This window comes from Undibacterium sp. RuTC16W (assembly GCF_049339445.1).
Classification (GTDB): domain Bacteria; phylum Pseudomonadota; class Gammaproteobacteria; order Burkholderiales; family Burkholderiaceae_D; genus Undibacterium.
In genome coordinates, this window is sequence record NZ_JBMPPE010000004.1 from 345,744 (window position 1) to 403,414 (window position 57,671).

53 protein-coding genes and 1 tRNA gene (2 of these 54 cut by a window edge) are annotated in these 57,671 nt (G+C 47.4%); 47 read left to right on the top strand and 7 right to left on the bottom strand.

The window, feature by feature from the left end:
- The 17 genes from ACO0K4_RS10525 to ACO0K4_RS10605 all read left to right on the top strand — a co-directional run.
- Positions 1–1,627, top strand: the 3' portion of a protein-coding gene (locus ACO0K4_RS10525) for a molybdopterin cofactor-binding domain-containing protein (protein ID WP_422956570.1). 656 nt of this gene lie to the left of the window's left edge; the window shows 1,627 of its 2,283 coding nt (coding positions 657–2,283); its start codon lies off the left edge, out of view; its stop codon occupies positions 1,625–1,627.
- 506 nt (positions 1,628–2,133) lie between these two features.
- Positions 2,134–3,990: a M4 family metallopeptidase gene (locus ACO0K4_RS10530; protein WP_422956571.1), complete on the top strand. Its 1,857-nt coding sequence runs from the start codon at positions 2,134–2,136 to the stop codon at positions 3,988–3,990.
- Between the two features lie 116 nt (positions 3,991–4,106).
- Positions 4,107–5,690, top strand: a complete 1,584-nt coding sequence (locus tag ACO0K4_RS10535) for a M20/M25/M40 family metallo-hydrolase (protein WP_422956572.1) — start codon at positions 4,107–4,109, stop codon at positions 5,688–5,690.
- 364 nt (positions 5,691–6,054) lie between these two features.
- Complete coding sequence (gspG, locus tag ACO0K4_RS10540) at positions 6,055–6,534, top strand: type II secretion system major pseudopilin GspG (RefSeq protein WP_422956573.1); 480 nt, start codon at positions 6,055–6,057, stop codon at positions 6,532–6,534.
- An 8-nt stretch (positions 6,535–6,542) separates the two neighbouring features.
- A complete protein-coding gene (locus tag ACO0K4_RS10545) occupies positions 6,543–7,028 on the top strand; it encodes a GspH/FimT family pseudopilin (protein ID WP_422956574.1) in 486 nt (161 codons plus the stop codon).
- A 1-nt stretch (position 7,029) separates the two neighbouring features.
- The gene (gene gspI, locus ACO0K4_RS10550) at positions 7,030–7,431 is read left to right on the top strand and encodes a type II secretion system minor pseudopilin GspI (RefSeq protein WP_422956575.1); all 402 of its coding nucleotides are present in this window, start codon (positions 7,030–7,032) and stop codon (positions 7,429–7,431) included.
- Positions 7,421–8,074 carry a PulJ/GspJ family protein gene (locus ACO0K4_RS10555; protein ID WP_422956576.1) on the top strand — a complete coding sequence of 218 codons (654 nt, stop codon included), beginning with the start codon at positions 7,421–7,423 and terminating at the stop codon, positions 8,072–8,074. Before gspI ends, ACO0K4_RS10555 begins: the two co-directional genes overlap by 11 nt.
- The gene (gspK, locus tag ACO0K4_RS10560) at positions 8,071–9,093 is read left to right on the top strand and encodes a type II secretion system minor pseudopilin GspK (RefSeq protein ID WP_422956577.1); all 1,023 of its coding nucleotides are present in this window, start codon (positions 8,071–8,073) and stop codon (positions 9,091–9,093) included. The genes ACO0K4_RS10555 and gspK overlap by 4 nt, the downstream gene beginning before the upstream one ends.
- Positions 9,094–9,172: 79 nt before the next feature.
- On the top strand, positions 9,173–10,459 hold the full coding sequence (gene gspL, locus ACO0K4_RS10565) for a type II secretion system protein GspL (RefSeq protein WP_422956578.1): 1,287 nt from the start codon (positions 9,173–9,175) through the stop codon (positions 10,457–10,459).
- Positions 10,456–10,959, top strand: coding sequence for a type II secretion system protein GspM (gene gspM, locus ACO0K4_RS10570; protein ID WP_422956579.1), 504 nt, complete (start codon positions 10,456–10,458; stop codon positions 10,957–10,959). The genes gspL and gspM overlap by 4 nt, the downstream gene beginning before the upstream one ends.
- Before the next feature lies 1 nt (position 10,960).
- Entirely contained in the window at positions 10,961–11,740 is a 780-nt protein-coding gene (locus ACO0K4_RS10575) for a type II secretion system protein N (RefSeq protein ID WP_422956580.1), read from the top strand.
- 29 nt (positions 11,741–11,769) lie between these two features.
- Positions 11,770–13,896 carry a type II secretion system secretin GspD gene (gspD, locus tag ACO0K4_RS10580; protein WP_422956581.1) on the top strand — a complete coding sequence of 709 codons (2,127 nt, stop codon included), beginning with the start codon at positions 11,770–11,772 and terminating at the stop codon, positions 13,894–13,896.
- Positions 13,897–13,900: 4 nt separating this feature from the next.
- On the top strand, positions 13,901–15,331 hold the full coding sequence (gene gspE, locus ACO0K4_RS10585; protein WP_422956582.1) for a type II secretion system ATPase GspE: 1,431 nt from the start codon (positions 13,901–13,903) through the stop codon (positions 15,329–15,331).
- 6 nt (positions 15,332–15,337) lie between these two features.
- Positions 15,338–16,558 carry a type II secretion system inner membrane protein GspF gene (gene gspF, locus ACO0K4_RS10590; protein WP_422956583.1) on the top strand — a complete coding sequence of 407 codons (1,221 nt, stop codon included), beginning with the start codon at positions 15,338–15,340 and terminating at the stop codon, positions 16,556–16,558.
- Between the two features lie 76 nt (positions 16,559–16,634).
- A complete protein-coding gene (locus ACO0K4_RS10595; RefSeq protein ID WP_422956584.1) occupies positions 16,635–17,207 on the top strand; it encodes a type II secretion system protein N in 573 nt (190 codons plus the stop codon).
- Between the two features lie 8 nt (positions 17,208–17,215).
- Positions 17,216–18,019 carry a uracil-DNA glycosylase gene (locus tag ACO0K4_RS10600; protein WP_422956585.1) on the top strand — a complete coding sequence of 268 codons (804 nt, stop codon included), beginning with the start codon at positions 17,216–17,218 and terminating at the stop codon, positions 18,017–18,019.
- Between the two features lie 243 nt (positions 18,020–18,262).
- A complete protein-coding gene (locus tag ACO0K4_RS10605; RefSeq protein ID WP_422956586.1) occupies positions 18,263–19,519 on the top strand; it encodes an HD-GYP domain-containing protein in 1,257 nt (418 codons plus the stop codon).
- A 247-nt stretch (positions 19,520–19,766) separates the two neighbouring features.
- Here ACO0K4_RS10605 and ACO0K4_RS10610 read toward each other — a convergent pair whose 3' ends face one another.
- Entirely contained in the window at positions 19,767–20,747 is a 981-nt protein-coding gene (locus tag ACO0K4_RS10610; RefSeq protein WP_422956587.1) for an NADPH:quinone oxidoreductase family protein, read from the bottom strand.
- A 108-nt stretch (positions 20,748–20,855) separates the two neighbouring features.
- Here ACO0K4_RS10610 and surE point away from each other — a divergent pair, with 108 nt between their 5' ends.
- From surE to trhA, 22 genes are all read left to right on the top strand, one after another.
- Entirely contained in the window at positions 20,856–21,605 is a 750-nt protein-coding gene (gene surE / locus ACO0K4_RS10615) for a 5'/3'-nucleotidase SurE (RefSeq protein WP_422956640.1), read from the top strand.
- Positions 21,602–22,465: a protein-L-isoaspartate(D-aspartate) O-methyltransferase gene (locus ACO0K4_RS10620; protein ID WP_422956588.1), complete on the top strand. Its 864-nt coding sequence runs from the start codon at positions 21,602–21,604 to the stop codon at positions 22,463–22,465. The genes surE and ACO0K4_RS10620 overlap by 4 nt, the downstream gene beginning before the upstream one ends.
- A gap of 42 nt (positions 22,466–22,507) precedes the next feature.
- Positions 22,508–23,470 (top strand): peptidoglycan DD-metalloendopeptidase family protein, encoded by a 963-nt coding sequence (locus ACO0K4_RS10625; protein WP_422956641.1) that lies wholly within the window; start codon positions 22,508–22,510, stop codon positions 23,468–23,470.
- Between the two features lie 95 nt (positions 23,471–23,565).
- Positions 23,566–24,621, top strand: coding sequence for an RNA polymerase sigma factor RpoS (rpoS, locus tag ACO0K4_RS10630; protein ID WP_422956589.1), 1,056 nt, complete (start codon positions 23,566–23,568; stop codon positions 24,619–24,621).
- 156 nt (positions 24,622–24,777) lie between these two features.
- The gene (rlmD, locus tag ACO0K4_RS10635; protein ID WP_422956590.1) at positions 24,778–26,112 is read left to right on the top strand and encodes a 23S rRNA (uracil(1939)-C(5))-methyltransferase RlmD; all 1,335 of its coding nucleotides are present in this window, start codon (positions 24,778–24,780) and stop codon (positions 26,110–26,112) included.
- A gap of 343 nt (positions 26,113–26,455) precedes the next feature.
- Positions 26,456–26,881, top strand: coding sequence for a nucleoside-diphosphate kinase (ndk, locus tag ACO0K4_RS10640; RefSeq protein ID WP_422956591.1), 426 nt, complete (start codon positions 26,456–26,458; stop codon positions 26,879–26,881).
- Between the two features lie 66 nt (positions 26,882–26,947).
- Positions 26,948–28,105, top strand: a complete 1,158-nt coding sequence (gene rlmN, locus ACO0K4_RS10645) for a 23S rRNA (adenine(2503)-C(2))-methyltransferase RlmN (RefSeq protein WP_422956592.1) — start codon at positions 26,948–26,950, stop codon at positions 28,103–28,105.
- On the top strand, positions 28,102–28,902 hold the full coding sequence (gene pilW / locus ACO0K4_RS10650) for a type IV pilus biogenesis/stability protein PilW (protein ID WP_422956593.1): 801 nt from the start codon (positions 28,102–28,104) through the stop codon (positions 28,900–28,902). Before rlmN ends, pilW begins: the two co-directional genes overlap by 4 nt.
- Positions 28,895–29,947, top strand: coding sequence for a helix-turn-helix domain-containing protein (locus ACO0K4_RS10655; RefSeq protein WP_422956594.1), 1,053 nt, complete (start codon positions 28,895–28,897; stop codon positions 29,945–29,947). Before pilW ends, ACO0K4_RS10655 begins: the two co-directional genes overlap by 8 nt.
- Before the next feature lie 5 nt (positions 29,948–29,952).
- Positions 29,953–31,221, top strand: coding sequence for a flavodoxin-dependent (E)-4-hydroxy-3-methylbut-2-enyl-diphosphate synthase (ispG, locus tag ACO0K4_RS10660; protein ID WP_422956595.1), 1,269 nt, complete (start codon positions 29,953–29,955; stop codon positions 31,219–31,221).
- A gap of 24 nt (positions 31,222–31,245) precedes the next feature.
- Positions 31,246–32,607: a histidine--tRNA ligase gene (gene hisS / locus ACO0K4_RS10665; RefSeq protein ID WP_422956596.1), complete on the top strand. Its 1,362-nt coding sequence runs from the start codon at positions 31,246–31,248 to the stop codon at positions 32,605–32,607.
- An 11-nt stretch (positions 32,608–32,618) separates the two neighbouring features.
- A complete protein-coding gene (locus tag ACO0K4_RS10670) occupies positions 32,619–33,302 on the top strand; it encodes a YfgM family protein (RefSeq protein WP_422956597.1) in 684 nt (227 codons plus the stop codon).
- A gap of 12 nt (positions 33,303–33,314) precedes the next feature.
- Complete coding sequence (gene bamB, locus ACO0K4_RS10675) at positions 33,315–34,463, top strand: outer membrane protein assembly factor BamB (protein WP_422956598.1); 1,149 nt, start codon at positions 33,315–33,317, stop codon at positions 34,461–34,463.
- An 8-nt stretch (positions 34,464–34,471) separates the two neighbouring features.
- The gene (der, locus tag ACO0K4_RS10680; protein ID WP_422956599.1) at positions 34,472–35,815 is read left to right on the top strand and encodes a ribosome biogenesis GTPase Der; all 1,344 of its coding nucleotides are present in this window, start codon (positions 34,472–34,474) and stop codon (positions 35,813–35,815) included.
- A gap of 139 nt (positions 35,816–35,954) precedes the next feature.
- A complete protein-coding gene (gene hfq, locus ACO0K4_RS10685; RefSeq protein WP_186946602.1) occupies positions 35,955–36,191 on the top strand; it encodes an RNA chaperone Hfq in 237 nt (78 codons plus the stop codon).
- A gap of 38 nt (positions 36,192–36,229) precedes the next feature.
- Positions 36,230–37,354, top strand: coding sequence for a GTPase HflX (hflX, locus tag ACO0K4_RS10690; protein WP_422956600.1), 1,125 nt, complete (start codon positions 36,230–36,232; stop codon positions 37,352–37,354).
- A 52-nt stretch (positions 37,355–37,406) separates the two neighbouring features.
- A complete protein-coding gene (gene hflK, locus ACO0K4_RS10695; protein WP_422956601.1) occupies positions 37,407–38,696 on the top strand; it encodes an FtsH protease activity modulator HflK in 1,290 nt (429 codons plus the stop codon).
- A complete protein-coding gene (gene hflC / locus ACO0K4_RS10700) occupies positions 38,696–39,595 on the top strand; it encodes a protease modulator HflC (RefSeq protein WP_422956602.1) in 900 nt (299 codons plus the stop codon). The genes hflK and hflC overlap by 1 nt, the downstream gene beginning before the upstream one ends.
- A 112-nt stretch (positions 39,596–39,707) precedes the next feature.
- Complete coding sequence (locus ACO0K4_RS10705; RefSeq protein ID WP_422956603.1) at positions 39,708–40,859, top strand: ATP phosphoribosyltransferase regulatory subunit; 1,152 nt, start codon at positions 39,708–39,710, stop codon at positions 40,857–40,859.
- Between the two features lie 3 nt (positions 40,860–40,862).
- Complete coding sequence (locus ACO0K4_RS10710; protein WP_422956604.1) at positions 40,863–42,176, top strand: adenylosuccinate synthase; 1,314 nt, start codon at positions 40,863–40,865, stop codon at positions 42,174–42,176.
- A gap of 36 nt (positions 42,177–42,212) precedes the next feature.
- Positions 42,213–42,758: a phosphoribosyltransferase gene (locus ACO0K4_RS10715; RefSeq protein WP_422956605.1), complete on the top strand. Its 546-nt coding sequence runs from the start codon at positions 42,213–42,215 to the stop codon at positions 42,756–42,758.
- Positions 42,759–42,938: 180 nt separating this feature from the next.
- A complete protein-coding gene (gene trhA / locus ACO0K4_RS10720; RefSeq protein ID WP_422956606.1) occupies positions 42,939–43,556 on the top strand; it encodes a PAQR family membrane homeostasis protein TrhA in 618 nt (205 codons plus the stop codon).
- A 256-nt stretch (positions 43,557–43,812) separates the two neighbouring features.
- On the opposite strand, the gene ACO0K4_RS10725 is transcribed toward trhA, so the two are convergent.
- Positions 43,813–43,897: transfer RNA gene (locus tag ACO0K4_RS10725), tRNA-Leu, on the bottom strand.
- A 177-nt stretch (positions 43,898–44,074) separates the two neighbouring features.
- Between ACO0K4_RS10725 and rnr the strand changes: the two genes are divergently transcribed.
- From rnr to cysE, 3 genes are all read left to right on the top strand, one after another.
- Positions 44,075–46,570, top strand: a complete 2,496-nt coding sequence (rnr, locus tag ACO0K4_RS10730) for a ribonuclease R (RefSeq protein WP_422956607.1) — start codon at positions 44,075–44,077, stop codon at positions 46,568–46,570.
- Between the two features lie 78 nt (positions 46,571–46,648).
- Positions 46,649–47,389 (top strand): 23S rRNA (guanosine(2251)-2'-O)-methyltransferase RlmB, encoded by a 741-nt coding sequence (gene rlmB / locus ACO0K4_RS10735; protein WP_422956608.1) that lies wholly within the window; start codon positions 46,649–46,651, stop codon positions 47,387–47,389.
- A 121-nt stretch (positions 47,390–47,510) separates the two neighbouring features.
- On the top strand, positions 47,511–48,257 hold the full coding sequence (cysE, locus tag ACO0K4_RS10740; RefSeq protein ID WP_422956609.1) for a serine O-acetyltransferase: 747 nt from the start codon (positions 47,511–47,513) through the stop codon (positions 48,255–48,257).
- Between the two features lie 231 nt (positions 48,258–48,488).
- Here the strand turns inward: cysE and ACO0K4_RS10745 are convergent, their stop codons facing one another.
- The 5 genes from ACO0K4_RS10745 to ACO0K4_RS10765 all read right to left on the bottom strand — a co-directional run bounded on the left by ACO0K4_RS10745 (position 48,489) and on the right by ACO0K4_RS10765 (position 52,737).
- On the bottom strand, positions 48,489–49,274 hold the full coding sequence (locus ACO0K4_RS10745; protein WP_422956610.1) for a UDP-2,3-diacylglucosamine diphosphatase: 786 nt from the start codon (positions 49,272–49,274) through the stop codon (positions 48,489–48,491).
- Between the two features lie 28 nt (positions 49,275–49,302).
- Positions 49,303–49,791, bottom strand: coding sequence for a peptidylprolyl isomerase (locus ACO0K4_RS10750; RefSeq protein ID WP_422956611.1), 489 nt, complete (start codon positions 49,789–49,791; stop codon positions 49,303–49,305).
- 42 nt (positions 49,792–49,833) lie between these two features.
- Positions 49,834–50,496: a peptidylprolyl isomerase gene (locus ACO0K4_RS10755; protein WP_422956612.1), complete on the bottom strand. Its 663-nt coding sequence runs from the start codon at positions 50,494–50,496 to the stop codon at positions 49,834–49,836.
- A 16-nt stretch (positions 50,497–50,512) separates the two neighbouring features.
- Positions 50,513–51,688: a L,D-transpeptidase family protein gene (locus tag ACO0K4_RS10760; RefSeq protein ID WP_422956613.1), complete on the bottom strand. Its 1,176-nt coding sequence runs from the start codon at positions 51,686–51,688 to the stop codon at positions 50,513–50,515.
- A 92-nt stretch (positions 51,689–51,780) separates the two neighbouring features.
- Positions 51,781–52,737: a L,D-transpeptidase Cds6 family protein gene (locus tag ACO0K4_RS10765; RefSeq protein WP_422956614.1), complete on the bottom strand. Its 957-nt coding sequence runs from the start codon at positions 52,735–52,737 to the stop codon at positions 51,781–51,783.
- A gap of 262 nt (positions 52,738–52,999) precedes the next feature.
- On the opposite strand from ACO0K4_RS10765, the gene cysS reads away from it, so the two are divergent.
- The 5 genes in view from cysS to dnaQ are tightly spaced (at most 49 nt apart) and all read left to right on the top strand, a layout consistent with a single transcriptional unit that may run on beyond the window.
- The gene (gene cysS / locus ACO0K4_RS10770; RefSeq protein ID WP_422956615.1) at positions 53,000–54,391 is read left to right on the top strand and encodes a cysteine--tRNA ligase; all 1,392 of its coding nucleotides are present in this window, start codon (positions 53,000–53,002) and stop codon (positions 54,389–54,391) included.
- Positions 54,388–55,044, top strand: coding sequence for a DNA-3-methyladenine glycosylase family protein (locus ACO0K4_RS10775; protein WP_422956616.1), 657 nt, complete (start codon positions 54,388–54,390; stop codon positions 55,042–55,044). The genes cysS and ACO0K4_RS10775 overlap by 4 nt, the downstream gene beginning before the upstream one ends.
- Positions 55,045–55,093: 49 nt before the next feature.
- Positions 55,094–56,068, top strand: coding sequence for an acetyl-CoA carboxylase carboxyltransferase subunit alpha (locus ACO0K4_RS10780; protein WP_422956617.1), 975 nt, complete (start codon positions 55,094–55,096; stop codon positions 56,066–56,068).
- Positions 56,065–57,468: a tRNA lysidine(34) synthetase TilS gene (gene tilS / locus ACO0K4_RS10785; protein ID WP_422956618.1), complete on the top strand. Its 1,404-nt coding sequence runs from the start codon at positions 56,065–56,067 to the stop codon at positions 57,466–57,468. The genes ACO0K4_RS10780 and tilS overlap by 4 nt, the downstream gene beginning before the upstream one ends.
- A gap of 41 nt (positions 57,469–57,509) precedes the next feature.
- On the top strand, positions 57,510–57,671 hold the beginning of the coding sequence (dnaQ, locus tag ACO0K4_RS10790; protein ID WP_422956619.1) for a DNA polymerase III subunit epsilon. It continues 549 nt past the right edge of the window; only the first 162 of its 711 coding nucleotides appear in the window; its start codon is at positions 57,510–57,512; its stop codon lies beyond the right edge, outside the window.

Consider the following 57,671-nt stretch of genomic DNA (forward strand, 5'->3'; position numbering starts at 1 on the left):
ACCTGATGACGTCCGTTTAAAAGACCCCAAAGCATTTACCCTCATCGGCACTCCGCAATCACGTACCGATTCTGCGGCTAAGACAAATGGCAGCGCAGTTTTTGGTATCGATGTGCGTCCACCGGGATTGCTTTATGCTGCAATCAAAATGAGTCCGGTTATTGGCGGTAGCATCAAAAAAATCAATGAGAGTGAGATCAAGGCTGCCGGTGATCTGGTTCAGGTGATTGATTTGCAAGCGACTAATTCTGCAAATTTGGTGGCCGGTGTTGTCGTGGTAGCCAAAAATTATTGGACTGCAAAAAAAGCATTGCTGGCACTGCCTGTAGAGTGGAATCCTGGTCCTGCTGCGACTGTGTCCTCGGCAGATATTTTTAAAGAGCTAGGACGTCAACTTGACACTGAATCTGGTTTTACTTACTACGAGCAAGGGGATGTAAGTTCTTTATCCTCTGCGGCCAAGACCATCAAGGCCGAATACAAGGCGCCATTTTTAGCGCATGCCACGATGGAGCCGATTAATTGCACCGCGCAATTTAAAGACGGCAAACTTGATCTGTGGGCGTCAACACAAGTTCCCAGCATTGCCGTTGATGTCGCCGCCAAAATCGCCAATATTTCGTCGGATAAAGTTGAGTTACATATGACGTATCTCGGCGGTGGTTTTGGCCGCCGCCTGGAGGTCGATATGGTGGTTCAGGCGGTGACAGTAGCGTTGCAAACTAAGGGCTTGCCAGTGCAGTTGATCTGGAGCAGAGAGGAGGACATGACGCATGACATGTACCGGCCGGCTGCTTTAGCAAGGTTTAATGCGTTAGTTGATGCGAATGGTGTTGTGACTGCCTATGATAATAAGTCAGCCTCTGGATCCGTGACGCATCAGGTGCTGAAGCGCACATTTGGTGTGCCCGGTGCCGGACCAGATAAGACGACAGCGGAGGGTGAGTTTGATATGCCCTACGAATTTGCCAATCAAAAAATTGCCCACGTCATCGTGCCGACTGTTGTCCCTCTAGGATATTGGCGCTCTGTCGGGCATTCGCATAATGCATTTTTCAAAGAAAGCTTTATTGACGAACTCGCGCATGCGGCGGGTAAGAATCCGGTCAATTTTCGACGTGAATTATTGAAACAGCATCCGCGCTTTTTGACCGTAATGGATGCTGCAGTGAATAAGGCTGGACCGGCACCAGAGGGACGCGCGCATGGCATTGCTCTACATCAATCGTTTGGCTCTATCGTGACGCAAGTGGCAGAGGTTTCGGTTAACAATAAGCAGATCCGGGTCCATAAAGTGACGTGTGCCGTGGACTGTGGAATTGCAGTTAATCCCAATATCATTGCGCAGCAAATTGAGTCTGCGATCATTTTTGGGCTTAGTGCGGCTTTATACGGTGAGGTCACTATTAAAAACGGCCAGGTTGAGCAGGCGAATTTCCATGACTATCCGGTTCTTAGAATGAATGAAGCACCTGAAATTCAAACGGTCATCATCGCCAGTGCTGAGCCACCGGAGGGCATCGGTGAGCCAGGTACGCCACCAATTGCCCCTGCAGTTGCTAATGCCGTGTTTTTACTGACCGGGCAGCGATTGAGAAGCCTGCCTTTGCGTCTGGAAACTACCTGAATTACGCAGCTATTTGACTTATTTTAATCTTGAATTTGATCGACTGGTATGGTCGTCATTATTGCTCCTGATCAAATTCAATAAAAATAGTTCATTCAAAAATGTAAAAACAATGTTTACTTAAATGGGTGTAATTGCATTTTTTTGTATTTTTAAATCAGCAATTTTTTAACAATATTTGACATGTTCGGGTCTTTTTCAAAATTTTCTCTTGCAAGGAAATATTTGCACCATTTTTCACATTGCGGAAAAACAACGCGCTTATTTCCAAGTCTTTTGATGTCTGATTAACTCTCCATTAACTATTTGGGCAATAGCCTGTTGATTGGCTGCAATATTTTTGTAGTCTTTCGGCAAGAAGTTTCAGCGTTTTTGCTGGGATACAGATCAAAAGCCTTCACTCTGGTCTACTTGTTTTTTTAGATTGACATAAATTCAACGCTTACCGCGTTGGCTAATACTCATAGGGGACACAATCCCTACGGCAATTTGAAAATGGAGAGAAAATGGAACAAGCTTTGAAATTAACACAAGTATTACGTCCAACCCTACTGGCAGTGATGGTAGCGGGTGCTTGCAATGCGATGGCAGCAGATCGTATTGACTTGGAAAATTTTGTTGCGCCAGCAGCGACTACAGCAGCGGCGAAAACATTAGCTGGTGGTACAACAGCAAAATTGAATGATTTGCTGGGCTTGACTGCTAGCGAACTGCAAGCTGTGCGCAGCCAGACTTATGCTAACGGTAAAGTAGTAACACGTTACCAGCAGTTTCATCAGGGCGTACCTGTCTGGGGTGAGGGTGTTGTTGAACACGTAGCGCCAGGTGCCGCTCAGCCAGCGCTGGCAGGTGCAATGTTGCGCAATCTGGGTAATGATTTGCCAGTTGCAAAACCATTGTATTCAGCCTCTCAAGCATTGACACTGGCAAAGACTCAAGCACGTGTTAATTCCACTGAAAATGAACAATCCAAATTGCATATCCAGCTTGGCGCAAATAATGTTGCCCAACTGATTTACGTGATTTCTTTCCTGGATACATCCAATCCAAGCAAGCCAAGCCGTCCACATTTCATCATTGATGCAAATACCGGCGCGGTTCTGCAAAAATGGGAAGGTATTGCCCACGCTACAACTGGCACAGGTCCTGGCGGTAACGCTAAAACAGGCCAATACGAATACGGCACTACCGCTGGTTACGGTTATTTAGACGTGTTGGTCAGCGGCTCTACCTGTAAGCTGAGCAGCACGAATGTTGATACCTACAACATGAATAACGCAACGTCCGGTTCCGGCACGCTGCACAGTTTTACCTGCCCGCGCAATACGGTCAAAACAGTGAACGGTGCTTACTCCCCGATGAATGACGCGCATTACTTCGGTAATCAGGTCTTCAACATGTACCAGGCTTATCTGGGCGTACGCCCGATCAGCCAAAAGTTGATGATGCGCGTGCATTACGGCTCTGCTTACGAAAATGCATTCTGGGATGGTACAGCAATGAATTTCGGTGACGGTGCCTCCACCTTCTACCCATTGACAGCCTTGGATGTGACTGGTCATGAAATTAGCCACGGCTTCACAGAACAGAACTCGAATCTGACTTACTCCGGCATGTCCGGCGGTATGAATGAAGCGTTCTCGGATATGGCTGGTGAAGCAGTCAAGTACTATGTCAAAGGCACTAATGACTTCAAAGTCGGTGTCGACATTTTCAAAGCCAGCGGTGCCTTGCGTTACATGTACAACCCACCATTGGACGGCGGTTCCATCGATAATGCAGCGAACTACACCAGTAGCCTCGATGTGCATTATTCCAGTGGTGTGTACAACAAAGCGTTCTATTTGCTGGCAACTAAAACTGGCTGGAACACACGCAAAGCATTTGAAGTCATGGCTGATGCAAACCGTTTGTACTGGGCGGCAGGCAGCACGTTTAATCAAGGTGCTTGCGGCGTAGAAAAAGCAGCAGGTAACCGTGGTTACACAGTTGCTGACGTCACTTCTGCATTCAGTGCAGTTGGCGTAAGCTGCGCTACGACAACACCAACAGCAACACCGTTGACTAAAGGCGTGACAGTTACTGGCATCACTTTGGCTAAAGGCGCTACTAAGTTGTACTCCATCGTTGTTCCAGCAGGTGCTACAAATCTGAGCGTCAAACTGGCTGGTGGTACTGGTGACGGTGACCTGTATGTCAAAGCAAGTGCAGCACCGACGACAAGCTCTTACGATGGTAAGTCTGAAGGCTCCACAAATGCAGAGACGGTAACGATTGCTGCACCAAAAACAGCAACTTACTATGTTCTGGTCAGCGCTTATGCAGCAGTAAGCAGCACGACTCTGGTCGCAACTTATCAGTAATACTCTCTAGTTGTTATTGAGTAGATACTCTCAGTCCCGCTCCGTCCGGAGCGGGATTTTTTTTCAATCAGTATTTTTGAAGAGTGCCGGTATTGTGCATTTGGAGGGGTATTGTCATGCAAAAGAAAATCGTATCTGGACTGTTTTCTGGAATGTTAAGCAGTCTGTTGTTGATGGGTATAAGCACTGAGGCCATTGCGGGAACTAAAGTATGGATCACCCTGGGTGATACAGCGTTTCATCAGTTACAAAAACTCGCACCGCAGACAATTGCGAAAGATAGTCAGATCGTTGTCGCTAATCCAGGTTTTCAGGGACTCACTGGTTCGATGATCCAGGAGAAAGTGCACTTAGTTGAGGTGGATGAGCAACAGCTCGCCGGATTGTCGGCAGCAATACATCAGGAACTAAAGCGTTGCGGTGGATTTATGTTTCATCCGAATGAGAGTGCAGGGCGAGTTGCGTTAAGTAAGCCTGTGAGCCTGAATGCGCTCACGGCAAGCCTGGCACCATCGTATGTGATCGACAATCAGACGGTTGTGGCACCGATGCTGTCTCAGATGCAGGCAAGTAACATCGGCCAGACCATTATTGATATGTCGGGCTATGCGAATCGCTATTACACGACGACTAATGGCGTCAATGCCTCAAACTGGTTGAAACAAAAATGGGCGCAGATGACGTCGACCCGTAGCGATATCACTGTAGAACAATTTACGCATGCAAGCTGGAGTCAGAAGTCCGTGATCCTCACCATTAAAGGCACTGATAACGCTGCTGAAGTGATTGTCCTTGGCGCGCATCTGGATTCAATTAATACCAAAGGCACAACGGAAACCACCAAAGCGCCAGGTGCCGATGACGATGCCTCGGGTATTGCCAGCCTGACGGAAGTCATCCGGGTGTTGGTTGCCAACGACTACAAGCCGCGCCGCACCATTAAAATCATGGGCTATTCCGCAGAAGAAGTCGGTTTGCGTGGTTCCCAGGAAATTGCCAAGAGCTTTAAGGCCGCAAATACCAACGTGATTGGCATGATGCAGCTTGATATGACCAACTACAAAGGATCGGATAAAGATATTTATCTTTACACCGATTACACAAATAGCGCCCAGAACCAGTTTGTCGCCAATCTGATCTCAACATATCAGCCAAGTTTAAGTGTTGGTTACGATAAGTGCGGTTATGGTTGTTCGGATCACGCGTCGTGGTATGCCCAGGGTTATGCAACCTCCATGCCTTTTGAAACCGCATTTACCCAGGATAACCCTTATATTCATACAGAAAATGATACCTATGCCAATAGCGGCGGGCAGGCGAATCACTCGCTGAAGTTCGCACGTCTGGCTTTATCATTTGCGGTTGAATTGGGTAGTGATGGTGCAGCGACGCCCGGACCAGTGGATAAGGTAGAAACTTTTACTGGCAGTCTGACGAAGGGGCAAAAAGCCAGTTATGGTCCATTTAAAGTTGGTGCAGGAGGTAGCTTTGCTGCTGCGTTGAGCGGAACCGGAGATGCAGATCTGTATGTGCGCAAAACATCGGCGCCAACGACGACGACCTATGATTGCAAGTCAGACGGATCAACATCGACCGAAAGTTGCAGTATCAATTTAACGGCAAACGGTGATGCCTACGTTCTGTTAAACGGGTATTCTGCCGCGACTTACACCTTAAAAGTCACTTACAGGCCGCAATAAGATCGCAATAACACATCGTAATAGGTCGGATTGCCATTTGTAGGACATAGTTGCGCGAAGTATTACTCATAAACTATTCAGAAACTATTTAGAGACTAATAACTAGACTGTTATTTTTTTGAAATATACTTCGCGTACTATGCGATACTTTTTATGCGCACTAATGATGTGCCGTATTATCTGTTGTTAATTAGCGTAAATAAGTGCAACAGGGACAGGCTTTGCCGGTTTCGTGACGCATAATGAGTTTTGGAGATGTTTGCTTTGATAATGTTCCGATCAGAGCAAGTTTCTAAATTTGATGAATCTATGTTTTGCCGGGCAAATTTGTCTTTGCAGATGACATGTTTTACTTTTTATCCCTATGAGCGATCAAACTTTTCAACAAAATAATTCAACTCACCGTATTAAATCATCTCGATCTATTGTTTCGCGTGGCTTTACCTTGATTGAAATCATGGTTGTTGTGGTGATCATGGGGATTCTGGCTGCACTGGTTGTACCAAAATTAATGGGACGTACTGACGACGCCCGTATCGTCGCGGCAAAACAAGATATTTCTACCCTGATGCAGGCACTGAAGCTGTATCGTCTCGATAACCAGCGTTATCCGACCACAGAGCAGGGTCTGCAAGCGCTGATCATCAAACCGACTGCCGGGCCAGCCGCGAATGGCTGGAAAACCGGTGGCTACATCGATAAATTGCCGAAAGATCCCTGGGGCAATCCTTATCAATATCTGTCGCCAGGCATTAAAGGCGAGGTCGATATCTTTTCATTAGGCGCTGATGGTCAGCTCGGTGGCACGGGTAACGATGCCGACATCGGCTCCTGGGATCAATAAGGATCGTAGTGCAAGTTTTCCGAGGTTTCAGATCGCGTAATCAGGCAGGTTTTACCCTTCTTGAGTTACTGGTGGTATTGGTCATCGCTGGCATCATGCTAGGTGCCGTGTCCTTTAACGCCATGCAAAGCAGTCGTCAGCGCCTGCAGACAGATGCGCAAAGAATTGCTGTATTGCTCCAGCTGGCGCGTGAAGAAGCGATTGTCCGCAACCGGCCCATCGCTTTTGAGGCGGATCAAAACCAATACCATTTCCTGGTTCGCAACGAATTAACCTGGGAAATACTTCGTGATGTAGATATGTTGCGTGAACGTGAGTTCGTGATGAGTCCGGTGCTGCTCACGATCAGTCCTGCAACGAATATAGACAATGCCAATCTACGTATTATCTTTGGACGAGAGCCCGTCGATAAACCCTTCGTCTTGAGTATGGGGGCCGGTGAAGATCAGGTACTGATCAGGGCAGATGGCATTGGCCATTTTGTAGTGGAATAAGATGAAGCGCCATTCTCTACTTAAAAGAGCACCTTCTCGTTACTTGTCCGGATTTACCTTGCTGGAGGTGCTGGTGGCACTGGTCATCGTCGGCACCGCGCTTGGCGCAAGCCTTCGGGCGATTGGAAGTCTGACACAGAACAGTAACGATTTGCGTGCATCAATGATGGCGAGCTGGTCCGCTGAAAATCGACTGGCGCAGATTCGTCTCAGCAGCGAATGGCCTGCTTTGGGCGAGCGCTCATTCCCTTGTCCTCAGGGAGAATTGAATCTGGTCTGCGAAGAACATGTGCTGGGCACGCCTAATCCTCTGTTTCGAAGGGTGGAAGTGTATGTATTCGATGCTGCACACGCAGAGCGCCGTATCGTCAAGCTGACTCAAGTGGTGCCCAATGCGCTCTGAAAAAAAACAGTCCGGCTTTACTTTAATCGAACTATTAGTCGCAATCACGATTTTGGCGATCGTCGCTGTGCTCGGTTGGCGCGGCCTGGATAGCATTGTCAGAGCACGAATCGGACTCACTAATGAATTAGAACAATCACGTGGTACGCAAATCAGTTTTGCACAACTCGAAAATGATTGTGCACATCTCGCTGGTGTTGATTTGTTAGCGACACGTGAGAGTCTGCGGGCATCCCAACAAAGTTTGTTTTTGATTCGTACGGTTTTTGATGATAATCAGCCTTTACGTTTGCAGGTGATCGCTTATCGCTTGCTTGATGGTGTGCTGACACGGCGCGAATCGACCGCGACCCGTGACCTAAGGCAGCTTGATGCGGACTGGCAGAGCGCTTTAAATGAGACAGACGCTATGCCTATCGTGGTGCTGCAAAACGATGTGGCATCAATTGCCATGCGCACTTGGAATAAGGATGAGAACGCCTGGCGTGTTGCCGGTACGGATATTGATAGTGCCCAAAATCCGGCAAGCAGCGGTGGCAGTGCTGCTAAACCTATACCCCTGAAAAGCGGGCTGGAAATGTCTTTGCAATTACGTGGTAGAGAACACGCCATGTTAAAAGTATTTTTGCTGGGAGCTGCATGAAAGCTCTTCCTCACAAGCAGGCAGGCGTCGCGGTCGTCACTGCGCTATTACTTACTACCCTTGCCATTACGATAGTCGCCAGTTTGTTCTGGCAGCAGCAGGTGCAGGTTCGCTCAATTGAGAATCAGCGCCTTCAGCTACAAAAAAAATGGGTGCTGCGTGGTGCACTGGATTGGGCACGTCTTATCTTGCGCGAAGATGGACGCGGTCGCAAAGTCGATCACCTGAAAGAAGCTTGGGCAACGAATCTGGCAGAAACACGTCTCGATGAATATGTGGAAAACGGCCGGGCTGACTCCGAGAGCAGCGAGGCGACCTTATCGGGACAAATCAGCGATGCACAATCGCGATTTAACCTGAATAATCTGGCGACAGACGGTGTTGTAAATCCTAAGGCGATCATCGCTTTTCAACGCCTGCTGGGAAATCTTCGTCTGGATACTTCTTTGGCGGCTTCCGCCGCTGAAGCAATCGCTTCGTCCCAGACAAAAAAAACAACAGTGAGTGGCAGTAACCCTGCTACGACTCCAGGAGCCGCTTCTAATCCCACGGTGATAACAGGTGTGGCAAGTAATCCGTCTCAGACATCATCAGACAGTGTTCCTGCAGTACAATTCTTGCGCTTCACGCAAATCGATGATTTGTTATCTGTCTCCGGATTTAATGCCGATATGCTGACGAAATTACGAGACTTTGTCGTGGTTTTGCCACGCACCACGACGTTGAATGTTAATACGGCTTCTGCTGAAGTATTGTCCGCATGCATTCCGACATTGTCGATGTCAGATGCGGCGGCAATTGTCGCGAGCCGGGACAGGGCTGAATTTTTGGATTTGCCGGATTTTAAACAAAGATTTCCGGATAAACTGGCGAATCTCGCGGAGGGCGAGGTTTCTGTATTTACGGAATTTTTTATCGTCTCTGGAAAAATCCGCTTAGGCAGATCTTTTTTGAATTTTAATTCTCTGATTGAGCGTAACGACGCCATCACGAAAATTATCTGGATACGAGAACTGTAACTGTAAAGAAAACGGTAGTAGTTTTGGTAGTTTGACCATCATGATGCGCGGATGCTATTGCGTAAACAGAAAATAGATTATGGCAAGTACACTGTACATATTATTACCTTCAAAAGTCACTGCTCAGGCGAGTGCGGACTGGGCTAATTTGGCTCGGCCATTTGCTGCAGTGTCCGCCAACGGGACACTAGAGCAACAAGGTAGTCAGACACTCACTCAGTTAAAACCTGCCTTGATGCAAGCGCGTCAGGTCGTACTGTTGCTGGCGGCAAGTGATGTGAGTTTGTTGCAAGCGAAAGTGCCGCCGATGGCTGCATCGAAATTACGTATGTCGCTGCCGAACCTGCTGGAGGATCAGCTTTCTACCGAAGCGTCCGAGGTCATCTTGCAACCGGTCAGCGTCGTTGATGGATTGTGTACGGTCGCCGTCGTGGATAAAACCTGGATGGAAACGGTCTATCGCACTGTATTGATGTCGGGCGCCAAAAAAGTAGTGGCATATCCATCCCAGATGGCTATGGAGCGTCGCGCTGATGCGACCAGCGTTTTGTTGGATCAGGAAAATTTTATCATCGAGTTTGCAGCACGTCGTTTTGACGGTTCATTTATCGGACTCGGTTTAGGCTTAGATCAAACGGTGTCGACCGATATTCAACAACAGGCGGCTGGTGTATCGGAGTCTTTGCAGGCATTGAGTTTGTTTGTGCCGGAGCCGGACGTGACGGTATATCTTGATGCAAAAGCGATCGCGCCGTTTCAATATGCGTTGACCGAAAATGTAGAGATGGCTCAGCGTATTACCCTACAAGCATTGAGTTGGAAAAATCGGATTGCCGGACTCGACACACACACACCGGATTTGCTGGCAGGCCTCAGTTCAATCAATCAATCCTTTGTTGATTGGCGCATCTGGCGCTGGCCATTGGGTTTGGGTATCGCTGCTTTACTCATTAATATCATCGGTTTGAATATTGAGTGGTGGTCTTTAAAGCGTGAAGCGCAGGCACTGACTGCATCGATGACACAAGCCTATCGTTCAGCTTATCCTAAGGAATCGGTTGTCATTGATCCTCTGGCGCAGATGCAACAAAAAATCACTGCTGCAAAAAAAATGTCCGGACAATCCTCACCTGATGATTTCGTGGTATTAACGGCTCAGTTCGCGCAAGTCTGGGATCGTCTGGCACCTGGCGCGCCCGGAGCCAGTGTGCTGGGTGTGGAATACAGGGAGCGTAATTTATTTGTGAAAACAAAATCCTTTAATGCACCAGATCAGTTAAAAACCTCGTTGCAGGAACAGGCATTGACGCTGGTCTCATTCAAGGATGGTATTTTGCAGATTAAACCGGTTGGGAGTGCTAAATGAAAGCGCTAAGCTTAATGGATGCCATCACGTCTTACTTGCAGCAGCTAGAAACGCGTGAGCGTCGCATGCTTTTACTCGGCGTCACCAGTGTTGTAGTGGCTTTGTTATATTTTGTCGGTATTGATCCCGCCTGGTCAGGGAAAAAACAATTACAAAAAGCGATTCCGCAGCTAAAACAGCAGGTAGCTGAGATGGACGTATTGAGCAGGCAAAGTGCTCAGCTGGGGGCCGCAATGGCAGAAAACGTCGATGCGATTTCACGTGAAGCGGTTGAATTGTCTCTATCGCGTCGTGGCGTGAAAGTACAGAATCTCTCCGTATCTGATGATATGGTCAGATTGCAGATATCGACTGTAGCGTATCCGACGTTGATGGAATGGTTACTGGAGATGCAGAAGTCGAGTCGCTTGACAGTGGAAGAATCGAAATTGACCACTTTGGCTGAAAGTGGTCAGGTCAGTGCGACATTGACGATGAAGCAGCAAAAAAATAACCTCTGAAATGATGAAAATAAAAAAATTCATCTGGGTTATTGCTGCTGTTCTCAGTACTGTATTGACGGTATTGGTTTTTTTGCCTGCAAGCTGGATGGCTTTGTTGGTCGAGAAGCAAACGATGGGACGGCTTAGTCTGGGTGACGCACAAGGTAGTTTTTGGCGAGGATCAGCATTCATCGGTGGTGCACCGAGTGGCAATGCGCCGCTGACACCATTACTGCCCGGCAGGTTTAGCTGGCGGATTTCTCCGCTGTTGTTGTTAGGGCAGCTTGATGTTGCATTAGAAAATCCGGCATCGCTTTCTCAGCCTGTTACTCTGTCGGGGAATTTCTCACAATGGGCTGTCAGCGGTGCAGACTTAATAATACCTCCTGAACGTCTGGAGGGTTTAGGCGCACCGTTGAATACGATTGGCCCGTCGGGTCAGTTAAGGTTGTCCTGGAATAGTTTGCAATTTAATCGTCAGGGCGCGAAACTCGACGTGATCGGCGCGATGCGGCTAGAAATGAACGAGATGGCATCACGCCTTTCAGCAATTAAACCTTTGGGCAGTTATTTGCTGACGTTTGACTGGAAAGGGCAGACCGCTGATTTAACGCTGAATACCAACAAAGGACCTTTGTTGCTTAGTGGTGCCGGTGGTTTGCGTGATGGACGATTTCAATTTTCTGGTAAAGCAATGGCAGAAAAAGGGCAGGAAGACAGGTTGGCAAATTTGTTGAATTTGCTTGGGCAGCGCCGTAGGGATGGCGATAAGGATGTTATAGCGTTAGAGTTCAAATGAGAAAAAATCCATTGAAAGCAAGATCTGCGATGAACGTATCAGTACAACATGGCGTGAATGTGCGCCGACTCCCCTTGGTCGCTTTGTTGAGCGCGGCTTTTCTATGCTCCGGTTCGTTTCCCGCTTATGCACAGGATCCGGGGCAAAATACAGCGGCTCTCAATTTTGTCGGTGCCGACATTGAATCGGTGGTCAAAGCTATCGGACACTATACCGGCGTGACGTTTATCATCGATCCGCGGGTAAAAGGGCAGATTAATCTGGTATCAGAAAAACCTTTAACCAAGGATCAGGCATTTAAATTACTGACATCCAGCTTGCGTTTGCAAGGATATTCAGTGGTGACTGGTGATGGTTATTCTAAAGTGGTCCCAGAGTCAGATGCCAAATTACAGGCAGGTCCAATTCAGGCTGAGGCACTGAAAGGCGATCAGGTCGCAACGCAGATCTATCGTCTGAATTATGAATCGGCAAATAATATCGTGACGGTATTGCGGCCTCTGATTTCGCCGAATAATACGATCAACGCGAATCCTGGTAATAACTCCGTCGTGATTACCGATTATGCTGACAATATCAAACGCCTGACCAAAATCATCAACGCACTTGATATGCCGGCCTCTAATGATGTTGATGTCATCCCGGTCAAACACGCGATTGCCAGCGATCTGGCGGCGATGGTGGCAAAACTGACTGAGACCTCCGGTGCATCGGCAGATGCTGGCAAAGCCATTTTGCTCGCTGATCCGCGTACCAATTCGATCATGGTCAAAGCACCTTCCAGCGCGCGCGGAAATTTGCTGAAATCTTTGATTGCCAAACTCGATCAGCCTACGACCTTGCCAGGTAACGTCCATGTCGTTTACCTGAAAAATGCGGAAGCGGTAAAGCTCGCACAGACATTGCGCTCCATCGTGACACAGGACAGTTCTTTGCCAAGTAGCTCTACATCCAATCTGTCAGCTAATACGCCGTCAACATCAGGAACAGGTGCTGGCTCCACCAGTGGATTGGCGTCTTCTGCGACGACTGGTTCTGCTGCAACAGGCTTTGGTTCGAACAGCACCAGTTCAAGCGGGAGTTTATCTGCTGGTGGTGCTGGCGGGTTTATTCAAGCTGATGCCGCTACCAATACCTTGATTATTACAGCAAGTGAAACGGTTTATCGTAATCTGCGCGGTGTGATCGATCAACTAGATGCGCGCCGCGCGCAGGTCTATGTCGAGGCGCTGATTGTCGAAATTAAGGCGAATAAAGAAAATGAATTTGGTATTCAATGGTTAGGTTTGTCAGGTAATAGTAATAGCGATTACCGGGTCGGCGGTGGCACGTCATTCCAGGCATCGACCACGAATAATATTGGCGCCCTGATTGCTGGTAGCGGATCAACACTCCCGGGTGCGGGATTGACCCTAGGTCTGTTTAAACAGGTAAATGGTCAACTCGGATTAGGTGCCTTGGCGCATGCCTTGCAATCGAATGGTAACGGCAATGTTTTGTCGATTCCTACACTGATTACGCTGGATAATGAAGAGGCAAAAATTAGCGTTGGTCAAAACGTGCCCTTCATTACCGGACAATATGCATCGACCGGATCGACAGGCAGTAGCGGCGTCAACCCCTTTACTACCGTTGAGCGTAAAGACGTTGGCTTGGCGCTGAAAGTTAAGCCGCAGATATCCGATGGCGGCACGATCAAAATGTCGATCTATCAAGAGGTGTCCAGCGTTGATAAGACCACTGTGAATGCTTCAGGTCTGATTACGAACAAGAGTGTGATTGAGTCGAATGTTCTGGTTGACGACGGACAGATCATTGCGCTTGGTGGATTGATGAAAGACTCGACAGATGATTCGAACGAGGGTGTGCCCTTGCTCAGTGAAATCCCTGTGTTGGGTAATTTGTTTAAATACCAGACCAAGACGCGTGGCAAAACCAGTCTGATGATTTTTATCCGGCCTATCGTGATTCGTAATGCGGAACAAAGTAATAATGTGTCCCTGGACCGCTACGACTATATGCGCGCACAAATCACACCAACTAAAGAAACCGATGCAGCGACTTTGTTACCTGAAATCGAAAAGGGTAAATTATTTAAAGCGCCAGCAGCAACAGCGGTCGATAAGTCCAAGTCTGACAGCAAAGAGAGTAAATAAGAGCATGCTAGAGAACCGCTTATTGCCCTATGCGTTTGCTCGTGATTTTTCTGTGCTGGCAAGTCGTGATCTGAGCAAAGAAACCTCTTCAGTAGCACTCGCTGTATCGACGCAGACTAAGCCTGCTGCGATTGCCGAGGTCGGGCGCCGCTTTGGCCGGATTGCATTGCAGGTCATGCCGCACGAAGATTTACTTGAGCTGATTGCCAAGGCCTACGCTGGCTCTGGTGGTGATGCTGCCGATGTCGTCGGCGAAGTCGAGTCTGACCTCGATTTGGCCAAGCTAATGTCTGATATGCCTGCGATCGAGGATTTGCTGGAATCCGCGGATGACGCGCCGGTTATTCGCATGATCAATGCTTTGTTGACACAGGCTTTGCGAGAAGGCGCTTCGGATATTCATATCGAACCGTTTGAACAAATTTCTGTTGTGCGTTTTCGTATTGATGGATCTTTGCGCGATATCGTTCGCCCGAAGAAAGGAATCCACGCGTCATTGATTTCTCGTATCAAAATCATGGCACAGCTTGATATCGCGGAAAAAAGGTTGCCGCAAGATGGCCGGATTACTTTGCGTATCGGTGGTAAGCCTGTTGATGTTCGTGTTTCGACTTTGCCAACGGGGCACGGCGAACGCGCAGTATTGCGCTTGCTTGATAAAGAGGCTGGCCGGCTTGATTTAAGCAAGCTTGGCATGAGCGACGATGTGTTACCGCAATTTGATAAATTAATCGCTCAGCCGCATGGCATTGTGCTAGTAACCGGGCCAACCGGTTCAGGTAAAACTACAACATTGTATGCGGCTCTGTCGCGCATTAATGCGGGTACTACCAATATTCTGACGGTCGAAGATCCTATCGAATATGAGCTTGCCGGCGTAGGGCAGACGCAAGTGAATACGCGAATTGACATGACGTTTGCGAAGGCTTTGCGTGCGATCTTACGTCAGGATCCTGACGTGATTATGATCGGTGAGATCCGTGATTTAGAAACCGCACAAATCGCTGTTCAGGCATCGCTGACCGGCCATCTCGTGCTGGCTACCTTGCACACCAATGATTCTGCTGCTGCGGTCACGCGTTTACTGGATATGGGGATTGAACCATTCCTGTTGTCCTCGTCTTTGCTCGGTGTCATTGCGCAGCGCCTGGTAAGAAAATTATGCGTTCACTGCAAACGGTTTGACGGCAAGGTATGGCATGCCGAGGGATGTGAGCACTGTGGGCATACCGGTTATCAGGGGCGGGTAGGGGTTTATGAATTGCTGCTGACGACCGAAGAAATTCGCGCTCAAATCCATCATCAGGCGGCTGAGGCCGAAATTCGTGCGGCTGCACAGAAAGATGGCATGAGAACTATGCGAGAAGACGGTGAGCGCTGGTTAAGTACTGGCATTACCACGCCTGAAGAATTATTGCGTGTGACGAAAGAATAATCAACCGTGCCAGCATTCCGATACGAAGCCGTTGATCAGGACGGTACCAGCAAAAAAGGCGTAGTGAATGCCGACAGCGCACGCGCTGCCCGGGCTGATTTACGTAGCCAGGGATTTTTGCCAGTTTCTGTTGACGCTCTTGCCAATCAACTAGATGCAGAAGGTAAAAAACGGCGCAGCTTGTTTGGTGAGCATTTGTCCAATGTCGAGCTAGCCTTGTTTACACGACAGCTCGCCAGTTTGCTGGAGGCTGGACTTCCGCTGGAACAATCGTTTTCAGCTTTATTGGAACAAGCTGAGCGTACTTATATCCGTGATTTAATCGGCTCCATCCGCTCAGAGGTCATGGCCGGCGCTGCTTTGTCTGATGCCTTGAAACAGCACCCCAATGATTTTGCCGATATTTATTGTGCTCTGGTTGCATCGGGGGAGCAGATTGGTCATTTATCGCGTGTTTTATCGCGTCTGGCAGACTATATCGAACGCCGTAATTCCCTGGTCCAGAAAGTAAAATTAGCGTTTACTTATCCGGCAATTGTAACGGTCGTCGCTTTTTTGATCGTCATATTTTTGCTGACGTATGTCGTGCCACAGATTGTTTCAGTATTTGCGAATACCAAGCAAAAGCTTCCTTTGCTGACGGTGATGATGCTGGCGATTTCTGATTTTGTGCGTAATTACGGTATCTATGTCGCGATAATTATCGCACTGGCGTTTTGGGTCTGGCGTACTGCGCTTAAAAATCCTGACGTTAAAATGCGCTGGCATACCTGGCTTTTGACCGCGCCGCTATATGGCAAATTTGAACGTAGCTTGAATACGGCTCGCTTCGCTAATACCCTCGCGATCACTACCGGATCTGGTGTGCCGATACTCCGTGCTTTACAAACCAGTCGTGAGACTTTGTCCAACGTTGCGATGCAAGCTCAGGTTGAAGAAGCGACTGCCAGTGTGCGTGAAGGCGTGGGCCTCGCCCGTGCACTATCTGCACACAAACATTTCCCGCCTATGCTGATACATATGATACGTGCTGGTGAAGTCACCGGAGAATTGCCTGCCATGTTGGAGCGTGCATCGAATGCGCAGGAGCAAGACCTGGAGCGTCGTGCCCTAACGATTGCCGGTTTGCTGGAACCTGCGTTGATCCTCGCAATGGGTGTCGTTGTCTTGTTGATCGTGCTCGCGGTGTTGATGCCGATTATTGAAATTAACCAGTTGGTTCGATGACTGTGCAATGGCAACATCTCTTGTATGCCAGCCTTCCATCGGTGTCAGCAAATAAAGAATCAAATCAAGGAATGAAATGAAGCGCGTACCTCTTATCATCAGTTTTTTGATGTTCATTGTCGTTTGCATGTCGCTCAGTTTCTGGGGCATTCAACTATTTAAGCCAAAGGCACGTGCCGTTGCAGTGCCTTCGCAAACGGTAGCGTTTGAGCCGGGTGCGGGTCAATGGGGGAATATTTTTGGTGCGAGCCAGATTGCGCAAGCCGCCAGTAATTACCAGCTAAAAGGTGTCATCCTTGCCAGACGCCTCAACGATAGCGTTGCTATTGTGAGCGCCAATGGCAAACCTGCGCAGGCTATTGGCATCAATCAGGAGCTGTCCCCAGGTATCACGCTGCAAGAAGTGCATGATCAATATATTCTGATATCCGAAAACGGAATAATGAAGCGCGTTGAATTGCCACCTTCTGCGACCATCGTTTCTTCACCGTCTGCAGCGATGAATAGTCCGGCAGTACCACCGCCGAATCCCATCGCATTTCCGCAAAATAACCGTCAGGTTTTTAGCGGACCGAACCCTGGTATCGGGATAAGTAGTGGTGTTCCCGTGATTAATCCACCTGCCTCGGCTCCAGATAATCAACGCTAGGGTATTCTTTGTTATTTCCCAATTATATTGAGCAAGCATTAACGCTTGCAGACCCTTCATGGATACCGGCCTTACGAAGTGCCTTATCCGATTTGCAGCGCGCAGATTCTGCGTACCTGTCACAGTTAGAAAACACTGATTTTTTGCCGGAGGCTACGCGCTTATTTGCGGCTTTTGCATTGCCGATAGACCGCGTCCGTTATGTGTTAATCGGTGAAGGACCGTACCCAAGAGCGGAGAGTGCGACGGGTTTTTGCTTTATGGATGGCGCCGTAGGGGATCTATGGTCTCCGGATCTGGATGGCGGCTTATCGAAAAAAGTAAATCGTGCTACTTCTCTCCGTAATTTCATAAAAATGCTGCTGGTCGCAGATGGCTATTTAGCTGAGGCGGATACCTCCATTGCGGCAATGTCTGTCGTCGCAAGGCAAGCAAAATTACCCGGCGCTGAGTTGATTCAGACTTTGCCTGCGTTGCAACAGAATTTATTAAATCAAGGATTTTTGTTGCTGAACGCGACACTGGTTTTTCGTCCTGATGTCGCGCCTGCCAAAGATGCCAAGGCGTGGCAACCATTCTTGCACAATATTTTGATTGCCCTCCATGAACGTCAAACAAAATCGGAAGAGCAAGCGGTGACAGCGGCGACTCTCGTCTTGTGGGGAAAGATTGCAGAGCAGTTAAAGCAAATTTCTGTGACTGAATTATTTTCACAGCAAATTGCAGAGCACCCGTATAACCTATCGTTTATTTGCAACAAAACGATGCAATCCTTTTTTAAACCACTGCGCTTGCTACAGAGAGTGACTTAAAAACAGATGGGTCCTTTATCTAGGACTTAGGTATGTGAGCTTGTAGATTCATTTGTTATTTGATTTTCTTTCATATTATTTCTCTGAAAATTGTTCATTTGTCTATCCTGTTGGATAAGCTAAGGCCATAACTTCGTGGCTTAAGGAATAGGCTAAACGATCAGTTTAAAATTCGTCATCCATATGGTTTATCGGTGATAGGATAATGAGTAATCGATACCGTTCAGGCACTGACACTCAAACATGCTGAAGAAAATTGAAATAAAACAGCTGCGAGTTGGTATGTATGTACAGGAATTATGTAGTTCCTGGATGGATACACCATTCTGGCAAAAATCTTTCATGATTGATGATCAAAACATCTTAACCAAGGTTTTGAGCACCAAAATTAAAGAAGCCTGGATCGATACCAGCAAAGGGCTGGACGTCTATGTGGCGACTGAGTCGGAGCCCTCAGCTCCTGTCATTCACGTGGCAGAACCGGAAGTTGTCACGATAGTTAAATCTGCTCCGCCTCCTCTTAGCGACATTCCCAATGTATCGATGGAGGACGAAGTCGGGCGTGCTGCGAAGATTGTGACCCGATCCAAACAAGCTGTGTTTTCGATGTTTAATGAAGCCCGTATGGGTAAGGCCGTCGAAGTCGAAAATGTCCTGCCTTTGGTCGATGAAATAGCAAGCTCCGTTATGCGTAATTCTGGCGCGTTGATTGGCTTGGCGAGGTTAAAGACCAAAGACGACTACACGTATATGCACTCTATCGCTGTTTGCGCGTTGATGATTGCTTTATCCAAGCAATTGGGTCTCAGTGATGAGCAAACACGCGAAGCTGGTCTGGCTGGCCTATTGCATGACATCGGTAAGATGATGGTGGCCGATGATATCCTGAACAAGCCGGGTAAATTGACGGACGCTGAATTTGTCTCAGTTAAGCAGCATCCTGTCGCGGGTTATAAAATGTTGCTAGAAGTTGCAGGTCTTAGCGAGGTGGCGCTTGATGTCTGCCTGCATCACCATGAAAAGGTGGATGGCTCAGGTTATCCAGAGCGGCTAAAAGGTGAGCAGATTAGCCTCTTTTCGAAAATGGGAGCAGTTTGTGACGTCTATGATGCAATCACTTCGAATCGTCCATATAAGCAAGGATGGTGTCCCGCAGAGTCCGTTAAAAAAATGGCGGAATGGAGCAAGGGGCATTTTGATGAGGCGGTATTTCAGGCTTTTGTCCGAAGTATCGGTATCTTCCCGGTCGGCACTCTGGTGCGCTTAGAGTCAGGCAGGCTCGGTGTTGTTGTCGAGCAGCAGACTGGCAAGTCCTTATTATCGCCAAAGGTGAGAGTGTTTTTTTCTATCAAATCGATGGCGTATGTCATGCCTGAGTTGCTTGATCTTGCTGGCCCTGGATTGCAGGATAAAATCGTTGCACGCGAGGATGCGGTTAAATGGGGTCTGAAAGATATTAATCGCTATTGGTTAGGAGATGCCTCAACGCCTGGTAATTGAAGGCGTGATTTGATAAGCGATATGCTAGGCAGAATAAAAAAAGCACCTCGGTATGAGGTGCTTTTTGTTGGATATCGAGGCATTGTCAAGTCTGCTCACCGCTCAATAATCAAATAACGAAATGACTAGATGGTGAAAGGTTAGCCTAACAGGCTGGCTTGTAATGCAGATCTTACTCTTGTATTGTCCTGCTTCACTCTTGCTCCCATTTCGCTAACTTAATTACAAACTTTAAGTTCGCATGAACTTACTTTTCGGGTTGGATAACGACTTTACCCGTTACTTTGCGCGCCGCTATATCGTTCAGCGCGATTGCAGTATCTTTTAACGCATAACGACCAGAGATATGCGGTTTAATTTTACCTTCGGCTAACCAGCCCATCAGTTCACGCATTGCTGCCATATTCGCTTTGGGTTCACGTTTGGCAAATTCACCCCAGAATACGCCGACTAATGACGCACCTTTGAGTAATGTCAGGTTCAAAGGCAGTTTGGGAATTTCACCGTTTGCAAATCCGATCACCAGATAGCGGCCGCGCCATCCGATGGAACGGAATGCTGGCTCTGCATAAATACCGCCGACCGGATCGTAAATCACATCCGGACCTTTGCCATCGGTGGCGGCTTTGATTGCTTCGCGCAAATCTTCGGTGCTGTAATTGATGGTCAGATCTGCGCCATGTTCTTTACAGATAGCCAGCTTTTCATCGGAGGACGCTGCTGCAATAACGCGCGCACCCAATGCTTTGCCAATTTCTATCGTTGCCAGACCTACACCACCTGCAGCGCCAAGTACCAGCATGGTTTCGCCTGCTTTGAGTTGAGCGCGATCAACAACCGCATGATGTGATGTGCCATAAGTCAGCGTGATGGCCGCAGCGGTATCAAAATCCATGCCGGGAGGCATAGGCATCACGGCCTGAGCAGGAGCGATTACTTGCTGGGCAAATGCACCGTGTCCGATGAAGGCAATGACTTTGTCGCCTACATTGATCTTGCCAACGCCCTCACCGACGGCGCGTACAACGCCAGAAAGCTCACTGCCGGGAGTGAATGGCAGCTCTGGTTTAAATTGATATTTATTCTGAATGATCAAGACGTCGGGAAAATTTACGCCGGCTGCTTTCACATCAATGACAACTTGTCCGGCACCGGGTACCAGATCCGGCAAGTCTTCTACTACCAGTGTGTCGGGTGAACCCCAGGCTTTACACAATACCGCTTTCATGTTTTTGTCTCCTGATTGAAATAGTACGGTCGTTTGATTTTATGATTATGCCGTAAAAAACTACTTGTTGTCTGATTTTACAAAGTTGCATCGGTTAAAATGTTGATCATGAAAATCCTGATCAGTAATGACGATGGTTACCTCGCGCCCGGCATCATTGCCCTGGCAGACGCTTTATCCTCGATCGCAGAGGTCACCGTGGTAGCACCGGATAGCAACCGCTCCGGTAGTTCCAACGCGTTGACGCTGGATCGTCCCCTGTCTGCTTATCGGGCGGCTAATGGCTATTACTTCGTGAATGGTACGCCGTCAGATTGTGTGCATATCGCTTTGACGGCAATCATGCAGACCAAACCTGATTTGATTGTATCTGGTATCAATCAAGGGCAAAACATGGGTGACGATACCTTGTACTCCGGTACCGTTGCCGCAGCGACTGAGGGGTATCTGTTTGGCATCCCGGCAATCGCTTTTTCTCAGGTAGAAAAAGGCTGGTCACATCTCAATTCTGCGGCAAGAGTCGCGCGTGAGATGATAGAGCAAGGTTTTCCGACTTTGAGTCAGCCGTTTTTGTTAAATGTGAATATTCCTAATCTGGATTATGCGCAGATCAAAGGGGTTAAGGCTGCAAGATTAGGAAAACGCCATACATCTGAACCGGTGATCAAAGCACGCGATCCCCACGGTCGGGATATCTATTGGATCGGTCCGCCAGGTATGGCAAAAGATGCTGGCGAAGGAACCGATTTTTATGTAACAGGGCAGGGGTATGTATCGCTGACGCCGTTACAAATTGATTTAACCAATATGCGCCAATTGGCGCAATTGCAAAGCGAATTCGGAGCTGGCGAGATATGAATAAGGACGGCAAACGCTTCCCTCTCAGCTTGTCCTCGGTCGTTGATCCGCCTGGTAAAGCTATAAGCCGCCCTGCACATTCTCCAAAGACAGCAACGCAGCAAACGGCAATGCAAAATGCGATCACGCATGGACCAGTAAAAAAACAATTTGTCACTGGTCAGCCGATATCTGGTGGTAATCTGAATCAGGATAAAATTACACCCGAATCCTCTCGTGGCAGTCCGTTGGTATCGGATGCTGTGCGGCGTGCGATGGTTGCCCGGGTGGCGCAGCAAGGCGTCAAAGATCAACTTGTGTTATCCGCACTGGAGGCGATACCCAGACACCTCTTTGTACAGTCAGGGCTGGCCAGTCAGGCTTATATTGATGCCTCACTTCCGATTGGACATCATCAGACCATTTCACAGCCGTATATTGTCGCCCGTATGACTGAGATCATGCGTGATGGCGGCGCTTTAAATCGTGTGCTGGAAATTGGTACGGGTTGCGGATATCAGGCCGCCGTTTTATCTCTGGTGGCAAAAGAAGTGTTTTCTATCGAGCGCATAAAAGCCCTGCATGAACTGGCGAAGAACAACCTGCGACCGATGCGGATTGCGAATATTCGCCTGCATTACGGCGATGGCATGCTCGGATTGCCTCAGGTCGCGCCGTTTGACGGTATCATTATGGCTGCAGCAGGTATGGAAGTGCCCAAAGCGCTGCTGGAGCAACTGACAATTGGTGGACGTTTAATCGCTCCTGTCGGTGGCGCCAGGCAAGTTCTGCAATTAATTCAACGTACGGCGAAAAATGAGTGGACAAGTTCTGTACTGGAACACTGTCATTTCGTCCCTTTGCACCAAGGCGTGATCTGATCTCGAAGCGCGCATGTTTAATCAAGTGAATTAGTAATGAGTATGAAGAAATTAAAATTAGTCGCAGGAGTAATTTTGCTGGTGTTGGTCAGTGCCTGTAGCACGACGCCAAATAATGCCCCGGTGGTTGATCGTGGCACGGATAACAGTAATCCTGATGCCTTAAAAGGATCGGCAACGGCTTCGACTAAACCGGTCGCCAAGCCGGTAGACAGCCGCAATACTTACATCGTCAAAAAAGGGGATACTTTATTTCGCATCGCTCTGGATCATGGTCAAAGCTACAGTGATATTGTGACCTGGAATAATCTTAAAAATCCAAATGACATCAAGGTTGATCAGGTACTGCGCGTAGCGCCTCCTGATGGCAATGCTACAGTACAGACCGGCGCTGTCATTGCAAATCCTGGTGTAGAGGTCAGACCTTTATCATCGGTGAATCCATCGACGAATAAAACATCTCCGCGTGGCGATAAGCGGCCTTATTCCGAGGCGACGCTGGCTGATCTGCAAAAATCAGATGTGCCCACGGCTGTTGCTGCTGTCGTTCCGCCAGTCGTTGCCAGTGTGCCCAAAAACGAAGTGACGACTCCTCCAAAGCCGGCGGATGTGACTTCATCGCCTGCCGATGGTGAGGCGGTTGACTGGATGTGGCCTGCAGATGGTAAAGTCATTGCAGGATATGACGAGGCTAAAAATAAGGGTTTGGATATCTCGGGTAAATTGGGGCAGGATGTCTTGGCCGCTGGTGCTGGCAAAGTCATGTATGCAGGCAGCGGGATACGTGGTTATGGTAATCTTGTTATCATCAAACACACTAATACCTTGCTTTCGGCTTATGCGCATAATAAAGCGATTTTAGTTAAAGAAGGTCAGGCGATTAGTAAGGGGCAAAAAATCGCTGAGATGGGGAATTCAGATAGTGATGCAGTCAAGCTGCATTTTGAAATCCGTCAGCAAGGTAAGCCGGTTGATCCTTCAAAATTTTTGCCGCGTCAGCAGTGAGAATGTTTGCGGTATCAGTGCCTGTCGATCAACAAAGTTATGGTGAGTCTGCTAACCATCATTAAAATAGGATAAGTCGTTTTATTAATTCAACTATGCCGAAAACTTCCTCCAAGCATCAACTGCAATCGACTGAAATAGATGAAGATCAGGAGCGCCGCGTTGATGTAGCGACTGAGCAGTTGGCTGTGCCCTCAGACTTCTCTGAAGACGAGGGTGAAGAAGTTCAGGATAGTCAGGATGGGCAAAGCGATAATCCTGTCTCATTAATCGTCGCGCCGATTGACGAGTTAAAAACGGTGCTGGCTGCAGAATTATCTACGGATACGACGCAACACTATCTCAATCAGATAGGCACGCGACCACTGTTTGCTGTCGCAGAAGAGTTGCATTACGCTACCTTGGCCAAGCAGGGAAATTTTGAGGCTCGGCAAAAAATGATTGAGCACAATTTGCGTCTGGTCGTCTCAATCGCCAAGCATTACATCAATCGCGGAGTGGCTCTGTTAGACATGATCGAGGAAGGTAATCTCGGTCTAATGCATGCCATCGATAAGTTTGAGCCTGAGCGCGGCTTCCGCTTTTCTACTTATGCTACCTGGTGGATACGTCAGAGTATTGAGCGCGCCATCATGAATCAGGCGCGGACTATTCGCTTGCCGGTGCATATGGTTCGCGAACTGAATCAAATTCTTCGCGCAAAATATCATCTTGAGTCACAGCAGCATGATGGTCGCGATGCCGCACTGGAAGATATCGCACATCTGGTAGACCGTCCGATTGATGAGGTACAGGATATCCTGGCGTTATCAGAACACGCAACTTCGCTCGATACGCCGCTCGATAATGATCCGCAGTCGAGCCTGATGGATATGTTGCCTGGCGATAGTGAAGATACGCCTGATATTCGTGCAGAGCATCACGAAATGACGATTCTGGTACGTGACTGGCTGTCCAAATTGCCTGATAAGCAAAGAATTGTGATTGTGCGCCGTTTCGGTTTGGATAACGACGATCCGGCTACTCTGGAAACCTTGGCTGATGAGATGGGCATTACGCGTGAGCGTGTGCGTCAGATTCAGCAAGAAGCGCTGATTAAGCTGAAGCGCTCATTCGCCTCGCGTGGCGTAGGCAGGGATGCTTTGTTGTAGTTGCGGCTCCGTTTTATCGGCTTATTTTTTTTGCCTGTTAAGGGTCTTGATGCAAATTCTCTGCATCAATTGCGGGTGACCAGTCAGATTCTCTTATAATCCCGCTTTCTGAATATTTCCTAATCTGCATGGCATACACGTCATGTATTGTCCAATATGAAAACAATTAATATCCGCTCCCTTGATATGGACGCCCGCGGCGTTGGCCATATTGAAAATGAAGACGGTAGTCCTGGTAAGGTGGTCTTTGTCGAGGGGGCTTTGCCCGGCGAAGAGGTGGGCTTTCAAACTTTCAGGAAAAAGCCTAGCTGGGAAGCGGCAACGATGACGCAACTGGTGCATGAATCTTCACAAAGGGTGAAGCCTAAATGTGCCTACTTCGGCCTGTGTGGTGGTTGCTCTATGCAGCATCTGGATGCCAGTGCACAGGTTGCAATGAAGCAGCGGGTGCTGGAAGACAATCTCTGGCATCTAGGTAAAGTGAAGGCGGATACTATGTTGCGCCCAATTTATGGTCCGACCTGGGGGTATCGTTACCGTGCTCGGTTGTCGGTGCGTAATGTGCAGAAAAAAGGCACCGTGCTGGTCGGTTTTTACGAGAAAAAATCCCGTTATGTCGCCAACATGGAGGCCTGCGAAATACTGCCGCCGCATGTCTCCGCAATGTTGATGCCACTTCGCGCTCTGGTCGCAAGTTTGTCTATTGTTGATGAGTTGCCGCAAATTGAACTTGGTATCGGCGAGGGCGTGACTGCTATGGTCTTGCGTATCATGGCGCCTTTGACCGCTGACGATGAGGTGAAGTTGCGGGTGTTTGCAGATCAATATGCTGTTCAGTGGTGGCTGCAGACAAAAGGTCCGGAGACCGCAACGCCGTTTTATCCCGAGCAAAGCGAATTGCATTATCTGTTGCCGGAGTTTGGTATCAAGATGCCGTTCAAGCCGACCGACTTTACGCAGGTCAATCACCATATCAACCGCGTATTGGTCGAGCGCGCCTTGCGCATGCTGGATGTCCAGGCAGATGAGCGGATTGCGGATTTGTTCTGCGGACTCGGTAATTTCACTTTGCCTATAGCAACCATGGCGAAAGAGGTCGTGGGCATTGAGGGGAGTGATACTTTGACCGAGCGTGCGCAAGAAAATGCGCTGGCGAACGGATTGCATCAATCAACCTCATTCAGCACGCGGAATTTGTTTGAAATTACGGCGCAAGATTTTGTTGCTTTGGGTAAGTTTGATCGCTTCCTGGTCGATCCACCTCGCGATGGAGCGATGGCGGTGTGCCAGGCTTTGATCGATCTGGGTGATATTGCCCCAGAGCTAAAGCCTAAGCGTATCGTCTACGTCTCATGCAGTCCGTCCACTTTGGCAAGAGATGCCGGCATGTTAGTCGGTCAGGCGGGCTATAGACTGAGCTTCGCGGGTGTCGTGAATATGTTTCCGCATACATCCCATGTTGAATCGATGGCTGTTTTTGATTTAATTTAATTTCGCTATATTGGTTATACTGAGGGGTGTATATTTTCAATGCGCTCGTTTACGTTGCGCGTTTGGCATGTATTTTGAATATACTCCCTCTTTTTTTGAAAAAATCGATGCATTTCGGCTCTTTTTATGAGCGCTTGGCTGAATTTGTTAGTTTTGCTCAGCTTGTGCCTAGACATCTTTTACGTGAAAGACTTGCAATTCATGTCAATAAAGAAAATAATTCTCAATAGTAATGGCTTTCATTGACAACTTACCTAGCTATTGCTGTTTCGTGATAAAATCTAAGGTTAGATGAATTCTTGAAATTTTGTCTTAACCCTTTCATTTTATTGGAGTTTTTTAGATGGCTATCGAACGTACATTGTCTATTATTAAGCCTGACGCAGTTGCAAAAAATGTGATTGGTCAAATTGTCAGCCGTTTTGAAGCAGCTGGTTTGAAAGTAGTTGCTGCTCGCCTGACACAATTGTCACGTGCTGAAGCAGAAGGCTTCTACGCAGTTCACGCAGCTCGTCCTTTTTTCAAAGATCTGGTTGATTTCATGATCTCCGGTCCAGTTTTTGTACAAGCGTTGGAAGGCGAAGGCGCGATTTTGAAAAATCGTGATCTGATGGGTGCAACTGATCCTAAGAAGGCAGAAAAAGGCACAATCCGTGCTGATTTCGCTGAATCCATCGACGCAAATGCAGTACACGGTTCTGATGCAGCTGAAACAGCGGCTGTCGAAATCGCTTACTTCTTCCCTGCGTTGAACGTGTACTCACGTTAATCGTTTTATTGTAACGTCGCCTTGTATTTGCCTGATTGCAGAGGCAAGGCGTGAAAGAAGATGTATATGACGGCACTCACCAATTTGTTGGATCTGGATCCTGCTCAACTTGTCGCTTATTGCGGTGAGCTGGGTGAGAAGCCGTTTCGTGCGAAACAATTGCAGCGCTGGATACACCAGTTTGGTGCTAGCAATTTTGAAGAGATGAGCGATCTCGCTAAATCTCTCCGTGAAAAATTATCAACACGCGCCTTTATTGCCGCTCCCGCCATTATCAGCGACCATACTTCAACGGATGGGACGCGTAAGTGGTTGTTGGATGTAGGGCAGGGTAACGCGGTTGAAACCGTATTTATTCCTGAAGAAAATCGCGGTACTTTGTGTATTTCTACCCAAGCTGGTTGTGCCGTGAATTGCCGCTTTTGTTCTACCGGCAAACAGGGTTTTAACCGTAATCTGAGTGTCGGCGAAATTATTGGTCAGTTGTGGATGGCTGAGTTTTTACTGCGTCAGACCAAGGGTATTTCGCCCGGGCCCAAGGGTGAACGTCAGATTACCAATGTTGTCATGATGGGGATGGGCGAGCCTCTGTTGAATTTTGAGCCTACTGTTACGGCTCTGCGTTTGATGCTGGATGACAATGCGTATGGCTTGTCACGTCGTCGTGTTACGTTGTCGACTAGTGGCGTAGTGCCCATGATTGATAAGTTGTCTCAAGAGTGTGCCGTGGCTTTGGCGGTGTCTTTGCATGCGTCGAATGACGCCCTCCGTGACAGCTTGATTCCTTTGAATAAAAAACATCCTTTGCAAGAGCTGATGGCCACATGCAAGCGCTATCTGGAATTCGCGCCACGTGATTTCATTACGTTTGAATATTGCATGCTGGATGGTGTCAATGATACGGATCAGCATGCCCGTGAATTGTTGCAGCTGGTTAAAAATGTGCCTTGCAAATTTAATTTGATTCCGTTTAATCCTTTCCCTGAGTCCGGTCTGAAGCGCTCGGCTAATCCGCGTATCAAGGCATTTGCTCAGGTGCTGATGGATGCAGGTCTGGTGACGACAATACGTAAAACGCGCGGCGATGACATCGATGCTGCATGCGGGCAGTTGGCAGGTGAAGTGCAGGATAGAACGCGTGTGCAAGAGCGCATGCAAAAAATGGCGGAATACCAAACCAAGTTCGGTAAAAATTTTGGCAAGATCGTGGAGATCACTCAGTGAAAATTTTTGGATTGCACTACCGTGTTTTATCTGGCGTGTTGTTGGCGCTGATTTTGTCCGCATGTGCAAGCAAAAAGCTTGAGGGATCATCGCAAGAATCGACACCTAGTCTGGAAAAGGCGGAGCTGCAGAAGCGAGCGGCAATCCGTATGCAACTGGCGATTGGCTACTATCAGCAAGGCCAGCAAAAGGTCGCACTGGATGAAATTCGCCAGGCCTTGCTGGTTGAGCCGGATCTGGTTGATGCATATAGCGTCAGAGCACTTATTTTTATGGATATGGGCGAAAAGCAATTAGCTGAAGATAATTTTCAGCATGCATTAAAGCTGGCGCCGAACAATTCAGATATTGCAAATAATTACGGATGGTTTCTCTGTAATAACGGGCATGAAAAACAGGCGATGCCGTATTTTGAGCGGGTCATTCAAGACTCTAGCTATCCTACTCCTGCCAAGGCCTTGAATAATGCCGGTGTTTGTAGTTTGCGCTTGAAGGACTTGGTCGCGGCCGAAAAATATTTCTTACTGGGTTTCCGTGCAGATCCGGCTAGCTTGACGATCAATGCCAATTTGTCCAAGGTGTACTACGACAGAGGCGAATATGAGAAGGCAAAATTTTACGTTAATCGTGTTCTGAAGGATGAGGTCTATGCAGCTGACGTCTTGTGGCTTGCGATTAAAGTAGAAAATAAACTCGGTGATCAGTCAGCCGTCAGCGGCCTAGGCACGCAATTGCGTCGACGTCATCCGAACTCCAAAGAATATTTACTATTCCAGCGCGGGGCTTTTGATGAGTGATGCAGGGTTGAATTTGTCAGTGGAACAATTGAATGCCTCTGCGGTTACCGAAGATTCCGAACAAAAAAGTCACGCTGACCCACAAACTGCGGGTGCGATGCTCACTACAGCAAGATTGCAAAAAGACTGGACTGTTCAGCAGGTTGCTGAACAATTGAAATTGTCTGCACGTCAGATTGTCGCTCTGGAAGCAAATCAGTTCGACACGTTGCCTAAAATGGTGATCGTCCGTGGCTTTATTCGCTCCTATGCTAAGTTGCTGAAGATTGACGCTGAGCCGATACTCGCAAAGTTACCTCAGGAATCGGCTGCTGCTGCCGATTTTCCTCATTTGCGACCAGCGTTGACGACGCCTTTTCTTGAGTCTAAGTTGCCCTTGATGGGGCGCCAGGATCCGACGAATAGCAAATATATTTGGGGTGCGGTTGTATTGGCGATATTGGCGGCGGGTTTTTTTGCCGTTCAAAAATTTGAGCATGCAGGGTTGATACAAAAATTGCTATCCCATCAGTTGACGACTGTGCCTGAAACTGTCGCTTCAAATGCCTCTGATTCGACAGAGGTGACGACAGTGCTGCCTGTCCTGCCAATTCGTGTTAGTGCTGAAAAGAATGTAGAAGTGGCTGTGAGTGCTGTGGACAAGGAGCCTGAAATATCCAGGCCAGCATCTGTGCCTGAGCTTATTGCAACCAACCCTGCGATGGTCCCACAGACTGTTGCGCAAGCAACGCCGCTGGTTGCTTCTGCAGCTAGTCAACCTGCATTGCCTGCGCCAGTCGCGAATAATTCTGCCGCATTGGAGCAGTCCGCCAATCTGATGAAATTTAAATTCCGCCAGGACTCCTGGATACAAATCAAGCGTGAAAATGGCACGGTCATCACATCGCATCTTGCCAAAGCAGGTACGGAAGAGAGCTTCGATGTAAAAGAAGCTTTGCAGATCAAAATTGGCAATGCTGCCGGCGTTGACGGTACATTGCGCGGAACGTCTTTGAATATTGCTGCGACTAAAGAAAGCAATGTTATTAATTTGAATGTGAAGTAAATAGTATGACGGTCTCTTTCTCTGTTATCTCATCTGGTCCTCTGTCTCGTCGTGTCAGTCGTTCTGCGAAAATTGTGTATGGCGCTCGTGAAGTAATAATCGGTGGCACTGCGCCTGTGGTGGTGCAGTCAATGACGAATACAGACACCGCGGATGTGATTGCTACAGCAATTCAAATTAAAGAACTTGCAAGAGCTGGTTCGGAGCTAGTGCGTATTACTGTCAATAATCCAGAAGCTGCAGCCGCTGTACCAGCGATACGTGCACAATTGGATAAAATGGAAATCGACGTGCCACTAGTGGGTGATTTTCACTATAACGGTCACACGCTCCTGAAAGACTTTCCTGAGTGCGCCAGAGCCTTATCCAAATACAGAATTAATCCAGGTAATGTCGGGCAGGGTGCCAAGCGGGATACACAATTTGCGCAAATGATAGAAATGGCCTGTTTCTATGATAAGCCTGTCCGGATTGGTGTTAATTGGGGTAGCCTGGATCAGGCTCTGCTGGCGCGCATCATGGATGAAAACGCGCAACGTGCCGACCCATGGAGCGCCCAAACTGTGATGTATGAGGCCTTAATTACTTCGGCAATCGAAAACGCACAACGTGCAGAAGAATTAGGCCTTGCAGGGGATAAAATTATTTTGTCTTGCAAAGTATCTGGCGTGCAAGATCTTGTTGCAGTGTACCGAGAGTTGTCTAAGCGCTGCGACTATCCGTTGCATCTGGGCTTAACTGAGGCTGGTATGGGAAGTAAGGGAATTGTCGCTTCAACCGCTGCCTTGTCGGTTTTGATGCAAGAGGGTATTGGCGACACAATACGAATTTCTCTGACACCTGAGCCAGGCGGTGATCGTTGCAAAGAGGTGATTGTCGGGCAGGAAATTTTGCAGACAATGGGCTTGCGTAAATTTACGCCTATGGTAATCGCATGTCCTGGTTGTGGCCGAACGACATCAACCGTTTTCCAAGAACTCGCAGATAGCATACAAACTTTTTTGCGTGATCAGATGCCCGTCTGGAAAAAGCAATATCCGGGCGTTGAGAATATGAACGTTGCTGTAATGGGATGTATCGTCAACGGTCCCGGCGAATCCAAGCACGCAAATATTGGCATTAGTTTGCCAGGCACAGGCGAGTCACCGGCAGCCCCGGTATTTATTGACGGTGCTAAGGCGATGACCTTGCGTGGGGAACGTATTTCAGAAGAGTTTCAGGCGATTGTCCTGGATTACGTAAAAAATAATTACACGCCAAAGACGGTGCTTTGAAAAATATTAATTAGGCAGTGAAGAATGTCAGAGAATAAAAAACCAGAAAAAATTGTCGGCGTTAAAGGCATGAATGACCTTTTGCCGACCGATGCCCCGTTGTGGGAGTTGTTTGAAAACACAGTGCAGTCGGTATTGAAAAGTTATGGCTTCCAGCAAATACGTACACCGATCGTTGAGCCAACAGCTTTGTTTGCACGCGGGCTTGGAGAGGTAACAGATATCGTCGAAAAAGAAATGTATTCATTTGAAGATGCAATGAATGGCGATAAGTTAACATTGCGTCCCGAGAATACTGCAGGCGTGGTACGTGCTGCGCTAGAGCACAACCTGACTTACGAAGGTCCAAAGCGTTTGTGGTATAACGGTCCGATGTTTCGCCACGAAAAGCCGCAACGCGGACGCTATCGTCAATTTCATCAAGTGGGTGCTGAAGCTTTAGGTTTTAGCGGTCCTGATATCGATGCTGAACTGATTATGATGTGTCAGCGCCTCTGGGATGATCTCGGCCTGCAAAATGTTCGTCTTGAACTTAATTCAATCGGTGATGCCCAAGAGCGTAATCTCCATCGCGCTGCGTTGATCGCGTATTTCGAGACTAACAAGGAATTGCTGGATGCTGAAGCTTTACGTCGTCTGCATAGCAATCCTTTACGTATTCTTGATACAAAAAATCCGGCAATGCAAGACATGGTAAATGCAGCCCCAAAATTGCTGGATTATCTGGGTGCTGAATCATTGGCGCACTTTGAAGGCGTGCAAACAATCTTGCGCGATAACAGTATTCCTTTCACGATTAACACTCGCTTAGTCCGTGGAATGGATTATTACAATCGGACGGTTTTCGAGTGGGTAACTGATCAGCTGGGATCGCAAGGTACGGTTTGCGCGGGCGGCAGGTATGATTCTTTATTCGGTATTTTTGGTGGTAAGCCCACACCTGCGTGCGGCTTTGCGATGGGTATTGAGCGCTTGCTGGAATTGATGAAAGAATCTGGTGAGGCTCATGCACCTGCACAATGCGACGTCTATCTTGTACATCAGGGAATTGCAGCCCAGGCGCAATCTTTTGTTTTGGGGGAGCGTTTGCGCGATGCGGGCTTAGATGTTGTGTTACATTGCGCAACGGCGAGCGGAGTAGGTAGTTTTAAATCGCAGATGAAGAAGGCTGACGCCAGTGGTGCCGCTTATGCTGTCATCATCGGAGAAGATGAAGCCGCAGCAAATACGATTGTCGTGAAAGCAATGCGCTCCAGCGATATGGAAAATAATCAGGTTAGTGTGCCTTTTGACACTGCAGTCGATTATTTAGTTGATCAAATTACAGGTGTTGACGATGCAGATCATTGCTGTGACGACCCGACACATATTCATATTCATCACTAGACTTACATAACATGGCATACGATCTCGAAGAACAAGAGCAACTAGACACGCTCAAAGCATGGTGGAAACAATACGGTAATCTGGTTACCTGGTTGCTGGTGATTGCATTGTCGGCATACGCTGCGTGGGCTGGATGGACCAGCTACCAGCGCAATCAGTCGAATCAGGCATCGCAACTCTATGATGAAATGCAGAAGGCTGTTCAGGCCAAAGATAATGCCAAAGTACAGCGTGCGGCAAACGATCTTGTTGAGAAGTTTGCTAAAACACCTTATGCAGCAATGTCGGCACTGACTGCTGCTAAAAGCGCCTTTGATGCAAATGATGTCAAGGTCGCCAAGACTCAATTACATTGGGTTGTTGATCACAGTAGCGTTGATGAATACAAGAGTATTGCCAAGATTCGTCTTGCAGGTCTCGCTTTAGATGAAAAAGCTTACGATGAGGGTTTGTCACTGTTGTCTGGCGAGTTCCCTGCGGAATTTGCTGGCGACGTTGCTGACAGGAAGGGCGATATTTATCTGGCTCAGAATAAAACGGTTGAAGCGCGTGCAGCTTTCCAAACTGCACTGGATAAACTCAAAGAAAAAAATCCTGGTCGTCAATTGATTCAATTGAAACTGGATGCTCTTGGTGGTGCCGAAGCAAAAGTGGCGCGCACTACTAGCGCTGCAAGCAATTCCACAAGCAAATAATAGGAGTAGTTCATGCGTTTTTCTGGCAAATTGCTGGCTTCATTAACGTTGCTTACACTGGCGGGTTGCTCATCGCTGAATCCGTTTGCAAGCAAGGCGGAAACAAAAAATGTTCCTGCAGCACTACAAGATTTTAAAATCAGTATGGCGGTAAAAACACTGTGGTCGAGCCCGGTTGGTGCAGCAGGAGACAGCGTGTTTACCCCGATCCAGATTGGTTCTGATGTATACGCTGCGGCCGCTGATGGTTCTGTCGTTAAATTAGATGCAGCAAGCGGACGTCAGATATGGCGTGTGAATGCCGGTGCAGGACTGACTGCCGGTGTAGGAGCGAGCGCAACGACAGTAGCTGTTGTCGGAAAAAAAGGTGTGTTGTTTGCGTATGACACAAGCGGAAATTTACGTTGGAAAGCTCAGGCATCAAGTGAAGTATTAGCATCGCCTGCGGTAGCGAAAGATGTAGTTGTCATTAGAAGTATCGACAATAAAATCGCGGCGTATGATATCGAAACTGGTGTGAAAAAATGGTCAGTTGAGCGTCCGTTACCTATCCTGACTTTGCGTATTATTCCTGGTATTGCGATTGCAGAACCAGCTGCGATTGTCGCTTTGCCGGGTGGGAAGCTCGCTTCTTTTTCTCTGAATAACGGTGGTTTGCGTTGGGAGGTAGCTGCGGCAGATCCTAAGGGGGCAACTGAGCTAGAGCGTATTGTTGATGTCTCAGGCACGCCTGTGGTTGCCGGTACGGATGTGTGTGTTGTTGCATATCAAGGACGTGTCGGTTGCTACGATATTGCAACAGGTACTTCACGCTGGGCAAAGAATTTATCTAGCGAAGTTGGCGTGAGTGTCGATGAGCGCTTCGTCTTTGCCGCAGACAATGCGGGTGCGGTTTCCGCTTATGCCCGTTCCACCGGAACCAGCGCATGGCGTAATGACAAATTAGCGTTCCGTCGCCTGTCAGCACCTATTTCTTTTGGTCGATCTGTCGCCGTTGGTGACGGTTCTGGCTTTGTCCATTTTCTCTCAAGAGAAGATGGTTCTTTTATCGGTCGTGTTAGTACCGATGGCAGTCCTGTTCTTGCCGCGCCGATTGTGGCTGGCTCGAATTTGATTGTTCAAACCAAATCTGGGGCAGTGGTTGCGTTGGCAACCGAGTAATACTAAAAATGAAGCCGGTTATTGCACTTATAGGTCGACCTAATGTCGGCAAATCCACGCTGTTCAATCGGCTTACACGTTCTCGCGACGCACTCGTAGCAGATTTGCCTGGCTTAACCAGAGACAGGCATTATGGCGAAGGTCGTATGGGAGAGCGACCATTTTTGGTGATCGATACAGGTGGTTTTGAGCCTGTCGCCAAAGAAGGCATCATGCACGAAATGGCGAAGCAAACTAAGCAAGCTGTCGCCGAAGCTGATGTGGTTATTTTTATCGTTGATGGTCGTCAGGGTTTGACGCCGCATGATAAAACCATTACTGATTTTTTACGTAAATCAGGCCGCTCAGTCATGTTGGTGGTCAACAAAGCTGAGGGCATGAAGTATAGTTCGGTTACTGCTGATTTTTATGAACTTGGACTAGGTGATCCTTATGTCATTTCAGCAGCGCATGGCGATGGCGTTCTTGACCTGGTAGATGAATCACTCAATATCGCTTTCGCTCAACGCCCACCGGAGTTGGAAGAGCCGGATGATGTTGTCAGGGGCATCAAAATTGCGATAGTCGGCCGTCCCAATGTTGGTAAATCCACTTTGGTTAACACTTTGCTGGGTGAAGATCGCGTCATCGCATTCGACATGCCTGGTACCACGCGTGACTCAATTGAGATTCCTTTTGAGCGTGATGGCAAGCACTACACGTTAATTGATACTGCAGGTATTCGCCGTCGTGGCAAAGTGTTCGAGGCGATCGAGAAGTTTTCTGTAGTGAAAACTCTGCAATCGGTCTCCGAAGCGAACGTGGTTTTGCTGTTATTAGATGCTCAGCAGGATATTTCTGAGCAGGATGCGCACATTGCTGGCTTTATTCTGGAGTCTGGACGTGCTCTCGTAGTCGGCGTCAATAAGTGGGATGGCCTCCAAAGCGATCGTCGTGATGAGATTAAGCTCGACATTGAGCGTAAATTGAATTTCCTGACCTTTGCGAAATTTCACTTTATTTCAGCATTAAAGTCGACAGGTATCGCACCTTTGTTGAAGTCAATTGATGCAGCTTATGCTGCGGCAATGGCGAATTTATCTACGCCGAAACTGACACGTGCTTTGATTGAAGCTGTTGAACATCAGCAGCCAAAACGCAAAGGATCAATTCGTCCGAAGCTGCGCTATGCGCATCAGGGCGGTCAAAATCCGCCGATTATCGTGATTCACGGGAATGCTCTGGATTCAATCGGTGATGTATATAAACGCTATCTGGAAAAACATTTCCGTGAAACGTTTTCCTTGACGGGAACACCATTGCGTATTGAAATGAGATCAGGAAAAAATCCATTCTCAAAATCCGAAAAATAAAATTCATCCGGATGCTGTAAGTTGTTTCATGCAGCATCTTTGAAAATAGATTACAGTTACAAGGTAATCAACTATTGGGACTCTTGAACTTTTGCAATGTGTCCCCAACTCCTGATCACAACAACATATTGGAGCTGTTATGAGTAATAAAGGGCAACTTTTACAAGACCCGTTCTTAAACGCACTTCGTAAAGAACACATTCCTGTATCCATCTATCTCGTGAATGGTATTAAATTGCAGGGTCATATTGAGTCATTTGATCAGTATGTCGTCTTGTTACGTAATACCGTGACACAAATGGTCTATAAACATGCCATTTCTACTGTTGTTCCTGCTCGTGCAGTCAGCATCAACACTGAATCAGAAGCCGAGTAAATTTCCAGGCGGTTATTTTTGAAAAAATATTGTTTTCTATGCGCGCCGCATTAATTGGCGTGGACTTCGGCAAAGATGATTTCGCCGCAAGTTTAGAAGAACTCTCTCTGCTCTCCCAATCTGCGGGAGCAGAGCCGATCACAACCATCACTTGTAAGCGTTCCAGCCCGGATGCCGCACTGTTCGTCGGTTCTGGTAAGGCGGATGAAATTGCTGATGCAATTCGAGACGCTCAGCTTGATATCGCAATCTTTAATCATGCATTGTCTCCGGCTCAGCAAAGAAATTTGGAGCGCCATCTAAAGACCAGAGTGGTTGACAGAACTAGTTTAATTCTCGATATTTTTGCTCAACGTGCTCACAGCCACGAGGGTAAAGTGCAGGTTGAACTCGCACAGTTGCAGCATCTGGCAACGCGATTAATTCGTGGCTGGACCCATCTTGAACGGCAAAAAGGGGGGATTGGCTTACGTGGTCCGGGTGAAACTCAGTTAGAGACAGATCGTCGTTTGTTAGGTGAGCGAGTCAAGGCCTTAAAGGCAAAAATGGAGAAGCTGCACAAACAGCGTGAAACTCAACGACGCTCGCGCGGACGAAGCAACACTTTTTCTGTTTCTTTGGTTGGTTATACGAACGCCGGCAAGTCAACTCTGTTTAATGCGCTGACAAAAGCCGGTACCTACGCAGCGAATCAGTTGTTTGCAACTCTTGATACTACGTCGCGTCGCCTGTACCTTGGTGACGCAGGTAATGTTGTTGTATCTGACACCGTTGGATTCATCCGGGAATTGCCTCACCAATTAGTTGCTGCATTTCGTGCAACCCTGGAAGAAACGATTCATGCAGATCTATTGCTCCATGTAGTTGATGCGAGTAGTCCAGTGCGACTTGATCAGATTCAACAGGTCAATCAGGTGTTGAAGGAAATTGGGGCTGATCATATTCCCCAGCTTCTGGTATGGAACAAGATTGATCTTGCAGGCTTAGAACCGAATTTAGAGCTCGGTGAGTATGATAAAATCCAAAGAGTTTTTCTGAGTGCACAAACCGGTGCCGGGATGGATTTGTTGCGGCACGCAGTGGCAGAGTTAGCGAAGTCAGATGCATCAAAAAGAATTAAGACACCGCAAGTTGCTGAATTGGACGATGCGCGTTTTGCTTAAGTTCTGAACTTTATTAGTAGTTCAACTCACTATTTCAATGGATAGCGACAGAATGCTGGTTTCACTTCTAAAAAGAATTGGTTTAACTATGTCTTTGAACGACCCTCAATGGGGACGCGGTTCGCAAAACAATAACCAGAACGGAAAAAAGCCGCCCGAAGGTCCCCCTGATATTGATCAGCTATGGCGCGATTTTAGCGAGCGTGTCAGTCGTTTATTCGGGCAAAAAAATGGCGATAACAACGATGGCGGCGGCGGGTTTACTCCTGACGCAGCCGGGGCAAAATTGGGCGTAGGAATTGTTATTGCGGTTCTGGCATTCATCTGGCTTGTTAGCGGATTCTTCATTGTCCAGGAAGGTCAGACTGGTGTAATTACAACATTTGGCAAATACAGTCACTCTACAATGTCAGGATTCAACTGGCGTTGGCCCTATCCTATTCAGGCGCATGAAATAGTTGATGTATCTCAGGTTCGGACAGTCGAAGTTGGCTATCGCTCGAACGTAAAAAACAAGCAGCCTAAAGAGGCTTTGATGTTAACTGATGATGAAAATATCATCGATATTCAATTTGCCGTGCAGTACAAACTCAAGAGCGCTTCTGACTGGTTATTCAATAATCGAGATCAGGAAGAAATGATACGACAGGTTGCGGAGACAGCAATTCGTGAAATTGTTGGCAAGAGTAAGATGGATTTTGTCCTGTATGAGGGGCGTGATAAGGTCGTTCAGGATGTCAGTGTTTTAATGCAGCAAATTCTCGAACGTTACCAGGCTGGAGTTCAGATAGCAAATGTGACTATGCAGGGCGTGCAGCCACCAGAGCAAGTGCAGGCAGCATTTGATGATGCGGTAAAAGCGGGGCAGGATAAAGAACGTCAAAAAAATGAAGGACAAGCATACGCAAATCAAGTGATTCCAATCGCCAGAGGTGAGGCGTCGCGCATGTTGCAAGAGTCTGAGGCGTATCAGTCGAGAATCGTCGCAACCGCTGAAGGTAATGCCTCTCGTTTTAAACAAGTATTGGCTGAGTATCAAAAAGCGCCTGCTGTGACACGTGATCGTATGTATCTGGAAACGATGCAACAAATTTTCTCCAGCACGACGAAAGTGATGATGGATGCAAAAGCGGGGAATAACATGATTTATCTCCCCCTAGATAAATTGGTTCCTGGCACGGAAGCTTCCACTACAGGCAAAGCAGTCCCGTCATCCACTACGACGACGCCAGCAGCACCTACACCGCCAGCGACAGAGCAAATTCCTACTGTTGAATTACGATATAGTAAAGACGGCAGATCCCGCGATAGCCGTGACTCCCGTGATCGGGAGGTACGATAATGAATAAACTATTTTCTTCTTTATTTGCAGTTGTCTTGGCAATTATTGCAGCGTACTCAACGATTTTTGTCGTTGATCAAAAATCGTATGCGATAGTATTTGCTCTAGGCGAGATGAAAGCAGTTATTAGTGAGCCTGGTTTGCACTTTAAATTGCCTCCACCATTTCAAAATGTTTTGTTCCTTGATAAGCGTATTTTGACGATTGATACGCCCGATGCCGATCGTTTTATCACGGCAGAGAAGAAAAATATTTTGGTCGATGCCTATGTCAAATGGCATATCACAGATCCTAAACTATACTTTGTGAGCTTCAAGGGTGACGAGGGGAAGGCGCGTGATCGCCTGTCTCAAATAGTGAAAGCTGCTTTAAATGATGAAATTACCAAACGTACTGTGCGTGAGGTTATTTCTGGTGAGCGTGGAAAAGTGATGGAAGCTATCCGCAAAAAAGTCACAGAAGAAGCGAAGCAGATTGGTGTAGAAATTGTTGACGTGCGCTTAAAACGCGTTGATTACGTCGAACAAATTAATAATTCTGTTTATGATCGCATGAAGGCTGAACGCACTCGTGTGGCAAATGAGTTGCGCTCCACTGGCTCTGCTGACTCTGAAAAAATCAGGGCAGATGCAGATAAACAAAGAATCGTGATTTTGGCAGAAGCGTATAAAGAAGCGGAAAAAATGCGTGGCGCCGGTGACGCAGAGGCTTCACAAATTTATGCCCAGGCATTTGGCCAAAATCCGGAATTCTATAAATTTTATAGAAGCCTTGAGGCTTATCGTGCAAGCTTCAAAACAAAGAATGATGTGATGGTCGTAGATCCTAATTCTGAGTTCTTTAAATACTTTAAATCACCTGGTGCAGGCACTACTACCAGTGCTGGAAAATCTAAGTAGTAAGTAGCTTTACATATACAACGTAGGTTGCGTTATTTGTAAAAATAGCGCGCCTACGTTTGTCACGTATAAAGTTTGATTATTTGTTGTTTTTGTTTTTGATTGCAAGCTCATGCCAAATTGGCTCTTACCTGAAAATATTGCGGATGTTTTGCCATCCGAGGCACGCAAGATCGAGGAATTGCGACGCGTATTGCTGGATAACTTCCGGCTCTATGGCTATGAGATGGTGATGCCACCTCTGCTTGAATACATAGAATCCTTGCTCAGTGGTGCAGGGCAGGACATGGATTTACGGACTTTTAAGCTGGTCGATCAATTGTCTGGCCGTACTATGGGTGTCAGGGCCGATATGACGACACAAGTGGCGCGTATCGACGCACATTTGTTGAATCGCGCATCTGTTACACGTTTGTGTTATGCCGGTAGTGTTCTCCATACACGCCCGTCTGGCCTGCATGCTACACGTGAGCCAATTCAAATCGGTGCAGAAATCTACGGCCATGCCGGATTGGAGGCCGACGCTGAAATTCAGGAACTGGTGCTGGCTTCGCTGGCTTTGGCTAATATTTCGGAGGTCAGATTAGATCTTTGCCATGTTGGTGTACTAAGATCTTTGCTGGAGAGCGACCCTCTGGCGAAAAAACATGAATCGAGTTTGTTTGCTTTATTGGAATCTAAAGATTTGCCTGCTTTAGAGCAAATTTCTCAAGATTTCAATCCTGTTGTCAGGCAGGCATTGCTTGAGTTGCCAAGGCTGTATGGTGATGTAGCCGTCATTGCGCGTGCGCGCCAGGTACTGCCGTCAATCACAGGCATTACTACCGCACTGGATGAGTTGGACTATCTGGTTAAACTAGCCGGCAATGCTAAAGTAACGATAGATTTAGCGGATTTACGAGGCTATCATTACCACAGTGGCGTGATGTTCAATGCATTTGTTCCCGGTCTGCCGAATGCCGTTGCACGCGGTGGTCGTTATGATCACGTCGGTGAGGCGTTTGGTCGTGCTCGTCCAGCCACAGGTTTTTCACTGGACTTGCGTGAATTGGCACGTTTGATGCCATCCGCTGAGCGTAAAGATGCGATTCTGGCACCCTGGAGCCAGGATCCTGCTTTGCGTCAAAAAATTAGTGAGCTGCGTCAAAGTGGAGAGGTTGTTATTCAAAGTTTGCCAGGTCATGAGAGCGAACAGGACGAATTTGACTGCAATAGGGCAGTCGCATTTGATGGTAGTCAATGGATTATTAAAAGCGTAGGTTAAGTGATGTCTCAAAATAAAATCGCAAAAAATGTCGTTGTTATTGGTACTCAATGGGGCGACGAGGGTAAAGGGAAAATTGTTGACTGGCTGACGGATCATGCGCAAGGTGTGGTGCGCTTTCAGGGTGGTCACAATGCGGGTCATACATTGGTGATCGGCGGTCAAAAAACGGCGTTGCAATTGATTCCGTCAGGCATTATGCGAGCAGGTACTGCTTGCTATATCGGGAATGGTGTTGTGCTATCCGTCCCGGATCTTTTGCGTGAAATTGACAAGCTGCAGGCAAATGGTGTTGAGGTAGTGTCTCGGCTGAAAATCTCAGAAGCATGTCCAATCATTTTGCCTTATCACACTGCTCTGGATGCGGCACGTGAGGCGGCTCGTGGTGCAGGAAAAATCGGCACTACGGGCAAAGGTATTGGTCCTGCCTACGAAGATAAAGTTGCTCGTCGCGCCATTCGCGTTGCGGATTTGTTGAATGCAGAACGCTTTGCTGAAAAATTAAAAGAGAATCTTGACTACCATAATTTCGTTTTGACGAATTATCTGAAGGCGCCTGCCGTTGATTTCCAGAAAACACTGGACGACGCTCTGGCAAATGTACCGCGTATTCGCCCTATGGTTGCCGATGTATCGAGTGATCTTTATGCAGCCTACAAAAACGGCGCTAGTCTATTGTTTGAGGGCGCACAAGGTAGTTTGCTGGACGTTGATCATGGTACTTACCCGTTCGTGACATCCAGTAACTGCGTAGCTGGTAACGCTGCCGCTGGTTCTGGTGTCGGTCCCAATATGCTTCATTATATTTTGGGAATTACTAAAGCCTATACGACGCGCGTTGGTTCCGGTCCATTCCCATCAGAATTGCCGACAGATCAGGGTGTGGGCAAACATCTCGCAAGTATAGGTCATGAGTTTGGTACTGTGACTGGCCGTGCGCGCCGTTGCGGTTGGTTTGATGCAGCATTGTTGAAGCGCTCGGTTCAGATTAATGGTGTTTCTGGTATGTGTCTGACGAAGCTTGATGTGTTAGATGGTCTGGAAACCTTGAAACTGTGTACGGGTTACACCGTAGATGGTAAAGCGGTAGACATCTTTCCGGTCGGCGCAGAAGAGGCCGCCCGTTGTGTACCGGTCTACGAAGAGATGCCAGGTTGGACAGAGACAACAGTTGGCGCAAAAACGATGGATGCATTGCCATTGAATGCACGTAACTATATCAAGCGTATTGAAACTCTGGTTGGTGTACCTGTTGATATGGTGTCAACGGGCCCGGATCGTGAAGAAACCATTGTTTTGCGTCATCCATTTCTATAAATAATTTATACAATCAATAAGGCTAGGGGAAGTAACATGACGTTGCCAGCTTCAACAGAAAAAGACCTTTGGGTTTCTTGGGATGCGTATCATCGCTCCATTGAGCAGTTGGCTTTGAAGGTATATGAGTCCGGCTGGAAGTTTGATCAGATTTTATGTCTGGCGCGCGGTGGCCTGCGTCCGGGTGATATTTTTTCTCGTATTTTTGATGTGCCGTTAGCGATTCTTTCCACCAGCTCTTATCGTGAAGATGCTGGTACGGTTCAAGGGCAATTGGATATCGGAAAATACATTTCAACGACTAAGGGTACATTGCAAGGCCGTGTGCTCGTCGTTGATGATTTGGTTGACTCTGGCGTCACATTGGAAAAAGTTCTGCATCATTTACGTGAGAATTTCCCGGGTGTGACAGAGGCAAAATCCGCAGTCATCTGGTATAAAGCATGCTCGTCGGTAGAGCCGGATTTTTATCTCGATTATTTAGCAAGTAATCCCTGGATACATCAACCATTTGAAGAGTACGACAGTATTCGACCGCATCAATTAAATGCCTGGTCAAAAAAGGGCGAAACGAAAGAATAATAGATACGGGAGCAGAGAAATTTGCTCCCGTTTTTTATTTTATGGATGATAAAAACCGTGTTGCTCTTTTGATCGGCATCTTCGACTCCAAATAAGTTTAAGTGCTGTTTAACTATGGTGTTTTATCGTTGTATTGAGTCTCGAAAATAAGATGGAATTTCTTTAAAAGGTGATTTTGACATGCATTACGGTGAACGTTTTAACAGTATTACCCATACCGTAGGTGCGGCTCTGGCGATCATAGGTGGTGCAGTATTAATTGTTTTTGCTGCAAAGTCGGGAGATCCCTGGAAGATCGTCAGCTTCAGTATTTACGTAGTGTCCTTACTGATTCTTTATCTTGCTTCTACGCTGTATCACAGTCTGCGGGGGGCTGCCAAAGATGTGTTTCGTAAGTTCGATTATTGCGCCATCTATCTACTGATTGCGGGTAGCTATACGCCTTTTACACTGGTCACGATGCGAGGCTCCTGGGGATGGACACTTTTTGGTGTGGTGTGGGGCCTGGCCTTGATTGGAATTGTTCAGGAGCTCTGGTTTGCTAAAGGAGCTCGTATTTCATCATTGATTATTTATATGATGATGGGCTGGCTTGCGATTATTGGCGTGAAACCTTTGCTTGCAGCCTTGGGTGTGTCCGGGTTTAGCTGGCTTGCTGCCGGGGGCTTGTTTTACACGTTGGGGATAGGATTTTATGCGACGGATCATAAAGTCAAACACGGTCATGGGGTCTGGCATCTTTTTGTCTTGGCCGGCAGTGTGTGCCATTACATTGCTGTCTTATTTTATGTTGCTTGAGCCAATGATGCATGTAGAAATATTTTTATATGTTGTGACGCAAAGGTGTCATATTCATTCCATAGAATAGGTGTATCTACGGACGTGAGTAGGATTAATGATCAGCCAGTATCGAGGTCACAGTTCTCTAGGGCTATCTGGCTAAAATTAAACTGACGTGCGGATCTTTAACAAAGAATGACGTAGAATTTAATTGAACGAAGTGGATTTGATAGCAAAAAGCCTCGTTGACGAATCAACGAGGCTTACAATGCTGTGGTGCCCACGGAGGGACTCGAACCCCCACACCCGAAGGCACATGGACCTGAACCATGCGCGTCTACCAATTCCGCCACGTGGGCAGCGAAGACCATGATTATAGAGCATTCAGTAAAATTGTCAACTCTTCGGCGGGTCCTTAGTATTTTGATTCGGAGTAATGTTAGGCAATTAGCTTGCTCTCCGGTAAACTAGATGGGGGTGTAGACTGATATTGTTACACTCAATTTTTAACAACAAAAAGAAAAGAAATTCACCTTTTGAATAAACATTCATATCCCATTCCCAGCCGCGAGGAAATTCTCGGCATCCTGCGCACATCGAGCACTAAGCAAAAAGTGGAAACGATTGCAGGCAAACTAGGCGTAAAACCTGAGGAGCTTGATGGCATGGTGCGACGATTGAACGCGATGGAAAGAGATGGTCAGGTCAAGCAGGATAAGTCAGGCAATTACACCCTTGCCAATCAAGATAATTTTATTTCCGGTCGTGTCAGCAGTCATCGCGATGGCTATGGCTTTTTGACACCCGACGATGGTAGTGAAGACTTGTTTTTGCCTGAGCGAGAAATGCAGCGCGTGTTGCATGGCGATAGAGTCACAGCGCGTGTTGTCGGTACTGACCGGCGCGGTCGTCTAGAGGGTGGCATTATCGAAATCCTTGAGCGTGCCAATACCCATATCATTGGGCGCCTGCTCAATGAAAACGGTGTCTGGATCGTTGCTCCGGAAGACAAGCGGTTTAGCCAGGATATTTTGCTTGCTGGTTCTCCAGGTAAAGCAAAATCAGGTCAGGTCGTCAGCGTAGAATTGACGGAGCAGCCGACCAAATATGCGCAAGCGGTTGGCCATATCGTTGAGGTGCTTGGTGATGTCGACGACCCTGGAATGGAAATCGAAATTGCGGTCAGAAAATTCGGTGTCCCTCATGAATTTTCAGAGGCAGCAAAAAAAGCAGCAGCTAAATTACCGTCCGAGATCCGTGACGCAGATCTGGTGGATCGTGTTGATTTGCGTGATGTGCCATTGGTCACCATTGATGGGGAAGACGCCCGTGATTTTGATGATGCTGTTTATTGTGAAACAATAAAAATTGGACGTACAAAAGGCTATCGACTGATCGTTGCGATTGCTGATGTCAGTCATTATGTCAAGCCAAACGATGCTCTCGACGGCGATGCTTTATTACGTAGCACCTCAGTGTATTTTCCGCGCCGGGTTATACCGATGTTGCCGGAAAAACTGTCTAACGGCCTGTGCTCTTTAAATCCCGATGTGGATCGCCTGACTCTGGTATGCGATATGGTGATTTCGCTCGATGGCGAAGTGACAGCATATCAATTTTATCCATCCGTTATTCATTCCGCTGCGCGTTTCACCTATACCGAAGTCGCTGCTATTTTAGGAAATACGAAAGGTCCTGAGGCGAACAAGCGTTTGCCTCTTGTGCCGCATCTGCTGGATTTGTATGACTGCTTTCATACCTTGTTGAAAGCTCGTCACCGTCGCGGCGCAATCGATTTTGAGACAACTGAAACCTATATTGTTTGTAACGCAGCGGGAAAAATTGAAAAAATCCTGCCACGTACTCGCAATGATGCCCATAAGCTGATTGAGGAATGTATGCTGGCCGCTAATGTGTGCGCTGCCAATTTGCTGGAGACTTATAAGCAGCCAGGTACTTACCGTATCCATGCAGGACCAACAAAAGAGAAATTAACTCAGGTCCGCAATTTCCTGAAGCAAGTTGGTTTATATCTGAACGGTGGCGACAAGCCCTCCGCATCTGATTACGCTGAGTTGATGACCAAAATCAAAGGGCGCCCTGACGCGAGCCTGCTGCAGACTATGCTGCTGCGTTCAATGCAGCAAGCAGTATACAGTCCGGATAATATTGGTCACTTTGGCTTGTCTTATGAGGCTTATGCGCATTTCACCAGTCCGATACGACGTTACCCCGATCTGTTGACTCATCGGGCGATTAAGGCAATTTTGCAAGGCAAGAAATACGAGCCTAAAGGCATTGATACCAGCTTGCTCAATACAACTGTATCGAATGCTGCGCGCAAGCAGCAGATTCTCGATAAAGCAGCGGGCAAAAAACCAAAATCTGAACAGGATCTGACTATCTGGGATGCGCTGGGGGTGCATTGCTCCGCCAATGAGCGCAGGGCGGATGAGGCGTCACGCGACGTTGAAGCCTGGCTCAAATGCTATTTCATCAGAAATAAACTCGGCGAGGAGTTCACCGGCACTATTTCTGGCGTGACGCAATTTGGTATTTTTGTGCAGCTTGATGAGATTTATATCGAGGGCCTGGTACACATTACCGAGTTAGGCGCGGATTATTTTCAGTTTGACGATGCTCGCCATGAATTGCGCGGTGAGCGCACCGGTAAGCGCTACCAATTGACCGATCGTGTGACAGTTCAGGTCAGTCGTGTCGATCTGGATGCGCGTAAAATTGATCTGGCAATCGTGCAGCCAAGTGGTCTGAGACCGGCAACAGGTGCAGATCTGCGAGAGCAGAATATTGGCGGCGGACGCATTGCTGCAACTAAAGCTGGCGCCACTAAAGGTAATGCGAAATCGAAAAAGGTTGTTGCTAAATCCGGTTCTCAGCCAGTAGTGAAATCAGGCGCAAAAATAGTTTCTGTAAAAACGCCGGCAGCACCTGCAAAAGCGCGTCGTGCGAAGCAGGAAACCACAGAGCGTCCATCGCGTGCCGCATCCCGGTCCGGCAAGAAAAAGCGATAACAGGCAATAACAGACAATAAAGACGTGCTGAACGTACAGTGTTAACAGGTAGTTTTAGATAGTGAAGTAAAGTAAATAATGAAAAATAAAATGATTTTTGGCTTCCATGCCGTCACCTCACGCATCCGTCATGAGGCATCGTCGGTGGAAGAAATTTATGTCGATTCTTCTCGCGTCGATGGACGCATGAAGGATTTGATCAGCGCAGCAAAATCAGCAGGCGTGCGCATCATCCCCGCAGATGATCAGCGCTTGTCGAGTATCGTCGGTACTCGTCGCCATCAAGGTGTGGTGGCGAAGGCTGGCGAGTTGTCTCTGGCACGCAATCTTGATGAATTGCTGGATGCAATCGAAGGTCCGCCGCTCTTGTTGATACTGGATGGCATTACCGACCCTCACAATCTTGGCGCATGTCTGCGTGTCGCCGACGGTGTTGGTGCGCATGCCGTGATTGCCCCTAAGGACCGCGCTGTAGGACTCAACGCTACTGCCGCTAAAGTCGCTAGTGGTGCCGCTGAAACGGTTCCCTACATCACTGTGACTAACCTTGCGCGCACGCTGCGTGAGCTCAAGGAGCGAGATATTTTTCTGGTGGGCACTTCAGATGATGTAGATCAAACGATTTATGATGTTGATTTTAAAGGCGGCATCGCTATTGTGATGGGGTCTGAAGGCGAGGGGATGCGTCGCTTGACCAGAGAGACCTGCGATCAGCTGGTGAGTATTCCTATGTTTGGTTCGGTTGAAAGTCTGAACGTGTCTGTAGCCTCAGGCGTCTGTCTTTACGAGGCGCGCCGTCAGCGACTTCCCCGTCCTTAATTTAATCCGTCTGAATATCATCTTGGCGCTAGCCTTGTCGCCAGCAGATTTTTGCTGAACGCGCTAAGATGCACTTCCTTAAGTAGTTTTCATTGTTCGCTTCTCTTTCCTTTATCACTCCATGTTTAGTCGTTTGCGCGAAGATATCGCCAATATCATCCAACGAGATCCTGCTGCCCGCAATACGTGGGAAGTTATCACTTGTTACCCTGGGTTCCATGCAATTTTGATGCATGGCTGGGCGCAGTGGTGCTGGAGTCATGGCTTTAAATGGCTGGGGCGGTTTATCTCGCATCTGGCGCGTATCTTTACCGGAATTGAAATTCATCCCGGAGCTACGATAGGGCGCCGGGTATTTATCGATCATGGCTTTGGCGTTGTGATCGGTGAGACAGCAGAGATTGGTGACGACTGTACGATTTATCAGGGAGTGACGTTGGGTGGAACCTCTTTATCTAAGGGCGCCAAGCGTCACCCGACCCTGGAACAGGGCGTGATAGTCGGAGCCGGTGCTAAAGTGCTGGGCGGCTTTACGATCGGTGCCGGTGCGAAGATAGGATCAAATTCGGTCGTCGTCAAACCTGTGCCCGCCGGTGCGACCGCCGTAGGTAACCCTGCCCACATCGTGAAAAAGGAAGCCGACGCACAGTCTGAAGCGACGGCGAATTTATTCAGCGCGTATGGTGTAACGTCGAATGGCGATGATCCTATTTCTAAAGTCTTGCATAAGCTGATCGATCATGCCGCGTCACAGCAAGAGCAAATAGAAAAATTGACCGCAGCGATTGCGACGGCAGGTATCGCATGTGAAGCCCAGTTATTGGCAGAAAAGCTGAATCCTGAGCAGATCAATAGTCTGGTTGATTAAGGGTAAATATTCAAACGGCAAGCACGGGCGAATCCGAGGTGCTACGTGGCATCGGTGCAATCACCGGTAGCACTTACGCCAAAAGTGGTATTTGTCCGTGATCTGGCTCTTACGCAGACTCATTTAAACCAAATAAAAAGACATACTCCCCATTATGAGTTGGAAATATGCCTTTTGTCCGTACTGTTTTATTAGTGCGAAAAAATATACTGGTCAGGAGTATGTAAATTATTAGACGATGAATGGTATGCCATCCACATCAAATCGAGTGAGTTGGCCATCCTCGTATAATGCCAGCCATCCTCCTCGCTTTTCCTCAGCATCGCACTCCCAATCTGGCAGAACATAGCGGACTCCTAACTCATGAGTATGAATTGCTGGCCTGTGGGTATGGCCGTGTATTATCATTTCAGCATTGCTGTCTGAAAATAGCTGATGGATCGCTTCAGAATTCACATCCATGATTGCGGCAGTCTTGTTCTGCTGTTCCATCTTGCTATCTTGCCGCATCCCTTCAATCATCGCTGTACGCTCGTCTAAAGGCATGCTGAGAAACTGATTTTTCCAGGCGGGCTGACGCACTTGGTTGCGAAACGCGATGTAATCAAGGTCATCGGTACATTGCTGGTCACCGTGTGCAAGCAGGATTTTTTTTCCATTGATCACGATTGTACTTGGGTCTGGCAGAAGGCTGGCGCCAGTTGCTTTGGCAAATTGCTCACCAACTAAAAAATCACGATTGCCCGCGATCCAGTAGAGTTGAGTCCCGGTGTCGCTGACTGCTCGTAAAGCGCTGATGACCGTCTGATTGAATGGCGTATCGATCGCGTCGTCACCTGCCCAATACTCAAATAGATCGCCTAAGAGAAATAACTGTCTGGCTTGTTTGCCGTGCTGATGCAGAAAGTTGAAAAAGGCGGTCACTGTGTTTGGCAGTGATGCACGTAAATGTACGTCAGAAACAAAAAGCGCAACCAGTGCTGGTTGCGCTTTCGCGTGCTTGTGTTGATCAATCACTGTTATTTCGTTCTTTTCAATAGCGGAATTAAACGACTTCAGCTTTTTCGATTACCACATTCTCAACTGGCACGTCCTGGAACATGCCAGTGCGCGTGGTCTTGACGGATTTGATTTTATCGACGATTTCTTTACCCTCTGATACTGCACCAAAAACACAGTAACCCCAGCCGTCTTGACCTGGATAGTCAAGGAAGCTGTTGTTTGTTGTATTGATGAAAAACTGTGCTGATGCTGAGTGTGGGTCGCCAGTGCGTGCCATGGCGATTGAATACCGTTGATTTTTTAAGCCATTTTTTGCTTCGTTTTCAATCGGCGCATTCGTCGCTTTTTGCTTCATCCCTGGTTCGAAACCGCCACCTTGAATCATGAATCCGTCAATCACACGATGAAAGATGGTGCCATTGTAGTGACCTGCTTCCACATAGGCGATGAAGTTGGCGACAGTTTTAGGTGCTTTATCGGCGTCGAGTTCGATGGTGATGTTGCCATGGTTAGTGGTGAGAATAACGGCCATGATAATCCTTGAAGAAGTGAAGAAAATTGATGTAATTGTATATTATTTAAGTAACTTGGCTGATTCAATAATGACAGCTTTGTTCGGGACGTTTTGCATCATTCCCGACTCGCTTGTTTCGACTGCTTTAATCTTTTCTACGACATCCATTCCTTTGATCACTTTGCCAAATGGTGTGTAGCCAGCTGTTGCCAGCAGGGCTTGTGTACGCGGCGCAGTAATGACATTGCCTCTGCGCTCATACTGTACAGGATCGCCTTCTGGCAATACTTGATGATTCAGAAAGTCATTGTCATTTACATTGATAAAAAATTGTGCAGTTGCCGAATTCGGATCATTCGTACGCGCCATTGCAACGGTGCCAAGCTCATTTTTTAAACCATGCTCAAGCGCGTATTTCGCTTCTAATGCAATCGGCTTACCAGTCGATTTTTCTTTCATGTTTTTATCAAAGCCACCGCCCTGAATCATGAAATTATCAATGACACGATGGAATATCGTGCCGTTGTAATGCCCGGTTTTAACGTAGCGGAGGAAGTTTTCAACCGTTTTCGGGGCGGCTTCGGGATGCAGCTCAAGTACGATTTCGCCCAGATTAGTTTTGAGTGCCACTTTAGGTAAGTCTTCCGACCAGGCGACAGATGTACTGAATAGCATGGCTGTACTGGCGAACAGGGTGATGATGTGGCGACGGGTCAGTGACATAGTTTTCCTCGAAATATCAAACTTGTGCTTCATAAATGATTCTCCATTTTGCCGCTTCTTTAATCCAATACTGCCGCTTTCTGACACTTGTTTTGCTTTTGCTTGCTGTCGTTTCCTGGGTGAAAGTGCTGACGATCATTTCATCTTTTCCCGGGTAGCGAAACTGTGTGACTTCTTTTAACTTGATCGATAGATTGTGCAGGCCTTCGGTTGCTTGTTGCTGCTTGGGAAACCATGCATTCAGATTATCACCCTGAATGGTTTTGAAGTTTCTTGAGTAATTATTCAGCAGGCGATTCGGGTTTTGACTTTCCAGATCTGCACGCCAATCTTCCAGCATTTTACTCGCCGATTGTTTATCCGCACTCCATTTTGTGAAGTTTGAGAACTCTACTTGCTCGCTGATAATGACGGGTGTTTTCCCTATATCAATCATGGCAGAAATTTTCAAAAAATCGGGATTGGTCAAGACCACGCAGCCATCCGACGCTAAAGGAGGGCGGCTAAAATTTTCTGATGGAACCCCATGTAACCAGATGCCAGAACCGCTTCTGCCATTGATTTTATCCCACTCATTTGGATAATTAATTGGTAGTGCTCCCGGACCATAAAAATCAGGGAGTTTAGATCCTGCCAAGCGACTGGTAATGTAGTACACCCCAATAGGAGTTTTTTGATCACCTTCTTTATTTTTATTGATGCCGAACTTGCCTTGGCTTACATAAAAATCTGTCACAAATTTAGGCTGTCCCGCATTATTTTCATACAGGTACAGGCGTGACTTTTTTGCATCGACGATCAGCACTTGTTTTTGATCGTCACGCAATTGCAAAATATTACGAGGAATCAGGTCCGGATCCGGTTTTTCGCGGATAGATTTTAATCTCGCATAGGCTTCGTCTCGCAGATCCTTGAGTTTTTCCGGTGATGCGTTTGAATTGCCGCCAAAGCTGTTGACCTGCTTCGCATGCATCAGGAGCAGGTCGCCACGGATCAAATGCCCCAATTGAAAATTAGGGTAGGCTTCAACTAATTCGTCTGCTTTTAATTGGGCTTGCTGCAACTTGTTTGCCGCCAGACTTTTATATACATCAAGTAATAAAAGGTCGGGATTCGGCAGTCGCTGAATCGCTTCAGTAATAAGGGGTTTCTCAGAGCGCGACTTAGCATGCGATGGTATAGATGCGCTCAAGAGCGCAACCAATATCAGCCATAAAAAAACGGCGACAAAATGTCTCCCGCCCTTGGGGAGCGGGGATGTCAAAAACGGAGCAGAGCGATACATCAGTTACCCGCGCGCTCCTGCTTGATCAGCCATTTGCCATCTTGCTTGACCATGGACAAGGATTTTCTGCTATTTGCAGTCAATTGATCCGAGCTATAAATTTGTCGGAATTTAACGCTGGCGCTATTGCCATCTAACGCGACTTTAGGTGACTCGATTTTGACGCTGATACGACCTTTGCCCTCAATGCGTGTGCGACGCTCTTCCGCCCAGGCTTTGCGCGACTCGCCTTTTGGCGTGTCAAAATCTTTTGCATAATGAGCTAAGTAAGTACTGGTATCTTTGCTGCTCCAGGCTTTTGCCCAATTCTCGACTGCTTTCAGAACCTCGTCCTGATCGCCGCTTGCAGGTGCGGCAACTGGCTTGCTGGCAACCTTAGCCTCTACTTTTTCTTGTTTGCTTGGTTCCGGTTCGGCTTTGACGGCGGTTGCTTTTGCTGGACTTGCTGCAGCTATTGTCGCTGGACTAACGGAATTTTTGGGGTTGGTGCCGCCGGTGGTGTTGCCGATCAGATTTTTAACTAAAGTCAGTTTGAGTTTTGCGCCGGAGTTACCCGAGTCCAGCTGCAGTGCTTTGTCGTAAGACTGGCTGGCTAACTTGGCGTAGACATCTCCCAGATTTTCATGAGCTGTGCCATACGTCGGATTAGTCCTGATCGCCATTTCCAGCGCGGCACGTGCTTTATCGTACTGACCGCTAGACGCATACAGGACGGCCAGGTTGTTATATGGCTCTGGTAATTCCGGATAGTCGTCTGTGAGTTTGGAAAAAACCGTAATCGCTTCAGCCGATTTATTTTGTTCGGTCAGTATCAGTCCCTTTAAAAAACGCAATTGAGCATCTTTTGGTCGTTGCGCCAAGATAGAATCTACTTTTTGCAGCGCTTCAGCCGTTTGTCCTGCGCGAAAAAGCTTGGCGATATCGGACGTGTCATCTGCAAAACTGGGTGAAGACATGAGCGCAAGAGACAGACTAGATAATGCAAAAACACTTTGAACAAGGTGGCGCATAGTAAATGGACTTGGTTTCATTGGGGAACTGGGGAACATTGGTTCAGCAATGTTATACTGGATATAAAGCGACATCTTAACAAAAATATGCGCACAAAATGGGTTTTTGACACGCTTTGACGTCAACTGTCAGTTACAGGTCGTTTGAAATTAAGTCAGTTGGTACAAATTCGGACAAAAATCACAAAAAATAATTCATACGCAGCTCATGAACAAACAAAAAATATATAACTCCCTGACCCGCGAAAAACAAATTTTTGTTCCAATTGAACCCGGCAAGATACGCATGTATGTATGCGGAATGACGGTGTACGACTATTGCCATCTGGGACATGCGCGCGTCATGGTGGTATTTGATATGGTGCAGCGTTGGCTCCGTAGTTCAGGTTTTGATGTGACGTATGTCCGCAATATTACTGACATCGATGACAAAATAATCAAACGCGCGGTGGAGAATGGCGAAACTATTTCACAGCTTACTAATCGTTTCATTAACTGCATGAATGAGGATGCGCAGGCCTTGGGTGTGCAGGCTCCAGACTATGCTCCTAGAGCAACACAATATATTCCTCAGATGTTGCAATTAATTTCTAAGCTTGAAGTCAATGGTTTGGCATACAAGGCGACGGATGGTGATGTGAATTATTCTGTCCGCGATTTCCCCGGTTACGGAAAATTATCCGGCAAGTCCCTTGATGATTTACGTGCAGGCGAGCGTATCGATATCAACGCGGGTAAGCGAGATCCTCTGGATTTTGTTTTGTGGAAATCGGCCAAAGATGCCGAGCCTGCCGAGGTTAAATGGGCATCTCCGTGGGGACTCGGACGACCTGGCTGGCATATCGAGTGCTCGGCAATGGCGGGCGATCTGTTAGGCGAGCATTTCGATATTCATGGCGGCGGACAGGATTTGCAGTTTCCGCATCATGAAAATGAGATTGCCCAGTCTGAAGGCGCTCATCGGCATACTTTTGTAAATTACTGGATGCACAATGGTTTTGTGCGTTTAGATAATGAAAAAATGTCTAAATCCTTGGGCAACTTTTTTACTATTCGCGACGTGTTGAAAAAATACGATCCTGAAGTCGTCCGCTTTTTCATTTTACGTGCACATTATCGGAGTCCTTTAAATTATTCTGATGCACATCTTGATGATGCGAAAGCTGCGTTATCCCGTCTCTATATAGCGCTGAAAGAAACGCTTAATGATGATATGCCTCTGGATCAGGATGATGATTACTCAAAACGGTTTGCAGAGGCAATGCGTGATGATTTCAATACACCTATCGCTATTTCGGTTTTATTTGATCTGGCAAACGATGTTAACAAGAGTAAATCGCCACAATTGGCGCGGCAACTTAAGATGCTTGCCGGCACCATAGGCTTGCTGCAGCGGTCGCCTAACGATTATTTGCGAGCGTCACCAGAGCTAGCTGATGCAGGTGAACTCAAGGCGATTCAGGAAAGAATAGATGCTCGCATTGCGGCAAAAAAAGCGAAAAACTTCGCTGAATCCGATCGCATTCGTGATGAATTACTGGGTGAGGGGATCGTTCTGGAAGATAAGGCCGGTGGTTTGACTGAGTGGCGCAGGGTATGAGCGGCGCGGATACGGCGATGAGTCATAGAGAAGCACCGCAAGTTCCCGAGTATTGGGAGAGTGCAAAAATCGAGTTGATGAGGCGCGACAGAATCATGCGCAAACTGATTCCTCAGTTTGGTGACTTGTATTTGGTCGGGCGCGATGACCCTTTTACTACACTGACTCGTTCAATAGTCGCACAGCAAATTTCAGTCAAATCGGCTGATTTACTTTGGCAGCGCTTTCTTGAACTTTGCCCTAAATGTACTTATACGCAAGTATTAAAGGCAGGTAGTGAAAAATTACTGGCCTGCGGCCTGTCTAAGCGTAAAACAGAATATATTCTGGATTTGGCTGAACACTTTAAAGAAAAAAGAGTGCACGTCAATAGTTGGGTGGAGATGGCAGATGAAGACGTTATTTCGGAACTGATACAAATTCGGGGCATAGGGCGCTGGACAGCAGAGATGTTTTTGATATTTAATCTGCTCCGTCCGAACATATTACCTTTAGATGATCCTGGTTTGCTCAAAGGTATTAGCAGCAATTATTTTTCAGGTGAGCCGGTTTCCCGTAGCGACGCAAGAGAGGTTGCTGCGAATTGGGGGCCGTGGTGTACAGTAGCGACCTGGTATCTATGGCGTAGCCTGGATCCCGTTGCTGAATCGTAATTTTAAGTAAAGCTTATCTTCAACACTGGTTGAAATAGTAGGAGGCACGATGACTAAAACGACATTCCTTGGGTTTGAGCAATCTATTGCTGAACTCGAAACAAAAATCGAAGAATTGCGCTTTGTGCAGGATGATTCTGCGGTTGATATCTCGGAAGAGATCGACAGGCTCTCAAAAAAGAGTCAAATGTTGACCAAGGATATCTATGCGAAGTTGACCCCCTGGCAGGTTTCGCAAATTGCACGCCATCCACAACGTCCATATACGATGGATTATGTGAATCAGATCTTTACCGATTTTCACGAATTACATGGTGACCGTAGTTTTGCTGACGACCAATCGATTGTAGGTGGTCTGGCTCGTTTTAATGGTCAGGCCTGTATGGTCATGGGTCATCAAAAAGGACGCGATACTAAAGAGCGTGCTATGCGTAATTTTGGTATGCCGAAACCGGAAGGTTATCGCAAAGCGATGCGTTTGATGAAGCTGGCTGAAAAGTTCAACATTCCCGTGTTTACTTTTATTGATACCACCGGTGCCTGGCCAGGTATTGACGCAGAAGAGCGCGGCCAATCTGAGGCGATCGGACGTAATTTGTACGTAATGGCGGAATTAAAGGTGCCGTTGATTACAACGATCATTGGCGAGGGTGGTTCTGGCGGCGCACTTGCTTTGGCGGTGGGTGATGCAGTACTGATGCTGCAATATGCTACTTACTCAGTAATTTCTCCTGAGGGCTGTGCTTCCATTCTCTGGAAAACCTCAGACCGCGCTTCAGATGCGGCCGAAGCACTTGGCTTGACTGCACATCGGTTGAAGGCCATGGGCTTGATTGATAAAATTATCAACGAGCCTTTAGGCGGCGCCCATCGCGATCCTAAACAAATGTGCGCCTTGGTTAAACGTGCTTTGGCTGATACCCTGCGTCAATTCCAAGGATTAAAAACGAAAGATTTACTTGCCGCTCGCCATGAAAAATTGATGAGTTATGGTAAGTTCAAGGAAACTAAACTTTCAGAATGACAGTAGTAAAAAATGAGCGTACGTTGATTAATCATTTTCAACGTACGCTTGAGCAGATTCTGCAAATAAATGATATCGATTTAAGCGATACAGGACTTGCTGTCGCATATAGTGGCGGGTTAGATTCTTCCGTATTGCTTGATCTGGCAAAAATCGTTTGCCAGAGAAAAAAAATTCCTCTTTTTGCCTTTCACGTTCACCATGGACTAAGTCCGAATGCGGATGACTGGCTTCTTCATTGCGAGAAACAATGCGAATCCATGGGTGTGACTTTTGTCGGAGCTAAGGTTGTTCTCGAAAATACGCATAAAGATGGAATAGAGGCTTCAGCAAGGGATGCCAGATATAAAAGTCTCGGCACCCTGTGCTCGCACTATAAATTGCCATTGCTTCTCACTGCACATCATCAAGATGATCAGGCAGAAACTGTCTTGCTACAGCTATTGCGAGGTTCGGGCGTTGCTGGTTTATCTGGCATGGATCAATTTAACCGGGCTCCTAAGCTTTTGTGTAATGATTCCTTAATCATTGCCAGGCCTTTACTCGCGATTACAAGGCAGAGGATGCTTGAGTACGCAAATGACAATGCAATTGCCTATGTCGAAGATGAGTCTAATATCGATACCCGGTATGTGAGGAATGCATTGCGCCATCAACTGATGCCCATTTTGTCGTCCATTGCCCCTGGTTATGCGGAGCGCCTATATAGAAGCGCAACGCATGCTCAGGCCACACATCGATTATTGACGGAAGTAGCAAAACAGGATCTTGATTCCTGCACTAAAGACAAAGAAGGATTAGATATTCCTAGCGTGACAGCTTTGGGATCTGACCGGATCGATAATTTACTTCGATATTGGCTGGCGCTTAAAGGTTTACGTATGCCGACTACTGCTCGTTTAGCTGAGCTACGTCATCAGCTTTTCGAAGGCCGTGCGGACGCAAAAATCAGTGTTTATCATGATAATTTAGGGATACACCGATATAAAAACAGAATTTATTCGTCTTCAAGGAGTGCAATAAAAATTGCGGATGTGGTTCCTCGACAGTTTTGCTGGAATGGTGAAGCCTTGATGGCGTTTCCTGACTTTGGAGGGATGCTTCATTTTGATGATGCTGATACGGGTATTTCAGCCGATTGGTTAAAGGAGGCTGTATTGATAATGCATTCGCGACAGGGCGGAGAACGTTTAAAGTTAGCATCAAATCGACCAACGCGTGATATCAAAAACCATTATCAAAGTATAGAAATTCCATTTTGGGAGAGGGATCGTCTACCTCTTATTTCTTGTGGAAAAAAATTACTATTTGCTGCTGGTATTGGTTCGGATGTAGCATTTTTTGATACATTGCCAAATCGGCTCATTCACTTGCGCTGGGAATTCATTGCGAATGAATAACATAGTGTTTCGATATTTTGATAAAAAGTAACTACATAATTATGAAGCGACAAATAGTATTAGATACTGAAACGACGGGTTTAAGTGCCAGAACCGGTGATCGTGTGATTGAAATTGGTTGCGTAGAGCTAATTAATCGTAAATTAACCGGGAATAATTTTCATCGCTACATTAATCCAGAGCGAGACTCGGAAGAAGGGGCA

Bases quoted from the DNA above. Each gene is read 5' to 3' on its own strand.
- ACO0K4_RS10530 (WP_422956571.1), top strand. From the start codon at position 2,134: ATGGAACAAGCTTTGAAATTAACACAAGTATTACGTCCAACCCTACTG.
- ACO0K4_RS10535 (WP_422956572.1), top strand. From the start codon at position 4,107: ATGCAAAAGAAAATCGTATCTGGACTGTTTTCTGGAATGTTAAGCAGT.
- gspG (WP_422956573.1), top strand. From the start codon at position 6,055: ATGAGCGATCAAACTTTTCAACAAAATAATTCAACTCACCGTATTAAA.
- gspI (WP_422956575.1), top strand. From the start codon at position 7,030: ATGAAGCGCCATTCTCTACTTAAAAGAGCACCTTCTCGTTACTTGTCC.
- ACO0K4_RS10555 (WP_422956576.1), top strand. From the start codon at position 7,421: ATGCGCTCTGAAAAAAAACAGTCCGGCTTTACTTTAATCGAACTATTA.
- gspK (WP_422956577.1), top strand. From the start codon at position 8,071: ATGAAAGCTCTTCCTCACAAGCAGGCAGGCGTCGCGGTCGTCACTGCG.
- gspL (WP_422956578.1), top strand. From the start codon at position 9,173: ATGGCAAGTACACTGTACATATTATTACCTTCAAAAGTCACTGCTCAG.
- gspM (WP_422956579.1), top strand. From the start codon at position 10,456: ATGAAAGCGCTAAGCTTAATGGATGCCATCACGTCTTACTTGCAGCAG.
- ACO0K4_RS10575 (WP_422956580.1), top strand. From the start codon at position 10,961: ATGATGAAAATAAAAAAATTCATCTGGGTTATTGCTGCTGTTCTCAGT.
- gspD (WP_422956581.1), top strand. From the start codon at position 11,770: ATGAACGTATCAGTACAACATGGCGTGAATGTGCGCCGACTCCCCTTG.
- gspE (WP_422956582.1), top strand. From the start codon at position 13,901: ATGCTAGAGAACCGCTTATTGCCCTATGCGTTTGCTCGTGATTTTTCT.
- ACO0K4_RS10595 (WP_422956584.1), top strand. From the start codon at position 16,635: ATGAAGCGCGTACCTCTTATCATCAGTTTTTTGATGTTCATTGTCGTT.
- ACO0K4_RS10605 (WP_422956586.1), top strand. From the start codon at position 18,263: ATGCTGAAGAAAATTGAAATAAAACAGCTGCGAGTTGGTATGTATGTA.
- ACO0K4_RS10610 (WP_422956587.1), bottom strand. From the start codon at position 20,747: ATGAAAGCGGTATTGTGTAAAGCCTGGGGTTCACCCGACACACTGGTA.
- surE (WP_422956640.1), top strand. From the start codon at position 20,856: ATGAAAATCCTGATCAGTAATGACGATGGTTACCTCGCGCCCGGCATC.
- ACO0K4_RS10620 (WP_422956588.1), top strand. From the start codon at position 21,602: ATGAATAAGGACGGCAAACGCTTCCCTCTCAGCTTGTCCTCGGTCGTT.
- ACO0K4_RS10625 (WP_422956641.1), top strand. From the start codon at position 22,508: ATGAAGAAATTAAAATTAGTCGCAGGAGTAATTTTGCTGGTGTTGGTC.
- rpoS (WP_422956589.1), top strand. From the start codon at position 23,566: ATGCCGAAAACTTCCTCCAAGCATCAACTGCAATCGACTGAAATAGAT.
- rlmD (WP_422956590.1), top strand. From the start codon at position 24,778: ATGAAAACAATTAATATCCGCTCCCTTGATATGGACGCCCGCGGCGTT.
- ndk (WP_422956591.1), top strand. From the start codon at position 26,456: ATGGCTATCGAACGTACATTGTCTATTATTAAGCCTGACGCAGTTGCA.
- rlmN (WP_422956592.1), top strand. From the start codon at position 26,948: ATGACGGCACTCACCAATTTGTTGGATCTGGATCCTGCTCAACTTGTC.
- ACO0K4_RS10655 (WP_422956594.1), top strand. From the start codon at position 28,895: ATGAGTGATGCAGGGTTGAATTTGTCAGTGGAACAATTGAATGCCTCT.
- ispG (WP_422956595.1), top strand. From the start codon at position 29,953: ATGACGGTCTCTTTCTCTGTTATCTCATCTGGTCCTCTGTCTCGTCGT.
- hisS (WP_422956596.1), top strand. From the start codon at position 31,246: ATGTCAGAGAATAAAAAACCAGAAAAAATTGTCGGCGTTAAAGGCATG.
- ACO0K4_RS10670 (WP_422956597.1), top strand. From the start codon at position 32,619: ATGGCATACGATCTCGAAGAACAAGAGCAACTAGACACGCTCAAAGCA.
- bamB (WP_422956598.1), top strand. From the start codon at position 33,315: ATGCGTTTTTCTGGCAAATTGCTGGCTTCATTAACGTTGCTTACACTG.
- der (WP_422956599.1), top strand. From the start codon at position 34,472: ATGAAGCCGGTTATTGCACTTATAGGTCGACCTAATGTCGGCAAATCC.
- hfq (WP_186946602.1), top strand. From the start codon at position 35,955: ATGAGTAATAAAGGGCAACTTTTACAAGACCCGTTCTTAAACGCACTT.
- hflX (WP_422956600.1), top strand. From the start codon at position 36,230: ATGCGCGCCGCATTAATTGGCGTGGACTTCGGCAAAGATGATTTCGCC.
- hflK (WP_422956601.1), top strand. From the start codon at position 37,407: ATGCTGGTTTCACTTCTAAAAAGAATTGGTTTAACTATGTCTTTGAAC.
- hflC (WP_422956602.1), top strand. From the start codon at position 38,696: ATGAATAAACTATTTTCTTCTTTATTTGCAGTTGTCTTGGCAATTATT.
- ACO0K4_RS10705 (WP_422956603.1), top strand. From the start codon at position 39,708: ATGCCAAATTGGCTCTTACCTGAAAATATTGCGGATGTTTTGCCATCC.
- ACO0K4_RS10710 (WP_422956604.1), top strand. From the start codon at position 40,863: ATGTCTCAAAATAAAATCGCAAAAAATGTCGTTGTTATTGGTACTCAA.
- ACO0K4_RS10715 (WP_422956605.1), top strand. From the start codon at position 42,213: ATGACGTTGCCAGCTTCAACAGAAAAAGACCTTTGGGTTTCTTGGGAT.
- trhA (WP_422956606.1), top strand. From the start codon at position 42,939: ATGCATTACGGTGAACGTTTTAACAGTATTACCCATACCGTAGGTGCG.
- rlmB (WP_422956608.1), top strand. From the start codon at position 46,649: ATGAAAAATAAAATGATTTTTGGCTTCCATGCCGTCACCTCACGCATC.
- cysE (WP_422956609.1), top strand. From the start codon at position 47,511: ATGTTTAGTCGTTTGCGCGAAGATATCGCCAATATCATCCAACGAGAT.
- ACO0K4_RS10750 (WP_422956611.1), bottom strand. From the start codon at position 49,791: ATGGCCGTTATTCTCACCACTAACCATGGCAACATCACCATCGAACTC.
- ACO0K4_RS10755 (WP_422956612.1), bottom strand. From the start codon at position 50,496: ATGTCACTGACCCGTCGCCACATCATCACCCTGTTCGCCAGTACAGCC.
- ACO0K4_RS10765 (WP_422956614.1), bottom strand. From the start codon at position 52,737: ATGTCTTCACCCAGTTTTGCAGATGACACGTCCGATATCGCCAAGCTT.
- cysS (WP_422956615.1), top strand. From the start codon at position 53,000: ATGAACAAACAAAAAATATATAACTCCCTGACCCGCGAAAAACAAATT.
- ACO0K4_RS10775 (WP_422956616.1), top strand. From the start codon at position 54,388: ATGAGCGGCGCGGATACGGCGATGAGTCATAGAGAAGCACCGCAAGTT.
- ACO0K4_RS10780 (WP_422956617.1), top strand. From the start codon at position 55,094: ATGACTAAAACGACATTCCTTGGGTTTGAGCAATCTATTGCTGAACTC.
- tilS (WP_422956618.1), top strand. From the start codon at position 56,065: ATGACAGTAGTAAAAAATGAGCGTACGTTGATTAATCATTTTCAACGT.